Origin of the sequence: Parabacteroides goldsteinii DSM 19448 = WAL 12034 (assembly GCF_000969835.1) — a bacterium.
Lineage (GTDB): Bacteria > Bacteroidota > Bacteroidia > Bacteroidales > Tannerellaceae > Parabacteroides > Parabacteroides goldsteinii.
In genome coordinates this window covers 1755929-1806674 of record NZ_KQ033912.1, presented here as the reverse complement: position 1 = coordinate 1806674, position 50746 = coordinate 1755929, and the positions used below count along the sequence as shown (strand labels likewise).

Below are 50746 nucleotides of genomic sequence, written 5' to 3'. Positions count from 1 at the left end.
GGGCAGTAATGTCGAAGCCGAGTAGTACTAATAGCCCGAGACTTTCTATTTCCGAGAGGAAGGATTGATATATCAGCAGGGTTAGTAGAGATACTGACAAAGCGAAAGTTACTGATAAAGTAGCGTTGTCCAGGTCAAACATCTTAAAAGGTATTAAGGTGGTTATAGCGTTGGGGATCCACCTCTTCCCATTCCGAACAGAGAAGTTAAGCCCAACCACGTCGATGGTACTGCGTAAAAGTGGGAGAGTAGATAGCCGCCGTTTTAGAGTCACAGACTCCAAACAAATGAAAGGAATCAATCGTAAGGTTGGTTCCTTTTTTATTTATAATAATATCATTTATCTTTGTCCCAAAATCAATGCTTTATGATCAAGTCTTATATCTTATTTGTTTTCTTTTTTATCTCTGCTATTCTTTCTGCACAGGAGAGTATTAATTATGCTGTAGTAAAAGATATCCCTTACCGGACTACAGGTGACCCGTATGGTCTGGAACGTTGCAAGCTGGACGTCTATTATCCTGAAAACGGGAAGGACTTCGGGACGGTTGTTTGGTTCCACGGTGGTGGTTTATCCGGTGGAAGTAAGTTTATTCCGGAAGAGTTAAAGAATAGTGGTTTGGCTGTCGTTGCTGTCAATTACCGCTTATTGCCTAAATGTTCGATTAAAGATTGTATTGATGACGCGGCTGCGGCAGTGGCCTGGACATTTAAAACAATAGAAGAATATGGCGGTAGCCGGCAGCGGATATTTGTATCCGGACATTCTGCGGGCGGTTATCTGACAAATATGATCGGGTTGGATAAGAAATGGCTGCAGGTTTACGGTATAGATGCAGATTCAATTGCTGCCCTTATACCTTTCAGTGGACATGCTATCAGCCATTTTGCCTATCGGGAATCGCTGGGAATGAAGGAAACGCAACCCAGTATCGATGAATTTGCTCCGCTTTATTATGTCCGTCCTGATGCTCCTCCTCTAATAATCGTATCAGGCGACCGCGAAATGGAAATGTTGGGGCGTTATGAAGAGAATGCTTATTTCTGGAGAATGATGAAGGTGGCCGGGCATAAAGAGACTTATATCTATGAATTGGATGGATACGATCATGGCTCGATGGCGGCACCGGCTTTTCATATACTAAAGAACCATGTCAGAAGAATTTTAGGGGAATAGAAACAGATGGGGGACTTTTATCCCCCCATCCGTAATTTTATTCATATCGAACTGCGGTACCGGCAGCTGTAACCATCAGCATGCTTCCGCTTCCTCCTACAGTTTCATAATCCAGATCGACAGCAATAACGGCATTGGCTCCCATTCGTGTAGCCTGCTGGCTCATTTCCTGTAAAGCCGTTTCTTTTGCTTCACGCAATACGCTTTCATATGAACCGGCTCGTCCGCCTACTATATCGCGTATTCCGGCAAAGAAATCTTTGAATACGTTTGCTCCTATAATTGTTTCACCGGAAACGATCCCGTAATATTGGGTAATCTTTTTCCCTTCGATGTTGTTTGTTGTTGTCAGTAACATGATTTTCTTTTTATGGATGTGTATTGGTCATTTCAAATACGAGTTTACCGCCTTTCGCCATCTCGGCATGTGAGAAGAACGGGGTTTCGAGCTCCTTTCCATTCAAAGTAACCGTCCGGATATATTTGTTTTCCGGACTGTTGTTTTTAACCACGATCTCGAAAATGCCGCCTTTTACGTGAATTAAGGCGCGATCTACCATCGGACGGCCCAATGTGTAAACCGGAATACCGGGAGCAACCTGATAGAATCCCAGGGCACTCATTACGTACCATGCTGACATCTGTCCGCAGTCTTCATTCCCGATGATACCGTCAGGCTTGTTTGTATAGAACTCGCGCATGATATAATCCAGACGTTCCTGGCCTTTCCATGGGGAATCTGTCCAGTTATACAGGTAAGCCATGTGGTGGCTCGGTTCGTTTCCGTGGGCATACTGGCCGATCAGGCCGGTGATGTCGCCGGATGCATGTTCGCCGTCAACCTGTGAAGAGGTAGTAAACAAGGTATCCAGACGTGTTTCCAGTTCTTTCTTGCCACCGATGGTAGCAATGAAGTTGTCCATATCGTGCGGAGCAAAGAAACTCCACTGGAAAGCATTTCCTTCCGTATAATCGCTTCTCATATGAGCTGAATAACGCGGATTGAACGGTGTACGGAATGAACCGTCACTCATGATCGGACGCATCATTTTTGTTTCCGGGTCCAGATAACGTTTGTAATATTCTCCTTTGGCAGCATAAGCCTGAGCCAATGAATCCAGTCCTGCTTTGGCAGCGATTTGCGAGATACACCAGTCTTCGTAGGCCATTTCCAGTCCCCATGAAACGGATTCGGGAACAGAGTCGGCAGGAACGAAGCCATATTTCTCTTTGAAGTACGGATGGAGGGTAATCAGATCCAACTCGCGTGTCCCTTTGAACTTCTCTGCCAGGTCTTCACGGTATACGGAAGAACGGGCACCGGCTTCCGCCCATGTTTTCAGGTCACCGTCTGCCAGGTCTTTGGAAACCAGGTCAGCCAGGACAGATACAGCCGGGTAGCCGACCATACAGCCGGTATAGCTTGAAGCCAGCGGCCATTTGGGAAGAATACCACCTTCTTTATATCCTTGTACCAACACTTTACCCCAGTCGGCAGCCAGTTCCGGATTGATGATCGTCATCAGCGGGTGAAGGGCACGGAAAGTATCCCACAGGGAGAATACGGAATAATTAACGTATCCCGGTTCCGCCTTATGCACCTTTTTGTCCATACCCAGATAACGACCGTCTACGTCCTGATAGGCGAACGGTGCGATCATCGTATGATATAATGCCGTATAGAAGTTGACCATTACGGTCGGGTCAGCGCTCTGAATTTCGATTGCGTTCAGGGCATCGTTCCATATTTCAGCCGATTTGATGCGGGTTGCTTCGAAATCCCATCCCGGAAGTTCTGCTTCCAGATTCTTTTCGGCTCCGTCAGTATCAACCATGGAAAGGGCAACCTTTACGTACAGAGGTTCTGCTTTTTCCGGGAACTTATAATGGAATTTCAGGTCTTCTTCCGTATTGATGCGCAGGAACAAAGAATCCTGGCGTAATTTGCCTCCGATGTATTGGTAAACGGTTTCGATCGGCTCAGAGAATGTGATCCGGTAAGAAACCGAATGGAAATGTGCCCATCCCTGTGTACGTACTGTACCTTCTACCGTCGAGTCGTTAACAAACAGGTAACTGTTGTCTACCAGTTTGTGTCCCCAGTTCGGTTGCAGGATATGTCCCAGGTCGAGCATAACGCGGCGGTCTTTGGGATTATCGTAAGTATATTTATGAAAACCGACCTTGTCGGTACTCGTCAGTTCCACGTTTACACCGAAGTTATCCAGACGTACGGCGTAATAACCCGGAGTCGCTTTTTCGGTATCTTTATTGAAAAGTCCGACCGGTTTGATCGAATCGCCTCCGGAGAAAGGCAATAGAGCCACATCACCCAGGTCGCCGATACCGGTACCGGAAAGGTGCGTATGACTGAATCCATAGATTTCGCGGTCGTCATAATGGTAACCGCTGCTGGCATCCCAACCCATGATATGCGTATCCGGACTGACCTGTACCATCGCAAACGGGCGGGTGGCACCGGGGAAAGTATGACCGTGGAATCCGGTTCCTATGAACGGGTCGACATACTTGATTTCATCACTTAATAACCCACTGTTGGGAGCCGGCTTGCATCCTACCAGCAGGCAAACTAAGACTACCTGAAAGAATAAGATCGTTTTCTTCACTGTTTATTTTGATTTAGTTTAAAATTAGCGGACTAAAACTATTTAATTAGCACAGCTACAAATATAATGAAAAAGAACTATATACAGGTCTTTTTCCTTTTATGAATAAAAAAGTCACAAAAAACTGCAACCTTTTACCAGGCTGTCTCGTCTAATATAACAGAGATGAAAACAGATGAGTTCATAACAAGGATACTGCCTTTAAAAGACAACCTGTTGCGGGTTGCTTACAGGATCACCGGAAATGCAGAGCGTTCCGAACAGATCGTTCAGGACGTGATGTTGAAGGTTTGGGGAGAGCGTGCCGCCTGGATTGTGATAGAGGACATTCCATCTTATTGCCTGATGGTGACACGTAATATGGCGCTGGATACTATTAATTTACAGCGGAAGCGGACAGAAAGTTTTACCGTCAGATAACTCTTTTATAGAAATAATATGGATTATAACCGTATTACATCGTTATTAGACAAATACTGGGAATGTGCGACCACGATTGAAGAAGAACGGGAGTTACGCCACTTTTTCTCGTCAGACGCATTACCGCCTGAGTTGCGTCCTTATAAGGCATGGTTTCTGACACCGGAAGCAGAGACATTGCCGCCTTTAGGGAAAGAGTTTGACTTGAAGGTGTTACAGCAGATCACCCGGGAGAAAAAGCTACGCCGCCTCCGTCTGTTTTATTCTTTTTCGGCTTTGGGGTTGGTCATACTGGTTCTTTTGACGATCCTCTTGCTGACATCTTCTTTTATGTTGTAATGTTGCTGTGTTTAATATGAAGCCTTGCGGATTTGTTCTGCAAGGCTCTTTCTGTTACCTTTGCGGAAAAATAACAAACTATGTTCACGGTAATCGGAATCATGTTCGGAGGTATCGCCGTAGGATATCTGTTGCGCAAAGTCGAACTGCTGCAAAAGATAGGCAAACCTATTTCTTATACGATCCTGCTATTGTTGTTTCTGCTGGGTATTTCGGTGGGGGCCAACGATGCTATTGTAAACAACCTGACAACATTAGGCGGACAGGCTTTCTTGATCGCCTTGGCCGGAACGACCGGAAGTGTTTTAGCCGCCTGGGGAGTCTATCATTTCTTTTTTAAGGAAAGGAGGAGAGAATGAAAGGGAGTCTGATTGTAGTCGGATTCTTCGCTTTGGGCTGTATTCTCGGATGGAGCGGGTATCTGCCGGAAGTGGTCGTTAAGAACGATATCACCATGTATGTACTTTACCTGCTGATGTTTCAGGTCGGGTTGAGTATCGGGAGTGATAAGAAGTTGAAAGATATATTGTGCAGTATCCGTCCCAAGCTGTTGCTGGTTCCGTTGGCAACTATTATCGGGACGCTGACGGCGTCGGCTTTGGTGAGTTTACTGATTACCAAATGGAGTGTGTTCGATTGCCTGGCGGTAGGAAGTGGTTTTGCCTATTACTCATTGTCTTCTATCCTGATTACGGAGTTGAAAGAGGCGTCGCTGGGTGTACAGATGGCGACGGAGTTAGGAACAATCGCATTGATCGCCAATATCATCCGTGAGATTATGGCGTTGTTGGGCGCCCCGTTGTTTGTCAAGTATTTCGGGCGATTGGCTCCTATTTGTGCCGGCGGTGCCACGACGATGGATACAACATTACCGATTATTACGCGTTATTCAGGAAAGGATCTGGTATTCGTTTCTATCTTTCACGGCATTTTGGTCGATTTTACGGTACCGTTCTTTGTTTCTTTTTTCTGTTCGATGTAAATTAATAAATGGAGTAGGAACCTTTATGAAGCACTTACTGATCGTTTTATTGTTGATAATCTCATTCGGTGTAACCGCTCAACCGGCACGAAGACTGGAAAAGCCGGCTGCGGATGGCCCTATCCCTGTAGGACAAGCTGTTTTTTACGGTGAATTTGTTCAGCGACTGAAGAAATTCAAAAGTGGCGGTTATCCTCAGGATATCCGGCTGATAAATATTGAAACGAACGAGGTGCTTGTCTTCCGGGTGAAGTCGACCTTTAAGACTTCGAAAGAAAATCAATTCTGTTACCTGATCGAACCGGGGACGTATGCAATTCTGAATTATTGGTGGACCGAAAGCAAATGGTATGGCGGCCGTTCTTATATGGAGCCTATTTATAAGGGGGAAGATTCCATTCAGGAAACCGAACGGAAAATAAAAAGCAAAGAACAACGTCCCGATGAATTAGTCCTGTTCAAATTTTCTGTTGCCGAAAATACATTGAACTATGTCGGAACATGGCATTTCGAGAACTCCCCTGTCTTCTTCACCAACGACAAGGAAGAAACTGACGAAGAAATGCAGGATAAATACAAAAAACTTGATTTTCGGTCTTCTCGCACGGCTATACCGGATTAATCGTTATTCTGTTTATCTGTAATAGCGACCTGTTTGTCGGGTATAAAACGGGTATAAAAGAAGGAGGTTGTATCAATAAAAACTTTGATGCAACCTCCTTTTTTATGTTCTGATTTTTATTTCTTTACTGTCTGCAACATTACTTTTACCGCTTCTTCCAGTTGATGGTCTTCGCCTTTCAACTGTGATTCCGGTGTGTTGTAGATTTCGATATCCGGCTGCAGTTCATGGTTTTCCAGGTAATTACCTTGCATATCCTGAACGCCTACCTGTGGAATACCGAATACGATGGACGGGTCGATCTGTGATTCCCACCATACGGCAGTCATGGTTCCCGGGACGGGAGCACCGATTAGTTTACCGATACCCAACGTCTTGTATACCCAAGGGAAACCATGTGCATTCGAGTAGTTATCTTCGCAAACCAGTACGCATGATGGTTTCAGCCATTTGTTGAAGGGGTCGCTACCGATATACTGCCCGCGAGGCATGAAACGCTGGTATTCTTTACCACTCAACAGCGTAGCCAGGTCATCGTGCAACCAGCCTCCGCCGTTATGACGGGTATCCACAATCACCGCTTCCTTGTTGCGGCAACGTCCCAGCAGTTCGGAATAGACTTCGCGGAAACTTTCACTGTTCATGCCTTTAACGTGTACATATCCGATCTTGCCGCCGGACAGTTCATCCACTTTCTTGCGGCAGTTTTCTACCCAACGTTTGTACAGCAGGTTAGATTGTTGGCCATAAGAGATCGGTTTCACCTGCTCTTCGAAACGTTCTTTTGTTGCCGGGTTGTAGACGGACAACAATACTTTCTTTCCGGCTTTACCGCTCAGTAACGGATAATAGTTTTCACCACTTTTGATAGGTTTCTCATTGATCTTTTCAATGATGCAACCCGGTTTGATTTTTGTATCAGCCAATGTCAACGGCCCTTTGGCGATGATCTCGGCAATCTTTAATCCGTCGCCGGTATAGCTGTTATCGTAGAATGCACCCAGGCAGGCTGTAGCCGGAGCGGATGACGATGAATAATACCGGGCACCTGTATGTGAACCGTTCAGTTCGCCCAACAGTTCGGACAACATTTCCTGAAAGTCGTAATTGTTGTTGATATGCGGCAAGTAACGGGCATATGCTGTTTTGTATCCTTCCCAGTCGATGCCATGGATCGTCGGATCGTAGAATTTGTCTTCCACCTGACGCCATATATGATTGAAAATATATTCGCGTTCCTGCGGCGGGCGATAAGAAAACTCAGCCTTGAAGGGGATACCTTTGGTTTTGCTGTCTTTGATCTCCACCTTTTTCAGCTGGCCACCGGATACCAGGAACAGGTTCTCACCTTTCTTGTCGGCAAACATTCTTCCGCCACCGACACCTTTTATCAGTATTTTGGTTGAATTTTCCTTGAAGTTACGTTCCCACAGGTCGTAACCGCTTTCGAAAGCTGCACAATAGTAGAGTTTGTCTCCTTTCGGTGTCAGCACGGCGTCGCCCATATTCGAAGAATTGATAGTCAGACGGATGACGCGGTCTTTACGGTTTTCCAGATCGAATTTCAATGGTTCGACAGGCTTGTCCGCATCGTCTTTCTTGTCTTTATCATCTTTCTTCTTGTCATCTTTTTTGGCTTTGGAATCTTTCTTATCTTCCTTTTTATCGTCTTTCTTATCCTTATCCTTGTCTTTGTCCTTATCCTTTTCTTCATCTTCAACTAGGGCAAGTTCTTCCTTGCTCAGGCGGAATTTGTCGTATGCTTCGGCATCGAAGAACATGATATAGGTATCATCCTGTGCACCCCAACTGCCGTGGCTGCGGTAACCGGCACGGTCGGACGACCAGATCATCGCTTTGCCATCAAGTACCCATTTCGGATCACCATCAGAGTATCCGCTTTCGGTCAGGTTGGTAATATCTCCGCTACCATCTGCCTTTACCAGGGCAATATCCTTATTGTTCCATCCGCCGATAGCGATATATTGCACCAGGAACCATTTACTGTCGGGTGACCATTGATAAGTCTGGTCGCCGTCGGCATACGAATAGTTGTATTTACCATCCAAAACAGTACGTACCTGTTTACTTTTCAGATTGATGACGCGTAAAGTGGTACGGTCTTCCAGGAATGCCACTTCTTTACCGTCAGGAGAATAAGTAGGCTGGAAAGACGTTTTGTCGGTAACTACCAGCGGTTCTTCCTTGATTTCTTGTGCGTAAGTAAAATATTTGTCGTCTTTACGAACCAGGCTGCTTTGATAAATGCCCCATGTTTCGCCGCGTTCGGCCGAGTAAACCAATGAACGACCGTCAGGGCTGAAATCTATATTACGCTCTTGCTGCGGCGTATCGGTGATCTGACGGGTTGTTTCATATTCAACCGATGTCACATATACATCTCCTCGTACGATAAAAGCAACCTCTTTTCCGTTCGGAGAGACAGCAATACTGTTTGCCCCGCTCGACATCAGGCGATGGATCAGATTATTTTCGATCTGGTCGGAGATGATGTTCACTTTTACCTTGGCTGGTTGTCCGCCTTCTTTGACCGTGTAAATCTCACCGTCGTAACCGTAACACAAAGTACCGTTCTTGTCGGAAGTCAGGAAGCGGACCGGATGTGTCGTATGGTTTGTTATCTGTTTGCCGCTCTTGCCGGTCAGGTCATTCTTAAAGATATTGAAGCTGCCTTTTTCTTCACTCAGATAGTAAAAGGCATTTCCGTCCGGCGACCATACCGGATCGCGGTCTTCTCCACGGAAAGAGGTAATCTTTTTGAATGTACGGTCATTATCCAATGTACATAACCAGATATCGCGGGTAATGGAGGATTGGTGGTGTTTGCGCCAGGGATCTTCATATCCTTTGAAATCGTTATACAATACCTGTTTTCCGTCTTTACTGAATGCCAGGTTTTCCATAGCCAGCGAGGAAAATAACTCCGGACGTCCTCCTTGGGTGCCGACCTGATAGATCTGGGCGAACAGGGAAGAAGGAAACTGGCTGTCTTTTACATCCTGCTGGATAGAAGCTGAATAAAGGACATGGTCGTTGTCGCTGAATGTTTCCGGATATTCGTTTGCCGAATGTACGGTTAACTGCGTAGGGGCCCCTCCTTCTTTGTTCATAATGAACACATCGAAGTTTCCGTTGCGGTCGGAAGCGAATGCGATTTGTTTTCCGTCGGGCGACCAGACAGGGCGTGTGTCGTGGGCCGGATGGGTTGTTAACTGGGTAGCTTTACCACCTGTTGTCGGAACGGTATAGATATCCCCCTTGTAAGTAAAGGCGATCATTTCCCCGTTCGGAGATATTGCCGGATAGCGCATCCATAGCGGATCGTTCTCTGCAAATGCCGACCCAGTCAGTAAAAGGGCCGATGTTAAGATCAGTAATTTTTTCATGCGTTTATTAATTTCCGTAAAAATACGAGATTATTTTTATACAAATGTCATATTTAACATATTCCTGATAAAAACTGTTCCGGGGGTATAATTCAACAGCACGAAGAGAGATCGTATTCCTTCCTTCTTTTTATGTTCGAAAAACGGAACTAAAATGCCGAAACAAAGCAAGATAAGCGAATGTTTTATAAATGAAGTATAGTCAATAAGGCGAGATAGTTTATTTATTCCTATTACAAATACTATTTAAAAACAAATTTAGATCACTAATGAAAAAGTATTTAGCAGAAATGATCGGGACGATGGTACTTGTCCTGATGGGTTGTGGTAGCGCAGTATTTGCCGGAACCGTTCAACCGTTTTCTTCAGTAGGTACGTTGGGCGTTGCTTTTGCTTTCGGGCTGGCCGTTCTGACGATGGTTTACACGATCGGTAAGATTTCCGGTTGTCATATTAATCCGGCTATTACGCTGGGTATGTTACTCTCCAAAAGGATTTCAGGAAAAGATGCGGGAATGTATATGATATTCCAGGTGATCGGAGCGATCATCGGCTCGTCTATCCTGTTTATTCTGGCTAAAGATTCCGGTTCGACGACAACACTGACCGGAGCAAACGGTTACCATGATCTTGTTCCGGCCTTTGTGGCAGAAACAGTCTTTACATTCATCTTCTTACTGGTGGTTTTAGGTTCAACATCCAAAGGTGCCAATACCAAGTTTGCCGGTATCGCTATCGGTTTAGCATTGGTTTTGATCCATATTGTTTGTATTCCTATTACCGGAACATCTGTGAATCCGGCACGTAGTATCGGTCCGGCTTTGTTCCAGGGAGGTGAAGCTCTCTCACAATTATGGTTGTTTATCGTAGCTCCGTTCCTCGGAGCGGCTATCGCTGCTCTTGTCTGGAAAGGTATTAATACAGAAGAAGCATAATCCTTTATTATATTTATATTTTATTCCCCCGGCAGGTTATTCTGTCGGGGATTTTTCTTTTAACAAAATGATATTGCCGTACCATGTAATTTTTTACCTTTGCCCGTAGACTAAACTAAAATATAACATGAACAAGAAACTTATTCTTTCCTTGCTCGCTTTAGCCGGTGTTCCTGCCTTAATGATGGCAGCGGATGATGCACGCCTGTTGCGTTTCCCGGCAACGAACGGTAATGAGATTGTTTTCTCGTATGCCGGCGATCTTTATAAAGTTCCTGCAAAAGGAGGTGAAGCTCAACGCCTGACCTCGCATGTCGGGTATGAGATGTTTCCCCGTTTTTCACCGGATGGTAAAACGATCGCTTTTACCGGGCAGTATGACGGGAACACGGAAGTGTACACCATTCCTTCTACTGGTGGAGAACCCTTGCGAATCACTTATACGGCAACCAATAAGCGCGATGACTTGGGTGACCGTATGGGACCGAATAATATTGTAATGAACTGGACTCCCGACGGTACGAATATTGTTTACCGTAACCGGATCAGCGACGGATTTTCCGGTAAACTTTATACTGTAAATAAAGAAGGAGGCCTTTCCGAAGTGATTCCTTTGCCGGAAGGCGGTTTTTGTAGTTATTCACCCGATGGCAAGCGTTTGGCATATAATCGGGTAATGCGTGAATTCCGTACCTGGAAATATTATAAGGGAGGTATGGCTGATGACGTGTGGATTTATGATCCGGAAAAACAATCAGTCGAAAATATCAGTGATAATCCGGCGCAGGATATTATCCCCATGTGGATCGGCGATGAAATATTTTATATTTCCGATCGCGACCGTATTATGAATATCTTTGTCTACAATACAAAGACCAAACAAACGAGCAAAGTAACCGACTTTACGGAATACGATGTTAAATTCCCGAGTGCCAACGGTAATACGATCGTATTTGAGAACGGTGGTTATATCTATAAGATGGATGCCGGTACAAAAAAGCCTGAGAAGGTGAATGTGACGTTGTCATCCGATAATATTTATGCCCGCAGTGAAATAAAGGATGGTTCCGGCTATCTGACTGAAGCGAGTGTTTCGCCGGATGGTGAGCGTGTGGTGGTTACAGCTCGTGGCGAAGTGTTTAATGTCCCGGTAGAAAAAGGCGTGACAAAGAATATTACCCGTTCGCCCGGACAACATGACCGTGAAGCCCAATGGTCGCCTGACGGAAAATATATTGTTTATATTTCGGATGGCACGGGCGAAACAGAGCTTTATCTTCAGGATGCCACTGGTGGTGAACCTGTTCAACTGACAAAAGATAACGATACTTATATCCGTTCTTTTGAATGGAGTCCCGATTCAAAATCAATTGTTTATACCGATCGTAAGAACCGGGTAAACCTGCTTGATGTGGTCGGAAAGAAAACAACCGTATTGTTTCAGAACCCGATGGCGGAGATACGCGACGTAACCTTCTCTCCGGATAGTAAATGGCTGACTTATAGCCGTCCGGCGGAAAATCAGGTGAGTATTGTGTATGTTTATGATATTGCTGCACGTAAGGAATATCCTGTTACGGATAAATGGTACGACTCTCATTCTCCGGCCTTCAGTACAGACGGAAAATACTTGATCTTCGCCTCTTCACGTGACTTTAATCCGACTTATGGCTCTTTGGAATGGAACCATGTTTATAATAATATGGGAGGTGTTTATCTGGCGTTGCTTCAAAAAGATACTCCTTCTCCATTCCTTCAGAAAGATGCCGAAGTAAAAGTTGCTAAAGAAGAAACGGCTAAGAAAGAGGATAAAAAGAAAGAAGATAAAGATAAGAAAGATGTTTCGACAGAAACCGGTGTAAAGATTGATCTGGAAGGTATAACCGACCGTATTATCAAACTTCCTTTACCGGGCTCTTATTATGGCAATTTTTATTCGGATGGCGAAAAAGTCTGGTATTATGGTCGCGGCGGAACAAAAGTGTACGATTTGAAAAAACAAAAAGAAGATACTGTTGCTGACGGAGCTTCCATGTCTGTTACTCCGGGAAGTAAAAAAGCCCTTTTCTATAAAGGAGGACAGATCTATGTGACCGACATACCTTCCGGCAGTGTTGATTTGAGTAATGCAGTCGATCTTTCCAATATGAAGATTACGGTGGATTATCCGAAAGAATGGGCACAGATATTCGATGAGGCATGGCGTGCTTACCGTGATGGTTTCTATGTAGAAAACATGCATGGTGTGGACTGGAAAGCGATCAAAGAAAAATATGCCGTTCTTCTTCCTTACGTGAAGACTCGTCTGGATCTGAATTATGTGATCGGTGAAATGATTGGCGAACTGAATTGCGGCCATGCTTATGTGAATCCGGGTGAACTGGATCGTCCGGAGCGTGTGCAGACCGGTCTGTTAGGTGCTGAGATTTCACGTGACAAGAGTGGATTCTTCCGTCTGGAAAAGATATTACCGGGAGCATCCTGGAGTAAAGACCTGCGTTCTCCGTTGACAGAACCGGGTATCGAGGCGAAAGCCGGAGAGTTTATCGTTGCAATCGACGGGATTCCGACTAACAGTGTAAAGGATATGTATTCTTTGTTGGTTGGTAAAGCCGGTATCCCGACAGAACTTTCGTTGAACAGCAAGCCTGAATTGGGGGGAGCTCGTAAAATTGTGATCAGTCCGTTGGCTGAAGAATATTCGTTGTATCATTACAACTGGGTACAGGATAATATCAAGAAAGTGGATAAAGCGACTAACGGCCGTGTAGGATATATCTATATTCCGGATATGGGCGTAGACGGATTAAATGAATTTGCCCGTTATTTCTATCCTCAGCTGGATAAGGAAGGTTTGATCATCGACGACCGTGCCAATGGTGGTGGAAATGTATCTCCGATGATCTTGGAACGTCTTTTCCGCGAACCGTATCGTCTGACCATGCGTCGTGGTTCGAACCATATCGGTACTGTTCCGGATGCCGTACAGGTGGGTCCGAAGGTTTGTTTGATCAATAAATATTCTGCATCGGATGGCGACCTGTTCCCCTGGGGATTCCGTGCTTTGGGACTGGGTAAGCTGATCGGAACCCGTACCTGGGGTGGTATCGTCGGCATTAGTGGCCCGTTGCCTTACATGGATGGAACTGATATCCGTGTACCTTTCTTCACCAGCTATGATCCGAAGACGGGTCAGTGGATTATCGAAAACCATGGTGTCGACCCGGATATCCTGATCGACAATGATCCTATTAAGGAATGGAATGGCGAAGACCAGCAACTGAACAAGGCTATCGAAGAAGTAATGAAAGACCTTCAGAACCGTAAACCGTTGGCTCCGGTTCCGGCTCCGAGGGATTTCAGCAAATAATGTTGAAGTAAAATATGGAAGAAAGGATATCTCACAGCATGGGGTATCCTTTTTTCATTTACATGCTTAAATTACTTTTTTACTGCCAGAAGAACATGCAATAAATTGATTTGCCGATGAATGAAGTTTATTATTTTATATATTTGTGACCGTTAATATGGAAATGGAGAAAGCATGCTAGAGGAAAGGAGATTATTAAAAGAGTTAACCGAAGGATCAGAGTTTAGTTTTAATGCTCTGTACAACCTATGGGCCTCCAGACTTTACCATTTTGCGTTCTCTTATTTGAAATCAGACAGTGCGGCGAAAGATGTCGTGCAGGAAACATTTGTAAAGATCTGGTCTAATAGAACGAGTATTAATCCGGATGCCTCTTTTAAGGCTTATTTATTTACTATCTCCTATCATTTTTTATTGAAAGAACTTCGTCGTCAGTTGAATCATCCGCAGATGGAGGATTACCTGGATTTTAAAAAAGAACTTATTTCGACTGATAACGTAGAAGCTAAATATGATTTCGACCTTTTTCTAAAAGAGTTGGAAGTTGCCAAGCAAAAACTGACACCCCGGCAAAGGGAGATATTTGTTTTGAATAAGGAATATAATCTTTCCGTTACAGAAATCGCTTCCCGGCTATCTATAACGGAGCAAGTGGTGCGTAACCAACTTTCAGCTGCATTGAAAGTGTTGCGCAACGAATTATCCAACTATTCCTATTTATTTATACTTTTCACGATTTATTTCTGAAAATATGTTTTATAGCATGCGGAAGCGTATGTTATAAATTTAACCTTTCAGGATATTACTCATAAACGAACGAAATTTCCAGCTTATGAGTACATCATTATATAGAAATTTGAAAGATTGGTTAACGAAATATCAGACTGAACAAATTAGTCGGAAAGAATTTCGTGAACTCAGGAAAGAAATCAATAATCATTCGGATGAGGAACTTTTCCCTGTATTGCTTGATAGTTGGAATAGTTGGGATAATAACGGAAGTTTATCGTCTGAAGATGCCCAAAGTTTATTGGTTCGTATCCGGCAGGAGATGAACATAATACCAGCTCCTAAAATTAGAAAATTTAACTGGCGACAAATTGCTGCGGCTATAGCATTTCTGATTATGGGAAGCTTGTCAGTTTATTTATATGTAGATAACCGTGAAATTACTCAGTTGGCGGACCGAATCATGGAAGTTAAAGTCGGAAAAGGAGAGCGGGTTTCAATTACTTTACCGGATGGAACAGCTGTAAAGCTTAATTCAGAGTCTATACTTTCTTATAAACAGGATTTTGGGAAAAAAGACCGGCGTGTATCTCTTTCTGGTGAAGGATATTTTGATGTACAAAAAGACGTGCAAAAGAAATTTGTAGTGAATACCGAATTTATGGATATTGAAGTAACGGGTACTTCGTTCAATGTATATGCTTATTCAAATAAGGATATATTGGAAATGGCATTAGTGCAGGGGAGTGTTACTGTTTCTTCTGTTCGTCCACCTTTTGAGAGGCTGAATGTAGTTCCTAACGAGAAAGTCATTTATGATAAAAAAACGGGGACAATGAAGAAAATAACGACTTCGAATGTATTGGAAACTGCTTGGGTAAGTAAAGAACTGGTGTTCAGGTCTGAATCGATGGATGCAGTATTAAAGAGAATAGGGCGGAAATATGGTGTCTCTTTTGAAATTATGGATTCCTCACTTGTTAAGGATACCTATACCGGTGTGTTTGATAAGGAAGAGATTGAAGAGGTTATAGATATATTGAAAGTGCACTATGGTTTTGATTACAAAATAAAAGGGAATGAAGTTCAACTTTTTGCGACAAATAAATAGAGTGTTAATCTTAAAAAAATAAGCATTATGAAAACATAGGAAAGAGAAAAAATATCCGGAAAGCGGGCAGGCTCTCCGGATAAATCGTCGAATTCAGTTTCGCGAAGCTATGTGATGGCATAGCAGTAAAAAAACTAAAAGTCAACTTTAAATTTTTTATTATGAATGTTATTCAACACTTAATTAAGTTAAGATGTAAAAGTACGAATTTTTGTGTAACAAACTTGTTACTTGTACTAAGTTTTATCTTTTTAACAACTATACCAGCGAATGCGCAAACAGGTAATGTTAACCTGAAACTAAAGAATGTCACATTGCCTCGTCTTTTTCAAGAAATAGAAAAGCAATCAACTTACCGTTTTTCTTATCGGGATGCTGATCTTGTGGGAAAAGCCCCCGTTACAGTATCAGTGAAAGAACGGTCACTGAAAAGTGTTTTGACTGATATACTATCGAAACGAAATCTTCAATATCAGGTATCGGGTAATAAAATTTTGATAACTGTTTCTTCTGTGCAAACTCCGAAATCGACAGGAAAAAAAGAAGTTAGCGGAGTTGTTGTTGATGAAAGAGGCGAACCTGTTATCGGTGTCAATATTTCAGAGAAAGGAACGACTAACGGAACTATTACGGATATGGATGGTCGATTTTCTTTCAAAGTAGGCAATAACAGTAGTTTGCTAGTTTCCTATATCGGATATGACGGTCAGGAAATATCCGTTAGAGGGAAAAACCAGTTTAATATTACTCTAAAGGAAAATTTACAGGCTTTGGATGAAGTAGTCGTGATCGGATATGGTACGCAATCACGTGAATTGTTGACGACATCTGTTTCAAAGGTTGATAATAAGGTGTTGGAAAGCGTGCCTTATGGTAATCTGGCGTCTGCTTTGCAAGGATCGGTTTCCGGTGTGAGGGTGCAAAGTACTTCCGGACAACCCGGTGAAGCTCCCCGTATTGTTGTACGTGGCGGTACTTCTATTCAGAACCCGGACGGGGCTGCTCCTTTATATGTGGTCGACGGTATTACGCGCGACGACATCAATCATTTGTCAAGTAATGACATCGAGTCCATACAAGTATTGAAAGATGCTGCGTCTACTTCCATTTACGGAGCGAAAGGTTCGAACGGTGTTGTTATCGTAACGACTAAGTCGGCTAAGGCTGGTAAGGCTTCGGTTTCTTATTCATATGACTTTACCATATCAACGATAGGGAAGAAATATAAGATGGCGAATGCTAAAGATTATCTGACTATGCATCGTACGGGTATGATCATGCAGGATAAATTCCCGGATGCAAGCAGCGAATTAGGGATGGCACATGGTTATGGTACAGGAAATGATTTAACCAATCAAACAGCATTCACCACACAGTATTTGAATGATTCGAACCGACATAAACTGAATGAGGGTTGGCAAAGCATGCCGGATCCTGTAGATCCTTCTAAGACATTGATATTCCAGGATAATAAGACGTCGGATTTGGCTTATCGCACCGGCTTTTCACATAACCATCACGCCGAAGTGAGTGGTAGTTCCGAACGGGCAAAATTCCTGGCCGGTATAGGTTATCTGAAAAACGAAGGAACATTGCGTGCAACGGATTATAATCGTTTTTCTTTCAATATTAATGGCGAAGTAAAGGTATTGGATAATTTGAACGTTACGGGAAGAGTGTATTATTCCAATACAAGAACGCATTCATCGCCTTTCGGCACCGATGTTTCATTTTTCAGAAATGCTAGTTTAGCCCCGACTGCCAAGATTTATTTTGAGGATGGCTCGTATGCTCCCGGTGCGCAATGGGGGATGAGTAACCCGTTATATTCTATGTCGATTGCGAAATATACGGATAAATCGGAGAACTATACGTTGTCGTTGGGTGCGGACTGGACGATCTTGCCGGGACTTTCCTTCAAACCTCAAATCGCCTTGTATAAAACGAATACCGATAAAAACCGTTTTATGCCGGCGTATTGGAATGGACCGAGTCAACAGATAAAAACGAGAGAGGCTTCTGCCTATCATACCGAATGGTCGCATTATCAGGCAGACGCTGTACTGGACTATACGAAGACGTTTTGGGAAGATCACAATTTGTCTGCTATGTTAGGATTGAATTATACGGAACGTATTATCGATTCGATCGAAGCTGCCGGTAGAGGCGGGGCTACGGATAATATTACGACTGTGAACGGTATTGCGGAAAGAACCAAGGCTTCAAGTTCGAGTACTACGCATAAGATGATGGGATATTTCGGACGAATTAATTACAATTACAAAAACAAATATCTGTTGACCTTTAGCGCCCGTTATGATGGCGCCTCTAACTTAGGACGTAATAACAGATACGGATTTTTCCCGGGAGTTTCGGGAGGTTGGCATATTGACCAGGAGAATTTTTATCCGGACGGACTGAAGAAAATCGTGAAAGCCAAATTGCGTGCCAGCTATGGTGTGAACGGTAATATCAACGGACTTGCCGATTGGGCCGCTGACGGTAATTATAGTGTGGGACAGACATTTTTCGGAAATCCTGCTATCCGTATCAGTATCCCGGCAAATAATGATGTGAAATGGGAACGCTCGAAGACATTCGATATCGGTGGTGATTTTAAATTCTTGAATGGCCGACTGAATATTACGGCTGATTATTTTAGAAGAAAGACCGATCATTTGATTACAATGCTTACGTTGCCGCCATCTACAGGTCTGGGGGAGGTTTATACTAATCTGGGAAGCCTCGAGAATAAAGGTGTAGAACTGGAAATCAATGCTGAAGTACTCCGTTTTGGGAAAGATGGCAGTTGGACGATCGGGTTTAACGCATCGAGGGTAAAGAACAAGATTTTGGAATTACCGGAAAACGGTGTGGAAAACAATCGTATCGGAGGTGAATATGTATGGGATGCATCCAAAAAACAACATACCTGGCAAGGTGGCTTGCAGGAGGGAGGAACTATGGGGGATATGTTCGGATATAAACAATTGGGTGTTTATTCAACCGATGAAGAGGCAGCCAAAGCTCCGCAAGACATGCTTATAACTATTGAAGACAGAACAAAGTTCGGAGGTGATGTAAATTGGTTGGATGCAGACGGTGACGGTAAGATCGATTCGAAAGACCGGATATATATAGGAAATCAATATCCGAAATGGACGGGCGGTGTTTCCAGTAATTTGTCGTTCAGTGGTTTCGACTTCTATGTAAGGGCAGACTATACAGCCGGACATACGATTTATAACTGGGCGAGGATGTTTATGGATTATACTTTGTTCGGAAGCAATAATATGACGCAGGATGTTGTAAAATACTCCTGGAAAAAGCAAGGAGATGTAACGGATTATCCTCGTTTTTACAGAGGTAATTTCACACAGTGCAATGCAACGGGAGCAAGACCCGGATCAATGTATTACGAAAAGGGTAATTTCCTGTGTTTCCGTGAGGTGACTCTTTCTTATTCTTTCTTGCCTGAGATATTTAAAAAAGCGAGAATCAGTAATGTACGTGTATCCGTAACAGGTAGCAACCTTTTGTATATTACAAGTTATAAGGGGCTGAACCCTGAAGATGGAGGAACCGATAACGGGCGCTATGCAATGCCTAGAAACGTGACTTTTTCAGCTAATCTTACATTTTAAAAACATGACGTTATGAAAAATAGAATCAGAATAATTAGAAACGCAATAATAGCCGTCTTGTTTACTTCGTTAGTAAGTTGTGATGTGCTGGATGTAGAACTACCGAGTGTAATCAGTGGCAATTCGTTTTGGAAAACAGAAGAAGATATCAAGGCTGCAATTCAGGGAATGTATACTCACTTGAGAGAAGTTGACGAAGAATTGTTTTTATTGGGCGAATCCCGTGCCGAGACAACTGGTTTGAATGCAGCAGGTAGTGCTGGTGGGTATGATATTTATTTTAATAATACGCTTACCTCCGCAACGGTCGGGGCTGAGTGGAAAACCTTCTATTCGTTAATCAATTCGTGTAACTTGATTATCAAATATGCGGAAGGTGTCAATTTTAATTCCCAGGCAGATAAAAACTATTATTTGGCACAAGCTTATGTGATGAGAGCCTGGGCCTACTATGTAATGGTCCGCTCTTGGGGAGACTTGATTATCCGTACCGAACCGGTTGAGGGTACAGATCCTAAAGTGCTTTACAAAGAGAGATCGTCTGTCGCAGAAGTATTCACACTTATCAAAAGTGATATCGATAAATCGATTGAACTCTTTGCCGACCATCCGAATAGCGGCGCGCCTGCCAGTGGAAGAATCTATTGGAATAAACCAGCGGCAAATGCTTTAAAAGGTGATGTTTATCTTTGGACGGGAAAACGGCTGAATGGAGGGGAAAAGGATTTCACAATTGCTTTGAATGCTTTGAAGGAAGTTAAGCAACCGGGAGTTGATTTGATCGCTGATTTTGGTAAAATATTTGATGTAAGCAATAAGTTCAACTCGGAACTTCTATTTTGTGCTCATTATCAGAAAGACGAAAGAAATCATAACTTCTATTGGCATACTTGGATCATCCAGGCAGGCGTTCCGGGAAATATCGATGATGAAACCAGAAATATGCTTTTCCCGACAGGCGGCGGTCAGGCGCTTACTTGCCCCACGAAATTGTTGGTCGACTCGTATGATCCCGATGATACCCGAAAGGCAGGCACATTGTATGAAATATATACCTATGACGAAGCTGGCAACCGGGAATATTATCAAAGCGTGTGTATGAAGGGGAAAGGACTGGTTGAATCCGGACACAGATACTTTATGAGCCATGTTATTCTTTACCGCTATGCTGATGTTCTCCTGATGATGGCAGAAGCGAAAAATGCCTTAGACATGGATCCTTCCGATGAAATCAACCAGATAAGAAAAAGAGCATATGGAGAAAACTTCGACAAACATGTCTTTGTCAACGGTTCAAAAGAATATAATGATGAAGTGATTCTGAAAGAACGCTTGTTGGAGTTTGCCTTTGAATGTAAAAGATGGTGGGATTTATTACGTTTTGACAAAGCGTTCGATTTGGTTCCGTCTCTTCAGAATAAAAAAGGAAAAGATTATCTGAAATTATTCCCTATCAGCGATAATTTGATGAGTAAAGAACCCATGGTAAAACAAAACCCGGGATACGATAACTGACCAATAATAGTAAAATTCTCAAAGAAAAATTGAGTACAAAATTTTATTATTGAAGTCTATAATACAAAACAAATACTAAAAAAATGAGAATATTTTTGATAATACTCTTTGCTTTCTCCTGCTTTTCAGGCAATATACTGGCAAAAGAGTTGAACAAACAGCCGGGAGTACGAAAAATAAAAGATGTGGTTGTATACGACGACCCGCAGTTTTACGTAGCATTTCCTTCTGTTGTAAAAAGCGGTGATGATTATCTGGTCGCCTTCCGCCGTGCCCCTAACAGGGTCATGTTGAAAGAGCCGTACCCGACACATACCGATTTGAATAGTTACTTAGTAATGGTCCGTTCCAAAGATGGTGAAACCTGGACAAAAAATCCCGAATTAATTTATGCACATCCTTTTGGAGGATCCCAGGACCCCTGTCTGTTGACACTGAGAGACGGAACGTTGCTTTGTACGAGCTACGGTTGGACACATCTCCGGGAAGATGCCATTGCCCAGTTGGAGCAACCTGTCTACCACGAAGGAGGCTGGGTTGCTTTGGGCGGATATATTATGCGTTCCTTTGATAATGGCAAGACATGGGAAGGACCGATCTATCCTACCGCAGTGAAAGATGGAATCTATAAAGACCCGATGGGAAACCCGTTATCTGCCTATAACAGAGGAGCCTTGTATGAAGGTAAAAGCGGAAGAATTTTTTGGGTAGTGGCTGCCATGGATGACTATCCGCTTACAAAAACATCCAATCACCTGCTTTATTCGGACGACAAAGGGTTGACCTGGCAATACGCAAGTATCGTGGCAACTCATGAGAAATTCATATTCAATGAAGCTTCTGTTTATGAGACACCTAAAGGAGATATAGTCGCATTCATACGTACCGAGAACCCGGAAACACGCGCCTGCATCGCTCGTTCTACAGACGGTGGAAAAACGTTTAAATGGCAACCGATGGGTTTTTACGGACACCCGCTGGCGGCTGTAAGGCTACCGGACGACCGCGTGTTTCTGACATACGGTTACCGGGAGAAACCCTGTGGCGTACGGGCCCGGATTTTAAATGCAGAATGTACAGACTTTGCAACCGCAGAGGAAATCATACTTCGTGATGATAACGGACCCGGTACAGACGTGGGCTATTCATGGCCGGTTGTGCTAGATAATAACAAAGTACTGGTCGTTTACTATATAACCAAAGACAACGGTCAGCGTTATATCGGGGGTACGATCCTGGAAGTAGACCCAAAGAAAAAATAGCATATTGATTTTCTGCTTAAAATAAGAGGGGGAGAGGTCGACAGACCTCCCTCCGCTTTATAACTCCTAACATGTAAGATATAACTCAAAATGAAAAGATACTTCGTATATCTGTTTTTTTATTCTTTCATATCCTGCCATCTTTCTGTGGAAGATAAAGTGTACAATTCCGGAATACATATCATACCGGAACCCTTACAGCTGGAAGTTCGACAAGGCGTCTTTCCTGTCAGCAACTCGACCACTTTATCATTGGAAAATGGTGATTGGGAAAAAGAAGCCTCTGTATTAATGAATAAGCTGGAAGAAGCAAGCGGATATAAACTCTCTTTTTCGGATAACTCTTCCAATAATTGCATTAGGTTCAAAACGAATGAAAACCTGGGAGAAGAAGGATACGAAATAGAAGTAGACGACCGGCAAATATCACTTTCGGCCGCCACAGAAAAGGGTATGTTTTATGCTATACAAACATTCTTCCAACTCTTACCGGCAGAAATCGAAAGTGCGAAGCCATTGAAAATGAAACTATCTGTTCCTGCTGTTAAAATTGCAGACCATCCACGGTTCAGTTACAGAGGAGTGATGATAGACGTGAGCCGCCATTTCTTTACCGTGGAAGAACTGAAAAAACAGATATCCGTGATGGCCATGCTTAAACTGAACCGCCTGCATTTGCATCTGACGGATAATCAGGGATGGCGTATAGCTATCGATAAGTATCCGCAACTGGTTGAATATTCTGCCGTACAGGAAACATATAATGAAGAGTTATACGGTCCTTGCTATTATACAAAAGAAGATATAAAAGAACTGGTAGCCTATGCCGACCGTCATCATATAGAGGTGATACCCGAGATAGAGTTCCCGGGACACAGTTTGTCGGCCCTGGTTCCTTTCCCCGGATTGTCATGTAGTGGCGGACCTTTTAAAAGTGAACAGGTCTTTGGCTATGAAGAGAATGTCTTTTGTGTAGGCAACGACTCCGTATTCACTTTTATGGAAAATGTATTGACGGAAATAGCTGAACTATTTCCAGCCCGCTATTTACACATCGGGGGAGATGAATGTGTTAAGAGATATTGGCAAACATGTCCCCGTTGCCAGGCATTAGCCAAAAGGCTGAACCTCCGCCCAACTCCGGAGCACTCGGTGGAAGAACAATTGCAAAGCTATGCCATCAAACGGATGGAGCGTTTTATCTCCGGTACGTTGGGTAAACGCATGATCGGTTGGGAAGAAATTCTGGAAGGCGGATTGCCTGAAGATGCAACCGTAATGAGCTGGAAAGGCACCGAATGCGGAGCCAAGGCAGCAGCCACAGGCCACGACGTTGTTATGGCTTCCATGGCCGACGGTCTCTACCTATGTGCTGCACAAGGCGCCGATGAAGTAGAACCGGCTGCTATGGGCGGACAATCTTACCTGAAAGACGTATACGATTTCGAGCCGCTTCCAAAAGAGTTGGCTCCCGACAAAAGAAAACATGTAATCGGTACCCAAGCATGCTTATGGAGCGAATGGACGCCCTCCGGAGAACTGTTGGAATACATGCTCTATCCCCGAACCATGGCTTTGGCGGAAACAGCCTGGACAACACCCGAAAAGAAAAACTGGGACGACTTCCTGCGCCGTCTGGAAAACATGCAGGTCCGTTTGGATTTGAAAGGCATCAATTACCACATTCCGCTTCCGGAAGGAGAATTGACGACCAACAAAGTCTTTACCGGAGATTCTGTCGTGTTGGAATTTAAAAACAGCCGTTCCCTGCCTATGGTCTATACGACAGACGGATCAACTCCCGACATGCATGCTCCCTCTTTGCCGGAGCGGTTAGTACTGCACCAGCCGTGTACACTCAAAGTCTGTACAAAGACTGCAAGCGGCAAACTCAGTCCGATACGTACCATAAACGTTGACAAGCAAACACCCAGACCCGCAGTCGACGGTATCTGCAACGGACGAATCCACCTCCGGCTGGCAAACGGCCTTTTTAAGGATCATAACGACTTTGCAAAAGCAGTATACGAAACAGATACGATAATAAACTCTTTTGCTGCATATAATAACAATAAATTCGATTTCAAAACCCCCGGACTGGCATGCTATTCCGGCGAAATCGAAGTACCGGAGACGGGTATTTACACTTTTAAATCGAACGCGGATGAGTTGTGGATTGCAGAAAGACTAGTAATCTGCAATCCCACCTCTTCCCGCTTTTATGAGCAGAAGACGCAGATCGCCCTCGAAAAAGGTGTTCATTCTTTCGACCTCGTATTTTCCAACCGCTTGAAAGAAGGATTTGCCACCTGCTGGTACCCAATCGATTTTCAATACCTTCCGCCTTCCGGTGGCGAGTGGATAAAAAGCAATTAAAATTTTGTATAAACCATGAAGCACATATATAAACTATTGTTGGCAACTATCCTGTTGGGAAGTTGCCAAACCGACGGAAGCCAGACGGATTTGAATATAAACAGAAATCCGGACGAACTCTTCCTGAATACGACTCCCCATAAAAAAATGATCGTCGACGTCGACATGTGTACCGATGTAGACGACGCTTGTGCCCTGCGGATCGCAACAGCACTCGACGACGACGGCATCATTGACCTGCAAGGAGTAGCCTTTTCCGTAAACGGACCCAATAACCTCGATGCCCTGCGCGGTTTTCTCCTTCACGAAGGCAAGCCCGATGTATTGATAGGAAAAAGCGCGGTAGCCAACCCGCCTGAAGAATCACCCTACTGGGATCTGATGGCCGAATATAGCGATGGCAAGGTGGATGCCTACGAAGCTGTAAAAATGTACCGCAAAATACTCGCCGAAAGCGATACCCCGGTCGATATTGTTACAACCGGCTACACCACCAACATCGAGTGCCTGCTGAAAAGCGAACCCGACGAATACTCCGAGCTTACGGGCCAGGAACTCGTCAAAAGAAAATGCGGACAACTCTACGTCGTAGGCGCAACCTATCCGGAAGGGCGTTGCAACAACATCTGGTTTGCCCCCGCAGCCCGTACGGCGGCAGATTATATCAGCAAGCATTGGCCCTATCCGATACTCTTTTTCACCAACAATGTAGGCGGATTGCTCGTATGCGGCGCCGGCTTGCAACAGGTAGACACCGAGCGCAAAGACATCGTAACCCGTGCCTTATACGCCTTCGGAACCGATACCGGACGGCTTGCCTGGGACCCTTTCGGCGTATGGTGTGCCGGATATGCCTGTGGTAAAATCAACCGGCTGGGCTTCAAACGAGTAAATATATTCATTGATACCGAAACGGGGCGCAATACATTTGCCGATGCAACCGACGGAAAGCATTACGTCATCTATCCGCTATGCAATAACAAAAACTATTATAATGCCATGATGGATCACCTGTTAATTAAAAAAGCCAAACTTTAATTGCTGACCGAATTATTTAATACCCATTTAAAACACATTTTTTAATACATAAAAGAATATGGAAAAGATAAACAGACGACAGTTCATAAGCCAGTTCGGACTGGCCACAGCAGCCATGTGCGTTTCGCCACGCTTCGCATTTGCCAAGCCACTCGCTTCGGATAAGAAAATCCGTCTGGGCGTAGTTGGAGGCAACTTCGGTTTAGGTTTTTTCTTCCACGAACATCCCAACTGCATCGTTGAAGCTGTGAGCGATCTGGACACCCAACGGAGAAACAAACTGATGGAAGTCTACCAATGTAAAAAATCATACGAATCGCTGGAGAAACTGCTCCGCGACCCCAAAGTCGAAGCCGTAGCCCTCTTCACCCCGGCACCCGACCATGTGCGCCACACGATCCAGTGCCTCGAGGCCGGCAAACACGTGCTCTGCGCCGTTCCGGCCGCCATGAACGAAGAAGAATGCCATCAGTTGCTTGAAGCCGTGAAGCGTTCAGGGCTCACCTACATGATGGCCGAAACAACCACCTACCGCGAAGAAACCATGATGGCACAGGAATACTATCGCGCAGGCAAGTTCGGAAACATCTTCAGCAGTGCGGCCCACTACTACCATCCCGGCCTGGAAACCTTGTATTTCGACGAAAACAAGAAACCGACCTGGCGACACGGCCTCCCGCCGATGCTATACCCTACGCATGTTACCTCTTTCCTGATCGCCGTCACCGGCGAAAGACTCGTAAGCGTAGCCTGCAACGGTTGGGGCGATGGAAGCCCGCTTTTGAACAACAACCCTTATGGTAACCCTTTCTGGAATGAGACTGCACTCTTCCGTACCGACAAGGGCAACTCCTTCATGGGCGAAGTATGCTGGCGAGGTGCGCTGGTAGGTGTTGAAAGAGGCCAGTGGCATGGCGACAAAATGAGCTACTATTCCGAATACAAAGGCCTGGGCTCGCATCAGGTAGTCGCCAGCGAAATGCAAGGCAAAGACGAAGGCGGCTTCGTTGTCGACGAACCCGAAATGCACTTTGTCGAAATGAAGCCCTTCTGGAAGACCGGCCTGCCCGGAAAGATCAGCCATATCAGCGGACACGGCAACTCGCATTGTTTCATTACCCACGAGTTCATCAGCTCACTTGTGGAAAACCGCAAGCCCGGGGTCGATGTACATGAAGCGCTGGCTTACACCATCCCTGGTATCATTGCCCACAAATCGGCCATGCACGACGGCGAGTTATTGAAGATACCGGTATTCGATTAAACATTTATACATGTATAAAATATACCATGACTAATACATTTTTACATTTTTTTTCATGCTATAGAATTGTGTGATAACCAATGCAGCCGGTCTGTGACAGATCGGCTGCATTCTTGTATGTTCTGCCTTTAGTGATGTTCCACTTGTAAGGAATGGCGTAATATAGGTAGTTCCCCGACTAATTCTCCTTCTTGGAAATAAAATTTGAAAAATTTCAGTAAGAAATTGAGTACAATTTTTTAATATTAAAGTCTGTATAATAAATAAAGGAAAATGAGCGACCAGATGCACATAGATAGTCTATGGAAGCGCTTTCTTAAAGGCGACGACCGAGCATATACAGAGTTGTACAACCTGTATATAGACGACTTGTTCGCCTACGGCATGCACTTTACCACCAACCGCGAGTCGGTTAAAGATTGTATTCAGGAGGTTTTTATCTCTCTATATAAAGATCGTTCCAAACAAAGGAAAGTAAATAATATAAAAAGTTACCTTTTTGTATCGTTGAAAAACGAACTGTTCGATCTGTTCAAAAAAAGTGTTGAATATTATCAGATAGAGACAATAGAACCTGTTTTTCAAACGGAATATTCCGTAGAAGACCAGTTTCTGAAAAATGAGACTGCTAGTAATAATGTTGCCAGGGTGAAAAAACTTTTGCAGGTCTTGTCGCCCAAGCAAAACGAAGTGATCTATTATCGCTATGTAGAAGAGATGTCGTACGATGAAATAGGAGAACTGATGCACATGAACAATCAATCTGTACGTAACCTGGTTCATCGCTCTATCCTGAAGATAAGAGAACTCATGCATAATGATATATTTGTTCGTTTTTGATAAATTGATTATTGGATTAACAAGATGGAGAAGAAATATAAGAAATATACAGTAGATGAATTATTGCAGGATGATTATTTCATATCATCTATCTTGCATCCTACACAGGAGAGCCGCGAGTTTTGGGATTTTCTGATACAAAGTGGCAACTTGTCGGCACAGGATTTTGAAGAAGCGGCTTTTTTTATCGAGGTAGTACACTCTCCTAAAGAAAAACTCCTTCGTAAAGAAAAAGAAGCATTGTGGAGTAAAATAGAAATAGAAAATAAAAGTTCTCTGAAGAAAAAAATACGGACGCTTTATGCCGCCTGCTTCTCGGCCGTGGCATGTGTATTTATTTTGTTGGGTGTATCGCTCTATTTCTTTTATGAAAGCAACCGGCAGGGAGATAATATGATTGATATGATTGCCGCTTTCAAAAAAGAGAAGAATGTACAGCCCGGATCAGACATTTGCCTGGTGTTGTCGGACAACAAACAAATGAGATTTGAAGAAGACAATACAGATGTCAAATACGACGATAAAGGACAAATCAAGGTCAATTCCCAAACGGTAATGGAGGGAAATAAGGATAAAAAGGCAGTTGGCGATAAAAAAGAAAAAGAGGCGACAGTTACCTATAACCAGTTAATCGTACCTAAAGGCAAACATTCCACCTTGTTGCTGTCCGACGGCACCAAACTTTGGGTGAATGCCGGATCGCATGTCATATTTCCCGTCTCGTTCAAAGGCGATAAGAGGGAGATTTATGTAGATGGCGAAGTCTTTCTCGACGTAACCCGCAACGAAGGCAATCCCTTTGTTGTGAAAACAGACCGGATGGCTGTCGAGGTGTTGGGAACCTCCTTTAATGTCAAGTCGTATGGTCATGAAGAGACGGATGATGTCGTATTGGTGACAGGTTCCGTACATGTCCGCACGGAAGCAGGCCGGAAAGCCGAGTTGATTCCTAATCAACGGTTCCGGTGTACATCGGCCGGCGATGTGGATATTCAGACTGTAGATGTATATGATTATATATCCTGGAAAGATGGTTTGTTGCAATATAAAAAAGAACGTCTATCCGTCATATTGCAGCGATTGTCGGATTATTATGGAAAACCGATCCAATGGGAGCCGGAATTGGAACGCCTGACTTGCTCGGGTAAACTGGATTTGAAGGATGATATGGAAAAAGTCTTGAACGGATTAACCAAGATGATTCCCGTAAAGTTCGTGAAACAAGATGATTGCTATTATTTTAGCGTAACCCCCTTAAACAGCAAGCCTATGGAGTAATGAGTATAAAAAAACCGGATAACATACCCCTACATTATCCGGCATAATTCAAATTGAAAATTTCACAGAGTATCAACTTAAATCAATACAAATGTATGATAAATAATTTAAAAGGCAGCCATACGCATGCCGTTTTTAGTAGATTCATTCGGATTATGAAACTGATAAACCTATTCTTCATAGCAGGTATATGTTTCGCGAATGCTGCAAGCAGTTATTCGCAGTCCACTTTGTTAACCTTGGAAGCAGACAACAATACCCTGGAAGAAGTATTCAAAATGATAGAAAAAAACAGCGAATATGTTTTTTTCTATAGTGACAAAGCTGTTAACCTAAAGAAAAAGGTCAGTATTAATGTGAAAGATCAGACGATCGACAAAATACTCGACCAGGTGTTGCTGCAAACCGGCAACGCTTATTCGATCGACGACCGCCAGGTGTTCATCGGCGCCGCAGCAAAAAACAAACGAAACACCACTCCACTGCCCGCGGTTGCGCAGGTAGAGCGCATCGATGTGACAGGCGTTGTTCAGGATAAAGCAGGAGAACCTGTTATCGGAGCAACTGTTGTGGAGAAGGATAATCCGACGCATGGTACTATTACCGACCTGGACGGCCGTTTTGAGTTGCGTGGTGTACCTAAGAATGCCGTATTGCAGTTCTCTTTTGTAGGTATGCAAGCAAAGGAAGTGGCTGTGAACGGAAAGAAAATATTCAATGTCATTCTGGAGCCGAATACAGTCCTGGATGAAGTCGTTGTCGTTGGATATGGCACACAGTCAAGGGCTACATTGACTACTTCTGTCTCCAAGATGGATACGAAAGCGCTTGAGAGCGTACCTTATTCAAATCTTGTTACAGCGTTGCAAGGAACCGTATCCGGTGTCAGAGTACAGTCTACTACCGGACAGCCGGGTGCAAACCCCCGTATCATCGTGCGTGGCGGTACCTCAATCAACAGCCCCGATGGCGCTGATCCGATCTATATCGTGGACGGTGTGATCCGTAACGACATCGATGGTATTAATTCGGATGATATCGAGTCTATGCAGGTACTGAAAGATGCCGCATCCACTGCCATCTATGGTGCACGCGGATCAAACGGTGTCGTTCTGATTACAACAAAAACAGGTAAAGCCGGAAAAACCAGTGTCACTTATAAATACGACCTTACACTTTCCCAGGTAGGAAAAAGATATGATATGGCATCTGCCCGCGACTATATCTATTATAGCCGTATCGGACATCAGATTGCCGATCAGCGCTGGGGATTCGGCCTGAATGATCTTTATACGGCCACAGGTGCCGGTACGGGTAACGACCTGACAGCGAATACAACTTATACAACACAATATCTGTCTCCGGAAAACAAGCATAAATTGAACGAAGGATGGGAAAGTATGCCCGACCCGATCGATCCGTCGAAAACCATCATCTTCAAAGAGACAGACTGGCAGGATGTGTTGTTCCGTACAGCCGTTTCACACAATCATAATGTCAACGTTTCGGGTGGTTCCGAAACAGCTACTTTCAATGCCAGTGCAGGCTATATGAAGAATGAGGGTACCGTTATCACTACATACTATGATCGTTTGACATTCAACCTGGGTGGAGAAGTGAAGCTGCGTCCTAACCTGAAGATCGGCGGACGTGCTTCCTATAGTAAATATACCAATAACGGTGTGAATGAAACAAGTATCTTTGCTCGTGCCATCGGACAGGCGCCGACAACGAAATATACTTTCGAAGACGGTACGCTTTCTCCCGGTATCAAAGGGAACGGAAACCCGGCTTATCATTTGCATCGGAATACCAATAAGAATAGCGATGAGAATATTACGTTCATCTTCGATGGAAACTGGGAGATTATTCCGGGCCTGACATTCGCGCCGTCATTCTCTATTTGGAAAGAAGCTTTGGATACATATTCCTTTACCCCTTCTTACAAGGATGGTGTGAACAACGTGAATACAGTACGCCCGGCTAGTGCCAGTTATTCTAAATGGTGGCAGACACAGGCGGATGCCGTGTTGACATACAATAAAGATTTTACGGATCATCACTTGAACGTCATGGCTGGTTATTCCTACTATTTCAAGTCGAGCTATGGCATGTCGGCCAGTGGGGATGGTGCGTTGACCGACTTGATTCCGACGTTGAACGCGGTTTCCAATTACAAGCATATGACCAGCAATTTGTCGAAACAGATTATGTTGGGTTATTTCGGAAGAATCAATTACAACTACAAACAGCGCTATCTGTTGTCGGTGAATGCCCGCTACGATGCTTCTTCTATGCTGGGTAGAGAGCATAAATGGGGGTTCTTCCCCGGCGCTTCTATCGGATGGAATGTGCATGAAGAAGCTTTCTGGAAAGATATGAATGCAGATGCTTTCCGTTTGAAACTGAGAGGCAGTTATGGTGTCAATGGTAATATTACCGGCATGGGACCGTATACGGCGCAGGGCGAATACGCTGTTGGCGAGGGAAGGTATATGTGGGTAAACGGAATTGCGAATAAGGTTTTGCCGAATGAAGATTTGAAATGGGAACAATCGAAAACGTTCGATGTCGGTGTGGATGTCGGTTTGTTCGATCAGCGTGTAGATGTTATTTTCGATTATTTCAATCGTAGAACTGATGATTTGATTACGCAGTTGCCGATGCCTTTGTCGTCTGGTTTTGATGTGATTACTACTAACTACGGTAGTTTGAACAACCGCGGTATCGAAGTAGAGGTGAAGGTGCAGGTAATGCCGAAAAGATCCGAATTGCAGTGGGAGTTAGGTTTCAACGCCTCTCATGTGAAAACTAAGATTCGTAAACTTCCGGAAAACGGTGTGGAAAGAAACCGGGTAGGAGGTTATTATGCCTGGAATCCGGAAATCAACGACTACGACTGGGTAGGTGGTCTTCAGGAAGGTGGCCGGATCGGTGATCTTTTTGCCTGGAAGTCGTTGGGAATCTATGCTACCGATGAGGAAGCGAAGGCCGACCCCGTGGTTGATATGATGGACCCGTATGAAGATAAGACCAAATACGGTGGTGATACCCGCTGGTATGATGCCGATGGTAATGGCCAAATCGATGAGAAAGATATTTGTTATATGGGTAATACGTATCCGAAGTGGACAGGCGGTATTTCAAGCTCCTGGAGTTGGAAGAATTTCGATTTGTACCTGCGTATGGACTATATGACCGGACATACTATCTTTAACGAACAGAAGATTTTCCTTTGTGGACGCTGGGCTGGTAATCTCAATATACCGCAGGAAATGATCGACAAGAGCTGGAAAAAGCAAGGTGACATAGCTGCATTGCCGGTGTATATACCGAATGAAGATTATAACTTGTGGAGAGGTGGCGATTGGTATGGATTGGGTATGATGAACTCTGAATTTTATGAATCGGGTAATTACCTTTGCATCAGAGAGCTTACGTTGGGTTATAAACTGCCGCTTACAGGTATGATGAGTAGAATTTTTCAGAACCTGAAAGTGAATGTAACCGGAAACAACCTTCATTATTTCACGAAATATTCGGGTGCGAATCCCGAGTTCGGAGGAAAAGATTCAGGGCGTTATCCTCTTCCCAGAAATGTGATTTTCGGCGTATCTGCTACATTTTAATTTAATTTCGTAAAACTCGATAAGTTATGAATAAGTATAGTAATTTATTTATATGCCTGTTTGTTCTGTTATTTTGCTCATCATGTGGGGATCTTTTGAACCAGAAGCCTGAGAGTGCTATTACAAACGAGTCTTTTTGGACGAATCAAGATGATGCAACAGGGGTCTTGACGCATTCGTATGTACAACTCAGGTCGATGTCGTGCGGTGAGTTGTTTACGTTGGGAGAATCCAGAAGTGATGTGATTACGAGGGCAGTCACAGGGGATATCTATGAGCGGTATTATAAAAATACGTTGAGCCAGGAATTACCGGGTCCCGACTGGACTTCACTCTATAAGATTGTCAATGAGGCGAATCTGCTTATTAAATATATACCTCGTATCGATGCGGTTGAGGCCACAAAAAATAACTTGTTAGCAGAGGCTTATTCATTGCGGGCTTATCTGTATTTTGTGTTGGTTAAAACCTGGGGCGGTGTTCCGCTCCGGGTAGAGCCCACCGAAGGTTACAATCCGGAAACCGTACATAAAGGCCGGGCTACAGTGGAAGAGGTTTTCAAAGTGATAAAAGAGGATTTGGATAATGCGATCGCTTTGTTCCAGGACAATACTTTCTGGGCCTCCAGAAACCGTTTCTCCCAGCCGTTTGCCAATGCCTTGAAGGCCGATGTTTATTTGTGGACAGCCAAACGGTGCGGCGGAGGGAATGCCGATCTAGAGACTGCTTTGGCGGCTTGCAATGAAGTGCTGAAGGCTGATGTGGCGTTGCTTCCGAACTTTGCCGATCTGTTTGAATTTGGTAATAAAAGCAATGAGGAGATAATCATGTCTATTGCAAACACTATTTATGATGGTGGGGAGAATTATTTTAAGGATAACTATTCCGGAGCAGACGGCGGTATGATAGATCCGATTAGCGGAGAGGTGATAGGTACTACCGGGAATGGTATGGCTTGGACTGTAAGCGATTTGGTTAAAAATCAATTTACAGATGACGATAGCCGGAAAGAGGCTTCTTTTGTCGATGGGTTGAGATATGGTGAAAATAATGAGATGGAGTATCCGGCTTTGATTCGTAAAGGGCGGGGAGTCGTACAAAATGGTCAGAGGTATTTCAGGAGTGATTTCGTTTTATATCGCCTGGCAGACGTGCTGCTTATGAAGGCTGAAGCCAAGAATGCATTGGGACAGGATCCGTCTGAAGAGATGAACCTGATCAGAAAGAGAGCGTATGGTGATAATTTTGACAAACACATCTTTGTGAACCGGTCTAAAGAATTGAATGACGACGAGATTCTGAAAGAAAGATTGCTGGAATTGGTGTTCGAAGGAAAAAGATGGTGGGACCTCATACGATTCGGAAAAGCATTTGATATAGTGCCTTCATTGAATAATAAGAAAGGGCAGGATCACATGTTGTTATGGCCGCTTAGCTTGACTGTATTGACTCGTGAACCGCAAGTCGGACAGACTCCTGGTTGGGGAGACTGATTCTCTTGAAAATAGAATATAGGGATGAGATATTTACTTGTTAGTGTAATAATAAGTATTGGTATTGGTCTGTTTGGTTGTAAACAAGAACAGAATGCTGGGGAAAATACATCACTTCCCCAGCATGTTCAAGTACGAAACGTGATTATTGATGCCGATACGGATAATGAGCTGGATGACTTGCTTGCAATCGCTGCTGCTTTGAAGTCGCCTAAGCTGGAAGTCATCGGAATGACTGCTGCGCAATGGGATGGAAGGAATAATACGGTGCGGGAAGGACATGATCCTTGGTGGAATGATAATTCTGCCTATACCAGTTGGCTGATGAATGCCGTATTGGTGCAGTTATTAGACCGGACAGACCTCCCCTTACCCGTGGGAAGTGAGAGGAAGATCGTTTATAAAAAAGGGAGTCCTGAAAACAACCCTCGCAGAAGTGAGGCAACGGATTTTATTATCCGCAAAGCATCAGACTTGCCTCCGGGAGAAAAGTTGACAATCATCAGTACCGGAGCCCTAACGAATGTGGCATCTGCTGTAATGGTGAAGCCTGAAATAGCTAAAAAGATAGCGCTTTACTGGCTTGGGCAAACCTATGATTTTGAAAAGGATGTATGGATAGGCGAACATGAATTTAATGTGGCTAATGACTTGGAGGCCTTTGATCTTCTTTGCGATGCAGAAGATTTGGAATTTCATATTATGCCTAATAACGTAAGCGGATTACTGCGTTTTCATAATGCCCATTCGATCAATAAGCTTGAAAAGGTGGAAGGTATAGGTACTTTTATAGCGGATCGGTGGAGAAAGAGGATTGGAGACAATATGACTTCTTCCTGGACCATGTGGGATGTAGCTCTTGTTTATGCGATCACCAATCCGGAATGGGCGGAAGAAAAGAAGGTCGATACGCCTCCGGGTACAACCAAAAGAAAGGTCGATATATACACGAATATCGATGCGGAGAAAATGGAGAATGAGTTTTGGAATGCTTTAGGTTGTAATGTCCCTGAGGGACAGCAAGCGGCAGCACAGCCACAGATACGAAAAGTAAAAGATGTGGTTATTTATGAAGATCCTAAATTTCATGCAACATTTCCTTCGGCTGTAAAGCTGGGGCCCAATGAGTATACGGTGGCATTCCGGCGTGCACCGGACAGAAGAGTTTTTGGTGAACCTGGGAATGCGCATGTCGATCCTAACAGCTATTTGGTGCAGGTTCATTCGAATGATGGTGAAAACTGGACGAAAGATCCGGAGTTAATCTACGCCCATCCTTTTGGTGGTTCACAGGACCCTTGCTTATTGCAATTAAAGGATGGAACTTTGCTTTGTGCCAGTTACGGCTGGGCTTTTTCCTCTCAGGAGGGTATAGACAATTTAGGAAAACCTGTTTTGCATGAGAGTTGGCATGGTGGTGAAATTGCATTTTTAGGAGGATATATCTTGCGGTCTTTTGACAAGGGGAAAACATGGGAAGATCCGATTATTCCTCCAACGCTGGATTCGGAAATTTATATCAGCGCAACGGGAGAGCCTCTGCCGACTTATAACAGAGGGGCCATGTGCGAAGGTAAAAACGGCAAGATTTATTGGATTGTGGCTGGTCATGATCCTGCCCCGTTAGGAAAAACCAGTAATCATTTGCTTGTATCTGAGGACAAAGGCGAAACCTGGCAGTATTCCGGACTGGTTGCTACCGATGATAGTGTTGCATTCAATGAAGCTTCCGTTTATGAAACACCGAAGGGAGATATAGTCGGTTTTCTACGGACTACTTTGTATGATCATGCATGTATTGCCAGGTCGACCGATGGAGGAAAGACTTTCGAATGGAAATCAATGCAATTCCAGGGGCATCCTTTGGCGGCTCTGAGGCTCCCTGATAATCGTGTGTTGTTGACATATGGCTATCGTCATAAGCCTTTTGGCATCCGGGCAAGAATTTTGAATGCAGAATGTACGGATTATGCCATTTCCGAAGAATTTATACTTCGTGATGATGGTGATGGACCGGATTTAGGTTATCCTTGGCCGATTATGCTGGAAGATAATAGAGTTCTTGTAGTTTATTATTATAATAAAAATGGCCATCGTAATATTGAAGGTACCATTTTGGATATAGACTGTAAAAAATAAAGAAATATATACCTTTAAATTCTAAGATCATGTAAAAGAACGCAGACAGAACAGATGACGCGGATAAACGCAAATTTATTTTATTAAATAACTTTGCCGTAATCTGCGTTCTGTCTGCCTTAATATCAATTATCTTCCGGCAGTGAGTGGATAAAAAATGAAATATGAGATGAAAGATAAATTTAGAATAATTTTGTTGGTCATCTTTTTGACCGGTTGTAAGACATACGAGAACCCGCAGGAAGACAGAAACGTGGATGAGCTGTATCTGAATACCACTCCCGGAAAGGAAATGATATTGGATGTCGATATGTGTACGGATGTGGATGATGTATGTGCGGTAAGGATTGCAACGGCACTTGATGATGATGGGACTATCGATTTAAAAGGTGTCGCATATTCAATAGTCGGAAAGAATAATCTGGAAGCATTGAGAGGTTTCCTGTTATATGAAAATAAACCGGATGTATTGATCGGAAAAAGTATGGCAAACAATCCGGATGAATCCCCTTATTGGGATTTGATGGCAGCATATAACGATGGTAATGTAAATGCGTATGAAGCTGTAAAAATGTATAGAAAGATATTGTCAGAAAGTAATACGCCTGTGGATATTGTCACTACCGGGTATACGACAAATATAGAAGCCCTGTTGAAAAGCCAACCGGATGAATATTCTGATTTGTCGGGGCTTGAGTTAGTAAAACAAAAATGCGGACAGTTGTATATCGTCGGTGGAACTTATCCCGAAGGGCGTTGTAATAATTTTTTCTTTACTAAGGAAGCCCGATTGGCTATTGATTATGTAAGTAAGACCTGGCCTTATCCGATACTATTTTTTACAAATGAAGTGGGGGGAATGCTCAGGTGCGGTGGTCAATTACAGGCTGTGGATATAGATAAGAGGGATATTGTAACTCGTTCATTGGTCGCGTTCGGGACTCAAAACGGTCGTCATGCTTGGGACCCTTTTGGAGTATGGTGTGCCGGGTATGCTTGCGGAAAAATTAACCGGTTAGGTTTCAAACGTGTAAATATAGCCATAGATACTGAAACGGGACGTAATACATTTACAGATGCCGCCGATGGAAAACATTTCGTGATATATCGGTTATGTGATGATGATAATTATTATAATATAATGATGGATCATTTACTAATAAAAAAAGCCAAACTTTAATTGTTAACACATCAAGGATTGAATTTAGTAATAACGTAACTTAATAAAAATAGTAGTATGAAAAACGTAAAAAAATGGTTGATACTAAGTATTTGTGTATTGGCCACAACTTCATTATTTGGCCAACAGGCAGTCGACTGGGCCAATTTCGAACGGTATGCAGAACAGAACAAGACTGTAAAAACACCTTCGAAAGTCGTGTTTATAGGAAATTCGATTACCGAAGGTTGGTGGTATGCTGATTCGTTGTTCTTTAAGAAGAATGAGTTTATAGCTAGAGGAATCAGCGGACAGGTCACATCTCAAATGTTGGTTCGCTTCCGCAAAGATGTGATCGACCTTAAACCTAAAGCGGTAGTAATCCTTGCCGGAGCTAACGACATTGCGGAGAATAACGGTTATATCTCTTTGGAGAATATCAAGGGAAATATTGTCTCTATGATTGAATTGGCTAAACTTCATAAGATAGATGTGATTCTGTGTTCTGTTTTGCCAGCTTATGACTTTAGTTGGCATAAGGGATTGGAGCCGGCGGAAAAAATTATTGAGCTGAATAAAATGCTTAAAGCATATGCAGACCGTAATAGAATTACCTATGTAGATTATCACTCTAAAATGGCAGACGAACGGAATGGATTACCTGAAAAGTATTCCGGAGATGGGGTACATCCTAATGCGGAAGGATATAAGGTCATGGAAAATATACTTCTGCCGGTGTTAAAACGGTACTAGCGTTGATTCTTTGATCAAAAAACAGTTTTTTTAATCTATAACTACTAAAATGAAAGATGAGGGTATCCGACGGATACCCTTTTTTCTGTTTTTTGTTTTGTCATTTGATAATTCTTTTACCTTTGCACAGGTAACTGCATACGTTATGGATAAGGAATCACAACACATCTGTAATCTTAGGAAAGGAGACACTACATCTTTTGAATATCTTTATACTGTTTGGAGCGGTAAACTCTATAACTTTGTTATGCGTATTTCGAAAGGGGATAGTTATTTGGCGGAGGAAATTGTACAAGCTGTATTTATCAAGGTTTGGGAAGGGAAGGAGTCTCTTGATCCCGGAAAATCGTTTGGAGCTTACCTTTGTACAATAGCCAAAAACCAACTCGTAAATATTTATCAGCACAGAATGCTGGAACAGCTTTATCAGGAAAAAGTAATAGCCTCCGAACCAACAGAAAACACAACTGAAAAAGAAGTCGATTATCACTTACTGGAAGAATACATTGACTCATTGATAGACCAACTGCCCCCTGCCCGTAGGGAGATATTTGTACTAAGCCGCCGGAATATGCTGACTAATAAGGAAATTGCAGAAAAACTCAATCTTTCTGAAAATACGGTAGAATCACAGTTAACCAAGGCTATTTCATTCATGCGTAGCCGGATAAATCAACACTACGGTTTATCTGTTTCTTTACTCCTTTATTTATTAATTGATTAATAAAAGTTAAATACACGAGGGCGGGTAACGGATTTGTATCTGTTGCCTGTATACCTAATAGACACAATAAAATGGAAAAGACTGATTACATACAATTATTTGATAAGTTCCTGTTAAAGCAGGCTTCTGCAGAAGAAATTCAGGTTCTCATCCAATGGCTGAAAAGCGAAGGTTCTTTTCTGGACTGGGCGGATGAGGAATGGAATGTAGCGGCTTCAGAAATGGATACGAAATTACAACGGCAGTTGTTTGGACAGATAAAAGAAAAGATCAGTCAGATAGATAAGACGTGTTTGCCGGAAAAAGAGAATAGACGTCGCAAATTCTATCTGTGGTTCGCCCGTGTTGCTTCTGTTATTTTATTATTGTTGATGACGGGCTTGTCCGTGCATTATTATACCATGAGCCAGATGATTATGCCTGATATGATTGTTTCTGTAGAGAAAGGACAAAAGGCAAATGTTGTACTCCCTGACGGATCGAAAGTTTGGGTTAATTCAGATTCCCGGTTGTCTTATGGTAGCCGATTCAATCAAAAAGAGAGAGTTTTGTCTTTGGAAGGGGAGGCCTATTTTGAAGTGACGCCGGATAAAGACCGTCCGTTTATTGTAGAGACGGACGAACTGGCTGTCCGTGCATTAGGAACCAGTTTTAATGTAAAATCTTATGAAGAAGAGAAAGATGTTTCAACTGTCCTCATGACCGGCAAAGTGGAAGTTACATCAGACTATGACCGTCTTGTCTTAAATCCGAATGAAAGGATCGTTTTCAATAAACAGACCGGACATATGGAAAAAAGTACTGTAGAGAATACCGGTGATTATATCAATTGGAAATATAATGCACTGACATTTAACGGTGAGACATTTGAAAATATTGTTCATACGCTGGAACGATATTATAATACCCGGATTGTATTCGAATCGGAAACATTGAAAAAATATCGTTTCACAGGAACTCCAGGTAATACCAGTCTGGAAAGTATATTGCAGATATTATCTCTGACTTCTCCTTTGTCTTATGAAGTAAGGGATAGTATGATTATTTTACGGGAAAATGTAAAACAGAAAGCTTATTATGAAAAAGCATTGAAATAGATAAATAATTTGTTTAACACTAAAGTATTGGAATATGGAAAACACGGGATAGAATGATAAAAAAGGGATAGTGTCAGACACCATCCCCTCTACTGTAATTTATAAACCGCACTTCGGTATCTCGCAAATAACAAGTGCAATTAATAAATACCTTTAATCTCTACAAATTTATGAATTATTTAATTAGTAGGACTATTTATGTCCTTAAAAAACGGCAATTTAGCTGGGTTAGATTAGTTTTATTAATATTGTTTATATCTCCTTCCCTTTTGGGGCAGATATCGATAAGTATACAAAAACAAACTTTACGTCAGGCTTTGAAAGCAATCGAACGTTCAGGTAATTATCAGTTTTTCTATAATGAAGATTTATTCAGTCTGGATAAAGTAGTGTCTCTGTCGGTAAAGGATGCTCCGATAGAAGATGTATTGGATAAACTATTGTCTGGTACGGATATCACCTATAAAAAAGAAAAGGAAAACCTGATTGTGCTGACATTGAAAGCAACATCTGTTACTCAGAAGCAAGAGAATCGGACTGTAAAAGGGACCGTTGTCGATGCTGCCGGCGAACCTGTTATTGGGGCAAATGTGGTGGAAAAAGGAACAACAAACGGTACAGTAACTGATTTGGATGGTAATTTTACATTGAATGTGTCTGCCGGTTCAACCTTAAGTATTTCTTATATTGGTTATACAGAACAATTTGTTTCAGTAGGCAACCTATCAACATTCAATATTAAATTGATGGAAGATACACAGAAGCTGGAAGAAATTATCGTTGTTGGATACGGTGCTCAGAAAAAAGTTAATCTGACGGGATCTGTTGCTTCTATTTCCAGTCAGGAACTGGTACAACGTCCTATTACATCGGTTGCATCCGGTATCCAGGGAATCGTTCCCGGTCTGACCATTACATCCGGTCAGGGTCGTCCGGGTTCCAGTGATAACACCAGTATCCGTGTACGTGGTACGGGTACATTAAACAATTCAGATCCCTATATATTGATCGATGGAATAGAGTCCGGTTCTATGAATCAGATTGATCCGAATGATATTGAGTCTATTTCTGTACTGAAAGATGCGGCTTCTGCTGCAATTTATGGTTCGAAAGCAGCCAATGGGGTAATTCTGATTACAACAAAGCGTGGTGTTTCCGGGCGTCCTGTTGTTTCTTATAATGCTACTTTCGGTTGGCAGACAGCAACTGGTTTTATCGAAAGAATGAACTCAGCTGATGCTGCAACTTATTACAATAAAGCATTGGAGTCAAGTGGTAAAGCCCCCCGCTTTACTGAAGAAGATATTAAGTTGTTTCGTGACGGCAGCGATCCTTACGGACATCCTGATACCGATTGGAATGATTTGGGTTTCGCGGGAAACGGCTTTATGCATCAACATAATATCAACCTGTCAGGTGGTTCGGAGAATATAAAGTATATGGCTTCTGTCGGTTACCTGAATCAAAATGGTATTATGAAACACAGTAACCGTGAGCAGTTCAATATGCGTACCAATTTGGATGCCAAATTATCGGATCATATTAATGTGCGTGCGAATATGTCGTTTATTCATAACGATTATGCAGACCCGACGAACTCGTATGTAGGAGGTGGTTCTGACCAGATTATCCGTCAGTTGAATCGTATCGCTCCCTGGATACCTTATAAGAATGAAGATGGAACATATGGAACCATCGGTGATGGAAATCCTGTAGCCTGGCTGGATCTGGATCAGACATTGAATCGTAACAATCAGAATTTCTCTGGTATCCTGGCTGTTGATTATAACATAATGAAAGGTCTGAAATTTACAGCGCAGGGAGCATATGTATCCGATGTTCAGGATAGAAAAGAATTTGTCAAGGATATTCAATATAATACGATCAAATATCATGGTCCCAACTCATTGGATGAACGTACTTACCTATGGGACCGTACTTCATTGGATCTGTTGGTCAATTATGACAAAAGTTTCGGGAATCATAACCTGAAAGCAATGGCAGGCTATCGTATTGAAAAATATAATTATAAGTATACGAAGGCTTATCGTCAGAGTTTTCCGAATAATGATATGACGGATATTAATGCCGGTACCCAATCAACCCAGACAAACGAAGGTTATTCCCGTGAATTGGCTATGATGTCTTATTTTGGACGTATCAATTATGACTATGCAGGAAAATACTTGTTCGAGGCGAATTTCAGGGCGGATGCTTCTTCCCGTTTCAGTCCGGATAACCGTTGGGGATATTTTCCATCTCTTTCTGCCGGATGGCGTTTGTCTGAAGAAGGTTTCATGGAAGGAGCCAGTGACTGGATGCAATCACTGAAAGTCCGTGCATCATGGGGCCAGCTTGGAAACCAGGAAGCATTGGATGATTATTATCCTTGGTTAATAACTTATGCGATTGGTTCAAGTAGTGGGGGGAACTATCCTTTTGACGGAAATGTAAACACTGGTATTATGCAGAAAGCTCAGAAATTATCTACCATTTCCTGGGAAAAGTCGTCAAACTGGGGTATCGGATTTGATTTGAGCGTACTTTCTTGTCTGGATTTTACAGTCGATTATTACAATCGTAAAACAACTGGTATTATTATGGATGTGCCTGTTCCCGGTAGTTTTGGATTAGATCCGTATAAAGATAATGTGGGAGCCATGCGCAATTCAGGTTTTGAAGTGACGGCTGCTTTTCGTAAACAATGGAATGACTGGAAATTCTCAGCAACAGGGAATATGGCTGTGAATAAAAATGAAATTCTGAATTTGGGCGGTGTCAATGAGATGTTGGATAAAAATAATAACTATTTTATCAATCGGGTAGGCTCTGCCTATAAATCATTTTATGGTTATGTTGCTGACGGCTTATTTAGAAGTCAGGAAGAGGCTGATGCTTATACTGAAAAATACGGTAATCCGTTTGGTAATGCATTTAAAGCCGGTGATATTAAATACAAAGATGTCAATGGAGACGGTAAGCTAACTTCAGCCGACCGTGATGTCTCCGGCTCAGAGCAGCCGAATGTTACTTTCGGTCTCAATTTATCTGCTTCCTGGAAAAATTTTGATCTGTCGGTATTTATGCAGGGAGCCTGTGGTGTGTCACGTTATTTTAACAATGAAGTATTTGGTGAATTTACAGGAGATAGTTCACATCCTTCGACAGCCTGGTTTGATGCCTGGTCGCCTGAAAATCCGAATGGAACTTTCCCGCGTGTTGCGGAGTCTGACCGAACCAGCAGTAGACCGAGTAACTATTCTACATTCTGGATCTTTAAGACAAATTATTTACGTGTCAAAAACATTCAGTTCGGATATAATCTGCCGGATAACTGGTTGAAAGGAATTGGCGTTTCACGTGCCAAGATTTATTATTCAGGTGAAAACTTGTTTAAGTTTGATAACCTGCCGGTTAATATTGATCCGGAAGCTCCTTCTGGTCGTGGTTCTCATTATCCGCAGGTATGTACAAATTCAATTGGAATAAATATAACCTTCTAATATACAGGAATTATGAAATTATTAAAATATCTTTCTCTTTCTTTGGTCGCATGTGGAGTTGCATTGAGCTCATGTGATGATTTTTTCGATACGAAACCGTACGATCAACTATCTCCTTCTACTTTCTGGCAAACAGAAGATGACGTCTATAGTGCAGCTACTGCATGTTATGATAAATGGAATGAGGCGAAAAATGGCTCTACAGATATTCTCTATGCCGATTGCCTTTCTGATATTGGATTTAATTATAGTAATACAAGTTCTCTGAAAGTGACAGGCAACGGAGCAATGACGCAGGCTGCGACTGTGACTTACTATAATTATGAAACGATCCGTCGGTGTAATACTTTTCTGGAAAATGCAGAGAGTGTGGCTTTTGCAGATGAGGCAGAAAAGAAAGACTTGTTTGCCCAGGTTCGTACGATCCGGGCATACCGTTATTTTCATATGAACTTTTGGTATGGAGGTGTTCCATTGATTACCGACCTGCCTCAAACATCTTCAGAAGCACAGGTTGAACGTGCTTCTGAAGAGACTGTGAAAAAGTTTATTTATGGCGAACTGGATGCTGCTATATCCGACCTGAAAGATAAACCGTCACAGCGTGGACGTATTGCCAAAGGAACGGCTTTGGCAATCAAAATGCGTGCAGCCTTGTATTGGGGCGATCTTGACCTGGCTATGAGTGCTGCTCGTTCGATCCAGAATCTGAACCAATATGAACTGGATCCTAATTTTCAGGAAATGTTCAGTATTAAAGGACAGGGATCGAAAGAGATTATTTATGCCATGCAGCATGTTAGCAATACCTATGCATTTTCCAATATGATCCGTATGTTTAATAATCAGGACGGAGGTTGGGCTTCAATGGTTCCTACCCAGAATCTGGTTGATATGTATGAAATGAAATCCGGGTTACGTCCGGAAGAAGAAGGCTCTGGTTATGATCCTGTGCATCCTTTTGCAAACAGGGATCCCCGTTTGGCTTTGACGATCCTGTATCCAGGTATGGATTGGGTCGGTTCCGACGGAAAACAGCGGGTTATTAATACCTTGGATAAAAGTATTGATGGCAGTTTGAATGCCGACTATATGGATGCCGCTGATAATTCATCAAGAACCGGTATGATCTGGGCCAAATATACAGTTCCGCTGTCTCAGTATTCGGCATCATTAGGAAATGAAAATACGTGTCCGATCCTTTTCCGTTATGCGGAAGTCTTGCTGACAATTGCAGAAATTAACGTAGAAAAGAATGAGAATACAACAGAAGTTTATGATATACTCGACCAGCTTAGAGCACGCTGTGGCCATGTCGCTGTTGACAGGGCGAAATATAATACGCAGGAAAAACTCCGTGAACTGGTTCGTCGCGAACGTTGTATTGAAATGGCAGGAGAGGGTTTGCGCAGAGCTGACTTATTGCGCTGGAAAGACCAGAATGGAAAAATGCTGGCAGAAACGCTTATGAACGGCACATTGTATCGTATGATAGGTACTGTAAATGTAAATGAACCTGACCGTGACTTACGAGCAACTATTTCTGCTCCGACAGCAGAAAATGAGTCGTTGCGTAAGATTGAAGATCGGGTGTTCCGTCCATACAACCGTTATTTGCCATTTCCACAGGCCGAATTGGATAAGAACCCGAATTTAAAACAGAATGAAGGATATGAATAATAATAAGTATATGAAAAGGCTATTTTTAAGTTTGATCTGTATCTGTATTTCTGTGCTTGGTTTTGCACAAGATCGTATTACAATAAAGCATGGTCCGTATCTTCAAAATTTGAAGGAAACGGAAGTAACGGTTGTATGGATGGTAGGCAAGCCGTCTGTCGGATGGGTAGAACTGGCACCGGATGACAATAGTGATTATTATCAACAGGAACGGCCGAAATATTTTGACTCGACTAATGGAGTAAAAAATACATCGTTATTGCATGCTGTGAAAATAACCGGTTTGACTCCCGGTACAAAATACCGTTACCGGGTATATTCGCAGGAAGTACTGGATCACCAGGGGGTGGAAGTTATGTATGGTAAGGTTGCTGCGACTGATGTTTATGGAGCTGAACCATTAATCTTTACAACCAATGACCGGAATAAACCGGAGACATCCTTTGTTATGATTAATGATATTCACGGTCGTACGGATGATATTCCTCAATTATTGAAGGTGGCTGATTATAAAAATACGGATATGGTGATTTTCAATGGGGATATGTTGAGTCAGTTGAAAAATGAAGAAGAATTGTTTACTGGTTTCATGGATGTATCGATCGATATGTTTGCCAAGGAAACGCCTATGTATTATGCCCGTGGAAATCATGAAACCCGCGGTATTTTCGCAACTTTCTTCCAGCATTATTTCTCACCGAAGGAGCCGCATTTGTATTTCCTGCTTCGCCAGGGTCCGATCTGTTATATTTTCCTGGATACAGGTGAAGATAAACCGGATTCGGATATTGAATATAGTGGCATAACTGATTATGATAATTATCGGACGGAACAGGCTAAATGGTTGGTAGAAGCTGTAAAATCAAAAGATTTTACAGAGGCAAAATACAGAGTGGTTATTGCACATATGCCTCCGTTGCCTGACAAAAGGTTATGGCATGGACAAAAAGAGGTCCTGGAAAAATTTGTCCCTGTTCTGAATAATGCAAATGTCGATGTCATGCTGAGTGGCCATTTACATCATTATTTTAATAATAAGCCGACATCTTCTGTGAAGTTTCCTGTAATAGACAATGCCCACAAAACAGTGGTAAAAGGTGTTACGAAAGATAATAAGCTGGAATTAAAAGTAATGGATCTGGAAGGAAAGATGGTTGATCAGATAACATTAATCGCAAAATAAACAGATTATCTATTGTTGTCCCTATACGGAAAATTAAAAAAGGAGATTATCCCGATGAAGCCGGAGATAAATCTCCTTTTTGTCTCTAATAAAATCAAGAAACATTGTGTGGAAAGAAATAGGTGCCTTTCATAAAGAAAAGTAATTCACGTTATATTATTATCTTTGCCAGATAAAGAAACAAGGAATATGGAACGCTTTGCCGCAATAGATTTTGAGACCGCCAATGGGAAACGCAGTAGTGTATGCAGTGTCGGGATTGTCATTATGGAAGATAATCATGTGATCGATCAGGTGTATAGCCTGATCCGCCCGTATCCTAACTATTATACTCAGTGGACAACGGCTGTTCACGGACTGACACCGGAAGATACGAATGAGGCACCTGACTTTGAAGAAGTCTGGGCGAAAATTGCGCCGAAGGTTGCCGATTTGCCACTGGTTGCCCATAACAGCCCTTTCGATGAAGGATGCCTGAAAGCTGCACATATGGCCTACGAACTGGCCTATCCCAAATATCAGTTCTATTGTACCTGCCGGCTGTCACGAAAAATGTATCCTTTTCTGGTGAACCATCAGCTACATACTGTGGCTGCCTATTGCGGATATGACTTGAAGAATCACCATCATGCAATGGCGGATGCCTATGCCTGTGCACATATCGCTATTACAATGATGCGGGAAAAAGGTGTAAATACTTTACAGGAATTATTATAAAGGTTTTTCGGATACACCTAGGTCTAATTCGATTTAGAGGTAGGTGTAAATGAATTTAGAGGTACGTCTAAATCAAAATAGACGTACCTCTTTTTTATTATTCATTGGGAAGACTTTCAATGAATAATGTGATGTCTCCTGAAAAACTATTCGGTGATGTCGGGCGAAGTCTGTTGTTTTCCGGCAATCTTATCTACAACAATCGCAATGGCACCGTCTCCGGTTACATTGCAGGCTGTTCCGAAACTATCCATTGCAATGTAAAGTGCGATCATCAGCGCCTGCAATGTCTCATTGAAACCGAGCATACTTTGTAGCAATCCCAATGCTGCCATGATCGCTCCTCCCGGAACTCCCGGTGCGGCTACCATCGTTATACCCAGCATCATGATGAACCCCGCCATTCCGGCAAAGGTGACCGGTTCTCCGGCCATGTACATGATCGCCATAGCGCAGGCCGTGATCTTCATCGTACTTCCGGAAAGATGGATGGTCGCGCAGAGAGGCACGACAAAAATAGCAATTGCCTCGCGGACACCGTTCTTTACCGTCTGGGCAAGTGTCACGGGAATAGTGGCGGCAGACGATTGAGTCCCTAATGCGGTGGCATAAGCCGGCAGCATATTCTTTAACAGCCGGAACGGATTCCTGCCGCTGATACTTCCGGCTACCGTAAACTGGATGAGCAAAAGCAACACGTGGAGCACGAATATCACAATGATCACTTTCAGGAACATCGTTATGATACTCATTACCTGGCCGCTGACTGTCATATTCAGGAAAATACCGAAAATATGCAGGGGAAGCAACGGGATGATTACCGCTTCGATCAATATGGTGATAATTTTCTGGAAGTCATTAAATGCCTCCCGCAGTGTATTGCCGCTGATATAGGACAGTCCCAGACCGATTGTGAATGATAGGAGCAGGGCCGTCATTACATCCATCAGAGGCGGCATGGCTACCGTAAAGTAGGGCGTCAGCATGAAATCTTCCGGGTTATCCATGGCTGTCAACTCCGCATTGGCCGGCAGGATATGAGGAAAGATCGCCGAACTGCTGAAAAAGGTAAAGAAGCCTGAAAATATAGTCGAGCCGTAAGCTATCAAAGCCGTAATGGCCAGTAGTTTTCCGGCACCTTTCCCTAAATCGCCGATAGCAGGCGTTACCAGCCCCAGGATGATAAGGGGGATGGAGAACGACAGGAAGTTGCCGAACAACGAATTGAAGGTCACAAAGATACGTGCGATACCATTCGGTAGAAACTGGCCGAATAATACACCGGCAGCAATGGCAATGACTACTTTAGTCAGTAGCGATACTTTCAGCTTTTTCATTTATCCGTTTGATTTTAAACCCGATGGCAGCAACTGTGATGCTCATTAACGGGCTGATTAGATTAAAGAAACAATAAGGTAAATATGTGAATGTGGCGACACCCAGGATGGTTGCCTGTGTCATACCACAAGTATTCCAGGGGATAAGAACAGAGGTGACAGTCACCGCATCTTCTGTCGTGCGGCTTAACAAACGGCTCTCATATCCTTTTTTCTGGTAAATATCCTTGAACATGTTACCGGTCAGGATGATGGAGATATATTGGTCGGCAGTGCAGATGTTCAGAAACAGGCCGGAGGCAACTGTTGAAGCAACCAGTCCGACGGTACGTTTCATAAAACGGATAAATACGGAAGTAATGCTTCCCAACATTCCGCTGGCCGTCATGGCACCTCCAAAACACATAGCGCAGATAATTAGCCATATCGTATTCATCATACCGCTCATGCCGCGTGTGGAAACCAGGTCATTCAAATCCGGATTCCCCGTCTGGACCTGGGTACTGCCGTAGAAAGTCATGATCAATCCTTTGAACTGCGATTGCATATCCTGAACCGGCAGGCCGGATATTTCCTGTAACAGGTGGGGTTGGAAAAATAAGGCGAATATGCCGGCCAATGTAGCAGAAATGAACAGGGTGATGATGGACGGTATACGTTTGGCGATCAGAATCCCTGTTATGATGGGTACGATCAGGAGCCATAATGAAATATGGAAAGTTTCTTTCAGCGAGGCAGAATACATGGCAATCTGGTCGGTCGCAGTCGCTTCATGTGCGAAACCGGCTACGGTAAAGATTGTCAGTGTAATGATCATGGACGGTACTGTCGTGATCATCATATACTTAATATGCTTGAACAAAGGGGTATCCGTTACCGAAGAGGCGAGGACCGTCGTATCCGAGAGCGGAGATATCTTGTCCCCGAAATAGGCACCGGAGATAATCGCCCCTGCAATCCATCCGTCTTCAAATCCCTGTGCCTGCCCGATTCCCAGCAGGGCAATCCCGATGGTTGCGATTGTTGTCCAGGAACTGCCGGTCATAACGGATACGATCGCACAAATGATACAGGTTGATGCCAGAAAGAAACTGGGATGAATGATCTGCATCCCGTAATAGATCAGTGTCGGGACGACTCCGCTAATCATCCAGCTGCCGGATAAAGCACCGATGATCAACAGAATGATCAGCGCGGTAGCCACACCGGAGATATTATTGACCATCGCCAGTTCGATCGCTTTCCAGCGAACTTTGCTGTATCCCATAGCAATCAGGCAGCAAACTGCTGTTGCCGTAAGTAACACCACCTGACTTCCTCCGCTTAGCGCATCACTGCCAAAAGTATGAATTGTAACAAACAGAAGGGCCACCAAAACGAGTATGGGAACCAGTGAAAGTAAGGGAGAGGGTATCCTTTTGGGAGTATGATCCATTATTATATATATGCTTATGAATTATTTGCCTGCAAAAATACGGAAAATAATGTATATATTGATATCCTGGATTTCATTATCCCAATGACAGATCATCCAAATAAATAAAATTGACAAAATCCCGAATGCAGTTAAACATTTTTTCGTTTAAAACGAGCTTTATCCCCGTTTAAAACGAATTAAATCTTGTTTTAAATGGATCTTGCCTTCGTTTTATACAAGTTTTTGCGGGATATTCGTTTTTCTTATAAAAAAAGTAGTGCTTCATATACCCTCCTTCCTTTTTTCTGCGCCTTTATTAAATGAGTGAGGAACTCATATACTTTTAATTGGAATAAATGGATCAAATAGACAATTACATACAATCATTCCTGAATGGCACTTTAGATGCTGAAGGTCATGCCGCTTTACGGCAATGGATCGAAGAGGCTCCGGAGAACAGGACTTATTTCCATGATGCGGTTGCTGTCTGGAAAGCAGGCGGTATTGTATCTAATGCGGATGATTTTAATGTAGAAAAAGCTATCAGCAAATTTAAAAAGGAAAATAAATCATCCAACCGGATAAACTTCTATAAGTATGCATTCAGAGTTTCTGCTGTGGCGATTGTCTTTTTGCTCTGCGGTATTTCTTCTCTATTCTTTTTATGGCAATCGGAGAAAACGGCAGTGGAAGCGGTTGAGGAATACAAAGAATATGTAGTAGAGGTTCCTGCTGGGGCAAAATCTAAAGTTACATTCCCGGATGGCTCTGTTGTTTGGTTAAATGCCGGAAGTAAAGTTAAGTATGATTCAAATTTTGCGAAGGAATCAAGAAATGTGGCATTATCGGGGGAAGGATATTTTGAAGTAAGCAAGAATGAAGAATTACCCTTTGTGGTGAATACCGGCAATTTATCAGTTAAAGTACTCGGTACAAAGTTCAATCTGAAATCCTATGAAGAAGACTCTGAGGTGAAAGT

Annotated in this window: 35 protein-coding genes and 1 rRNA gene (1 of these 36 only partly in view); 31 read left to right on the top strand and 5 right to left on the bottom strand. The window is 43.1% G+C overall.

The features are described 5' to 3' along the window. Nucleotides 1–154: 154 nt before the first annotated feature. Nucleotides 155–265: ribosomal RNA gene (gene rrf, locus HMPREF1535_RS06785) — 5S ribosomal RNA — on the top strand. Between the two features lie 102 nt (nt 266–367). Beyond that, nucleotides 368–1177, top strand: a complete 810-nt coding sequence (locus HMPREF1535_RS06780) for an alpha/beta hydrolase (RefSeq protein ID WP_007655894.1) — start codon at nt 368–370, stop codon at nt 1175–1177. A gap of 37 nt (nt 1178–1214) precedes the next feature. On the opposite strand, the gene HMPREF1535_RS06775 is transcribed toward HMPREF1535_RS06780, so the two are convergent. Together HMPREF1535_RS06775 and HMPREF1535_RS06770 are read right to left on the bottom strand one after the other, a co-directional pair. Beyond that, entirely contained in the window at nt 1215–1535 is a 321-nt protein-coding gene (locus HMPREF1535_RS06775; protein WP_007655892.1) for a YbjQ family protein, read from the bottom strand. A gap of 10 nt (nt 1536–1545) precedes the next feature. Further along, entirely contained in the window at nt 1546–3804 is a 2259-nt protein-coding gene (locus HMPREF1535_RS06770) for a GH92 family glycosyl hydrolase (RefSeq protein WP_007655890.1), read from the bottom strand. A gap of 165 nt (nt 3805–3969) precedes the next feature. Here HMPREF1535_RS06770 and HMPREF1535_RS06765 point away from each other — a divergent pair, with 165 nt between their 5' ends. The 5 genes from HMPREF1535_RS06765 (at nt 3970) to HMPREF1535_RS06745 (ending at nt 6167) form a co-directional block, all read left to right on the top strand. Then, the gene (locus HMPREF1535_RS06765) at nt 3970–4224 is read left to right on the top strand and encodes a sigma factor (RefSeq protein ID WP_007655888.1); all 255 of its coding nucleotides are present in this window, start codon (nt 3970–3972) and stop codon (nt 4222–4224) included. Nucleotides 4225–4242: 18 nt separating this feature from the next. Continuing rightward, on the top strand, nt 4243–4563 hold the full coding sequence (locus tag HMPREF1535_RS06760) for a hypothetical protein (protein ID WP_010801408.1): 321 nt from the start codon (nt 4243–4245) through the stop codon (nt 4561–4563). Between the two features lie 80 nt (nt 4564–4643). Continuing rightward, nucleotides 4644–4922, top strand: a complete 279-nt coding sequence (locus HMPREF1535_RS06755) for a LysO family transporter (protein WP_007655885.1) — start codon at nt 4644–4646, stop codon at nt 4920–4922. Next, complete coding sequence (locus HMPREF1535_RS06750; protein ID WP_007655883.1) at nt 4919–5545, top strand: LysO family transporter; 627 nt, start codon at nt 4919–4921, stop codon at nt 5543–5545. The genes HMPREF1535_RS06755 and HMPREF1535_RS06750 overlap by 4 nt, the downstream gene beginning before the upstream one ends. Nucleotides 5546–5570: 25 nt before the next feature. After that, on the top strand, nt 5571–6167 hold the full coding sequence (locus HMPREF1535_RS06745) for a restriction endonuclease subunit S domain-containing protein (RefSeq protein ID WP_046145666.1): 597 nt from the start codon (nt 5571–5573) through the stop codon (nt 6165–6167). A 116-nt stretch (nt 6168–6283) separates the two neighbouring features. Here the strand turns inward: HMPREF1535_RS06745 and HMPREF1535_RS06740 are convergent, their stop codons facing one another. Next, the gene (locus HMPREF1535_RS06740) at nt 6284–9574 is read right to left on the bottom strand and encodes a S41 family peptidase (RefSeq protein WP_046145665.1); all 3291 of its coding nucleotides are present in this window, start codon (nt 9572–9574) and stop codon (nt 6284–6286) included. 269 nt (nt 9575–9843) lie between these two features. Between HMPREF1535_RS06740 and HMPREF1535_RS06735 the strand changes: the two genes are divergently transcribed. The 23 genes from HMPREF1535_RS06735 to HMPREF1535_RS06625 all read left to right on the top strand — a co-directional run bounded on the left by HMPREF1535_RS06735 (nt 9844) and on the right by HMPREF1535_RS06625 (nt 47013). Next, nucleotides 9844–10509 (top strand): MIP family channel protein, encoded by a 666-nt coding sequence (locus HMPREF1535_RS06735; RefSeq protein ID WP_007655877.1) that lies wholly within the window; start codon nt 9844–9846, stop codon nt 10507–10509. A gap of 127 nt (nt 10510–10636) precedes the next feature. Further along, nucleotides 10637–13879, top strand: a complete 3243-nt coding sequence (locus HMPREF1535_RS06730; protein ID WP_046145664.1) for a S41 family peptidase — start codon at nt 10637–10639, stop codon at nt 13877–13879. A gap of 174 nt (nt 13880–14053) precedes the next feature. Beyond that, complete coding sequence (locus tag HMPREF1535_RS06725; RefSeq protein ID WP_046145663.1) at nt 14054–14626, top strand: RNA polymerase sigma factor; 573 nt, start codon at nt 14054–14056, stop codon at nt 14624–14626. Nucleotides 14627–14711: 85 nt separating this feature from the next. Then, entirely contained in the window at nt 14712–15719 is a 1008-nt protein-coding gene (locus HMPREF1535_RS06720; protein WP_046145662.1) for a FecR family protein, read from the top strand. Nucleotides 15720–16231: 512 nt separating this feature from the next. After that, nucleotides 16232–19363, top strand: a complete 3132-nt coding sequence (locus HMPREF1535_RS06715; RefSeq protein ID WP_235438411.1) for a SusC/RagA family TonB-linked outer membrane protein — start codon at nt 16232–16234, stop codon at nt 19361–19363. 12 nt (nt 19364–19375) lie between these two features. Continuing rightward, complete coding sequence (locus HMPREF1535_RS06710; RefSeq protein WP_046145660.1) at nt 19376–20878, top strand: RagB/SusD family nutrient uptake outer membrane protein; 1503 nt, start codon at nt 19376–19378, stop codon at nt 20876–20878. A gap of 83 nt (nt 20879–20961) precedes the next feature. Further along, a complete protein-coding gene (locus tag HMPREF1535_RS06705) occupies nt 20962–22140 on the top strand; it encodes a sialidase family protein (protein ID WP_046145659.1) in 1179 nt (392 codons plus the stop codon). A 90-nt stretch (nt 22141–22230) separates the two neighbouring features. After that, nucleotides 22231–24516, top strand: coding sequence for a family 20 glycosylhydrolase (locus HMPREF1535_RS06700; RefSeq protein ID WP_046145658.1), 2286 nt, complete (start codon nt 22231–22233; stop codon nt 24514–24516). 15 nt (nt 24517–24531) lie between these two features. Then, nucleotides 24532–25554 carry a nucleoside hydrolase gene (locus HMPREF1535_RS06695; protein WP_046145657.1) on the top strand — a complete coding sequence of 341 codons (1023 nt, stop codon included), beginning with the start codon at nt 24532–24534 and terminating at the stop codon, nt 25552–25554. Between the two features lie 58 nt (nt 25555–25612). After that, a complete protein-coding gene (locus HMPREF1535_RS06690) occupies nt 25613–26818 on the top strand; it encodes a Gfo/Idh/MocA family protein (RefSeq protein ID WP_046145656.1) in 1206 nt (401 codons plus the stop codon). Between the two features lie 285 nt (nt 26819–27103). After that, nucleotides 27104–27658, top strand: coding sequence for an RNA polymerase sigma factor (locus HMPREF1535_RS06685; protein WP_044215198.1), 555 nt, complete (start codon nt 27104–27106; stop codon nt 27656–27658). Between the two features lie 24 nt (nt 27659–27682). After that, a complete protein-coding gene (locus HMPREF1535_RS06680; RefSeq protein ID WP_010801423.1) occupies nt 27683–28936 on the top strand; it encodes a FecR family protein in 1254 nt (417 codons plus the stop codon). 155 nt (nt 28937–29091) lie between these two features. Then, nucleotides 29092–32565, top strand: a complete 3474-nt coding sequence (locus HMPREF1535_RS06675) for a TonB-dependent receptor (protein ID WP_244275576.1) — start codon at nt 29092–29094, stop codon at nt 32563–32565. 26 nt (nt 32566–32591) lie between these two features. Then, nucleotides 32592–34058, top strand: a complete 1467-nt coding sequence (locus tag HMPREF1535_RS06670; RefSeq protein WP_007655855.1) for a RagB/SusD family nutrient uptake outer membrane protein — start codon at nt 32592–32594, stop codon at nt 34056–34058. Between the two features lie 24 nt (nt 34059–34082). Continuing rightward, complete coding sequence (locus tag HMPREF1535_RS25335; protein ID WP_082207505.1) at nt 34083–36197, top strand: nucleoside hydrolase; 2115 nt, start codon at nt 34083–34085, stop codon at nt 36195–36197. A gap of 169 nt (nt 36198–36366) precedes the next feature. Beyond that, entirely contained in the window at nt 36367–37377 is a 1011-nt protein-coding gene (locus HMPREF1535_RS06660) for a nucleoside hydrolase (protein WP_046145654.1), read from the top strand. Between the two features lie 57 nt (nt 37378–37434). After that, nucleotides 37435–38109: an SGNH/GDSL hydrolase family protein gene (locus HMPREF1535_RS06655; RefSeq protein ID WP_007655849.1), complete on the top strand. Its 675-nt coding sequence runs from the start codon at nt 37435–37437 to the stop codon at nt 38107–38109. Between the two features lie 145 nt (nt 38110–38254). Then, a complete protein-coding gene (locus tag HMPREF1535_RS06650; protein WP_046146445.1) occupies nt 38255–38833 on the top strand; it encodes an RNA polymerase sigma-70 factor in 579 nt (192 codons plus the stop codon). Between the two features lie 71 nt (nt 38834–38904). After that, on the top strand, nt 38905–39930 hold the full coding sequence (locus HMPREF1535_RS06645) for a FecR family protein (protein ID WP_046145653.1): 1026 nt from the start codon (nt 38905–38907) through the stop codon (nt 39928–39930). Nucleotides 39931–40247: 317 nt separating this feature from the next. Beyond that, the gene (locus tag HMPREF1535_RS06640; protein WP_224263707.1) at nt 40248–43433 is read left to right on the top strand and encodes a SusC/RagA family TonB-linked outer membrane protein; all 3186 of its coding nucleotides are present in this window, start codon (nt 40248–40250) and stop codon (nt 43431–43433) included. 12 nt (nt 43434–43445) lie between these two features. Continuing rightward, nucleotides 43446–45113: a RagB/SusD family nutrient uptake outer membrane protein gene (locus tag HMPREF1535_RS06635; protein ID WP_087880765.1), complete on the top strand. Its 1668-nt coding sequence runs from the start codon at nt 43446–43448 to the stop codon at nt 45111–45113. Nucleotides 45114–45123: 10 nt separating this feature from the next. Continuing rightward, nucleotides 45124–46296 (top strand): purple acid phosphatase family protein, encoded by a 1173-nt coding sequence (locus tag HMPREF1535_RS06630; protein WP_046146444.1) that lies wholly within the window; start codon nt 45124–45126, stop codon nt 46294–46296. Nucleotides 46297–46485: 189 nt separating this feature from the next. After that, complete coding sequence (locus HMPREF1535_RS06625) at nt 46486–47013, top strand: 3'-5' exonuclease (protein WP_046145650.1); 528 nt, start codon at nt 46486–46488, stop codon at nt 47011–47013. A gap of 146 nt (nt 47014–47159) precedes the next feature. Here the strand turns inward: HMPREF1535_RS06625 and HMPREF1535_RS06620 are convergent, their stop codons facing one another. Beyond that, nucleotides 47160–48350, bottom strand: coding sequence for a dicarboxylate/amino acid:cation symporter (locus tag HMPREF1535_RS06620; RefSeq protein ID WP_046145649.1), 1191 nt, complete (start codon nt 48348–48350; stop codon nt 47160–47162). Further along, the gene (gene nhaC, locus HMPREF1535_RS06615) at nt 48319–49785 is read right to left on the bottom strand and encodes a Na+/H+ antiporter NhaC (protein ID WP_046145648.1); all 1467 of its coding nucleotides are present in this window, start codon (nt 49783–49785) and stop codon (nt 48319–48321) included. The genes HMPREF1535_RS06620 and nhaC overlap by 32 nt, the downstream gene beginning before the upstream one ends. A gap of 338 nt (nt 49786–50123) precedes the next feature. Here nhaC and HMPREF1535_RS06610 point away from each other — a divergent pair, with 338 nt between their 5' ends. After that, a protein-coding gene (locus tag HMPREF1535_RS06610; RefSeq protein WP_046145647.1) for a FecR family protein crosses the window boundary here: on the top strand, nt 50124–50746 show its 5' portion. The gene runs 376 nt beyond the window's last position; the window shows 623 of its 999 coding nt (coding positions 1–623); it begins with the start codon at nt 50124–50126; its stop codon lies off the right edge, out of view.

Bases quoted from the DNA above. Each gene is read 5' to 3' on its own strand.
- HMPREF1535_RS06695 (WP_046145657.1), top strand. From the start codon at position 24,532: ATGAAGCACATATATAAACTATTGTTGGCAACTATCCTGTTGGGAAGT.
- HMPREF1535_RS06655 (WP_007655849.1), top strand. From the start codon at position 37,435: ATGAAAAACGTAAAAAAATGGTTGATACTAAGTATTTGTGTATTGGCC.
- HMPREF1535_RS06735 (WP_007655877.1), top strand. From the start codon at position 9,844: ATGAAAAAGTATTTAGCAGAAATGATCGGGACGATGGTACTTGTCCTG.
- HMPREF1535_RS06685 (WP_044215198.1), top strand. From the start codon at position 27,104: ATGCACATAGATAGTCTATGGAAGCGCTTTCTTAAAGGCGACGACCGA.
- HMPREF1535_RS06730 (WP_046145664.1), top strand. From the start codon at position 10,637: ATGAACAAGAAACTTATTCTTTCCTTGCTCGCTTTAGCCGGTGTTCCT.
- HMPREF1535_RS06645 (WP_046145653.1), top strand. From the start codon at position 38,905: ATGGAAAAGACTGATTACATACAATTATTTGATAAGTTCCTGTTAAAG.
- HMPREF1535_RS06625 (WP_046145650.1), top strand. From the start codon at position 46,486: ATGGAACGCTTTGCCGCAATAGATTTTGAGACCGCCAATGGGAAACGC.
- HMPREF1535_RS06630 (WP_046146444.1), top strand. From the start codon at position 45,124: ATGAAAAGGCTATTTTTAAGTTTGATCTGTATCTGTATTTCTGTGCTT.
- HMPREF1535_RS06755 (WP_007655885.1), top strand. From the start codon at position 4,644: ATGTTCACGGTAATCGGAATCATGTTCGGAGGTATCGCCGTAGGATAT.
- HMPREF1535_RS06780 (WP_007655894.1), top strand. From the start codon at position 368: ATGATCAAGTCTTATATCTTATTTGTTTTCTTTTTTATCTCTGCTATT.
- HMPREF1535_RS06700 (WP_046145658.1), top strand. From the start codon at position 22,231: ATGAAAAGATACTTCGTATATCTGTTTTTTTATTCTTTCATATCCTGC.
- HMPREF1535_RS06740 (WP_046145665.1), bottom strand. From the start codon at position 9,574: ATGAAAAAATTACTGATCTTAACATCGGCCCTTTTACTGACTGGGTCG.
- nhaC (WP_046145648.1), bottom strand. From the start codon at position 49,785: ATGGATCATACTCCCAAAAGGATACCCTCTCCCTTACTTTCACTGGTT.
- HMPREF1535_RS06775 (WP_007655892.1), bottom strand. From the start codon at position 1,535: ATGTTACTGACAACAACAAACAACATCGAAGGGAAAAAGATTACCCAA.
- HMPREF1535_RS06690 (WP_046145656.1), top strand. From the start codon at position 25,613: ATGGAAAAGATAAACAGACGACAGTTCATAAGCCAGTTCGGACTGGCC.
- HMPREF1535_RS06750 (WP_007655883.1), top strand. From the start codon at position 4,919: ATGAAAGGGAGTCTGATTGTAGTCGGATTCTTCGCTTTGGGCTGTATT.
- HMPREF1535_RS06760 (WP_010801408.1), top strand. From the start codon at position 4,243: ATGGATTATAACCGTATTACATCGTTATTAGACAAATACTGGGAATGT.
- HMPREF1535_RS06705 (WP_046145659.1), top strand. From the start codon at position 20,962: ATGAGAATATTTTTGATAATACTCTTTGCTTTCTCCTGCTTTTCAGGC.
- HMPREF1535_RS06635 (WP_087880765.1), top strand. From the start codon at position 43,446: ATGAAATTATTAAAATATCTTTCTCTTTCTTTGGTCGCATGTGGAGTT.
- HMPREF1535_RS06650 (WP_046146445.1), top strand. From the start codon at position 38,255: ATGGATAAGGAATCACAACACATCTGTAATCTTAGGAAAGGAGACACT.
- HMPREF1535_RS06660 (WP_046145654.1), top strand. From the start codon at position 36,367: ATGAAAGATAAATTTAGAATAATTTTGTTGGTCATCTTTTTGACCGGT.
- HMPREF1535_RS06745 (WP_046145666.1), top strand. From the start codon at position 5,571: ATGAAGCACTTACTGATCGTTTTATTGTTGATAATCTCATTCGGTGTA.
- HMPREF1535_RS06620 (WP_046145649.1), bottom strand. From the start codon at position 48,350: ATGAAAAAGCTGAAAGTATCGCTACTGACTAAAGTAGTCATTGCCATT.
- HMPREF1535_RS25335 (WP_082207505.1), top strand. From the start codon at position 34,083: ATGAGATATTTACTTGTTAGTGTAATAATAAGTATTGGTATTGGTCTG.
- HMPREF1535_RS06720 (WP_046145662.1), top strand. From the start codon at position 14,712: ATGAGTACATCATTATATAGAAATTTGAAAGATTGGTTAACGAAATAT.
- HMPREF1535_RS06765 (WP_007655888.1), top strand. From the start codon at position 3,970: ATGAAAACAGATGAGTTCATAACAAGGATACTGCCTTTAAAAGACAAC.
- HMPREF1535_RS06680 (WP_010801423.1), top strand. From the start codon at position 27,683: ATGGAGAAGAAATATAAGAAATATACAGTAGATGAATTATTGCAGGAT.
- HMPREF1535_RS06710 (WP_046145660.1), top strand. From the start codon at position 19,376: ATGAAAAATAGAATCAGAATAATTAGAAACGCAATAATAGCCGTCTTG.
- HMPREF1535_RS06725 (WP_046145663.1), top strand. From the start codon at position 14,054: ATGCTAGAGGAAAGGAGATTATTAAAAGAGTTAACCGAAGGATCAGAG.
- HMPREF1535_RS06675 (WP_244275576.1), top strand. From the start codon at position 29,092: ATGAAACTGATAAACCTATTCTTCATAGCAGGTATATGTTTCGCGAAT.
- HMPREF1535_RS06670 (WP_007655855.1), top strand. From the start codon at position 32,592: ATGAATAAGTATAGTAATTTATTTATATGCCTGTTTGTTCTGTTATTT.